Origin of the sequence: Pseudomonas sp. DD1 (genome assembly GCF_044510355.1) — a bacterium.
Classification (GTDB): domain Bacteria; phylum Pseudomonadota; class Gammaproteobacteria; order Pseudomonadales; family Pseudomonadaceae; genus Aquipseudomonas; species Aquipseudomonas shahriarae.
In genome coordinates this window covers 57,672-115,342 of sequence record NZ_MSAJ01000029.1, presented here as the reverse complement: position 1 = coordinate 115,342, position 57,671 = coordinate 57,672, and the positions used below count along the sequence as shown (strand labels likewise).

At 57.8% G+C, this 57,671-nt stretch carries 47 protein-coding genes, 1 tRNA gene and 2 pseudogenes (2 of these 50 cut by a window edge); 15 read left to right on the top strand and 35 right to left on the bottom strand.

The window, feature by feature from the left end; all coding sequences use genetic code 11:
* From PSFL_RS16895 to PSFL_RS16855, 9 genes are all read right to left on the bottom strand, one after another.
* On the bottom strand, positions 1–308 hold the 5' end (the start) of the coding sequence (locus PSFL_RS16895) for a transporter substrate-binding domain-containing protein (protein WP_397470304.1). The gene continues 562 nt to the left of window position 1, outside the view; 308 of the gene's 870 nt are visible here — the first part of the coding sequence; it begins with the start codon at positions 306–308; its stop codon lies beyond the left edge, outside the window.
* Positions 305–1,081 carry an amino acid ABC transporter ATP-binding protein gene (locus PSFL_RS16890; RefSeq protein ID WP_115127139.1) on the bottom strand — a complete coding sequence of 259 codons (777 nt, stop codon included), beginning with the start codon at positions 1,079–1,081 and terminating at the stop codon, positions 305–307. Before PSFL_RS16890 ends, PSFL_RS16895 begins: the two co-directional genes overlap by 4 nt.
* Entirely contained in the window at positions 1,078–1,737 is a 660-nt protein-coding gene (locus tag PSFL_RS16885; RefSeq protein ID WP_057437022.1) for an amino acid ABC transporter permease, read from the bottom strand. The genes PSFL_RS16890 and PSFL_RS16885 overlap by 4 nt, the downstream gene beginning before the upstream one ends.
* Positions 1,718–2,383 (bottom strand): amino acid ABC transporter permease, encoded by a 666-nt coding sequence (locus PSFL_RS16880; protein WP_057437020.1) that lies wholly within the window; start codon positions 2,381–2,383, stop codon positions 1,718–1,720. Before PSFL_RS16880 ends, PSFL_RS16885 begins: the two co-directional genes overlap by 20 nt.
* A gap of 510 nt (positions 2,384–2,893) precedes the next feature.
* On the bottom strand, positions 2,894–3,676 hold the full coding sequence (locus PSFL_RS16875; protein WP_057437018.1) for a MetQ/NlpA family ABC transporter substrate-binding protein: 783 nt from the start codon (positions 3,674–3,676) through the stop codon (positions 2,894–2,896).
* A 149-nt stretch (positions 3,677–3,825) separates the two neighbouring features.
* Positions 3,826–4,752, bottom strand: coding sequence for a sigma 54-interacting transcriptional regulator (locus PSFL_RS16870; RefSeq protein ID WP_057957978.1), 927 nt, complete (start codon positions 4,750–4,752; stop codon positions 3,826–3,828).
* Positions 4,753–4,802: 50 nt separating this feature from the next.
* Positions 4,803–5,384, bottom strand: a complete 582-nt coding sequence (locus PSFL_RS16865; protein ID WP_032856553.1) for an alpha/beta hydrolase — start codon at positions 5,382–5,384, stop codon at positions 4,803–4,805.
* 102 nt (positions 5,385–5,486) lie between these two features.
* The gene (locus PSFL_RS16860; RefSeq protein ID WP_397470303.1) at positions 5,487–5,666 is read right to left on the bottom strand and encodes a hypothetical protein; all 180 of its coding nucleotides are present in this window, start codon (positions 5,664–5,666) and stop codon (positions 5,487–5,489) included.
* A gap of 66 nt (positions 5,667–5,732) precedes the next feature.
* Positions 5,733–6,584, bottom strand: coding sequence for a LysR family transcriptional regulator (locus tag PSFL_RS16855; protein ID WP_115129341.1), 852 nt, complete (start codon positions 6,582–6,584; stop codon positions 5,733–5,735).
* A gap of 154 nt (positions 6,585–6,738) precedes the next feature.
* Between PSFL_RS16855 and PSFL_RS16850 the strand changes: the two genes are divergently transcribed.
* The 4 genes and pseudogenes from PSFL_RS16850 to PSFL_RS16835 all read left to right on the top strand — a co-directional run.
* The gene (locus PSFL_RS16850; protein WP_225923862.1) at positions 6,739–7,353 is read left to right on the top strand and encodes an ankyrin repeat domain-containing protein; all 615 of its coding nucleotides are present in this window, start codon (positions 6,739–6,741) and stop codon (positions 7,351–7,353) included.
* The gene (locus PSFL_RS16845) at positions 7,350–7,817 is read left to right on the top strand and encodes a nucleoside deaminase (RefSeq protein WP_397470302.1); all 468 of its coding nucleotides are present in this window, start codon (positions 7,350–7,352) and stop codon (positions 7,815–7,817) included. The genes PSFL_RS16850 and PSFL_RS16845 overlap by 4 nt, the downstream gene beginning before the upstream one ends.
* Positions 7,804–8,976, top strand: coding sequence for a CynX/NimT family MFS transporter (locus PSFL_RS16840; protein WP_115127135.1), 1,173 nt, complete (start codon positions 7,804–7,806; stop codon positions 8,974–8,976). Before PSFL_RS16845 ends, PSFL_RS16840 begins: the two co-directional genes overlap by 14 nt.
* Before the next feature lie 20 nt (positions 8,977–8,996).
* A pseudogene (locus PSFL_RS16835) lies at positions 8,997–9,163 on the top strand (arylsulfatase); the annotation flags it as partial.
* 134 nt (positions 9,164–9,297) lie between these two features.
* Here PSFL_RS16835 and PSFL_RS16830 read toward each other — a convergent pair.
* On the bottom strand, positions 9,298–9,984 hold the full coding sequence (locus PSFL_RS16830) for a Crp/Fnr family transcriptional regulator (protein WP_397470301.1): 687 nt from the start codon (positions 9,982–9,984) through the stop codon (positions 9,298–9,300).
* 83 nt (positions 9,985–10,067) lie between these two features.
* Between PSFL_RS16830 and PSFL_RS16825 the strand changes: the two genes are divergently transcribed.
* Complete coding sequence (locus PSFL_RS16825) at positions 10,068–10,592, top strand: DUF962 domain-containing protein (protein WP_057957972.1); 525 nt, start codon at positions 10,068–10,070, stop codon at positions 10,590–10,592.
* Positions 10,593–10,717: 125 nt separating this feature from the next.
* On the opposite strand, the gene PSFL_RS16820 is transcribed toward PSFL_RS16825, so the two are convergent.
* The 6 genes from PSFL_RS16820 to dibA all read right to left on the bottom strand — a co-directional run bounded on the left by PSFL_RS16820 (position 10,718) and on the right by dibA (position 17,042).
* Complete coding sequence (locus tag PSFL_RS16820) at positions 10,718–11,698, bottom strand: sulfate/molybdate ABC transporter ATP-binding protein (RefSeq protein WP_057436996.1); 981 nt, start codon at positions 11,696–11,698, stop codon at positions 10,718–10,720.
* Between the two features lie 3 nt (positions 11,699–11,701).
* Entirely contained in the window at positions 11,702–12,574 is an 873-nt protein-coding gene (gene cysW / locus PSFL_RS16815; RefSeq protein WP_029299486.1) for a sulfate ABC transporter permease subunit CysW, read from the bottom strand.
* Between the two features lie 13 nt (positions 12,575–12,587).
* The gene (cysT, locus tag PSFL_RS16810) at positions 12,588–13,406 is read right to left on the bottom strand and encodes a sulfate ABC transporter permease subunit CysT (protein ID WP_057436992.1); all 819 of its coding nucleotides are present in this window, start codon (positions 13,404–13,406) and stop codon (positions 12,588–12,590) included.
* 167 nt (positions 13,407–13,573) lie between these two features.
* Entirely contained in the window at positions 13,574–14,584 is a 1,011-nt protein-coding gene (locus PSFL_RS16805; RefSeq protein WP_397470300.1) for a sulfate ABC transporter substrate-binding protein, read from the bottom strand.
* Between the two features lie 75 nt (positions 14,585–14,659).
* On the bottom strand, positions 14,660–14,842 hold the full coding sequence (oscA, locus tag PSFL_RS16800; RefSeq protein ID WP_057436988.1) for a sulfur starvation response protein OscA: 183 nt from the start codon (positions 14,840–14,842) through the stop codon (positions 14,660–14,662).
* A gap of 289 nt (positions 14,843–15,131) precedes the next feature.
* Positions 15,132–17,042 carry a phosphodiesterase DibA gene (dibA, locus tag PSFL_RS16795; protein ID WP_170059496.1) on the bottom strand — a complete coding sequence of 637 codons (1,911 nt, stop codon included), beginning with the start codon at positions 17,040–17,042 and terminating at the stop codon, positions 15,132–15,134.
* Positions 17,043–17,207: 165 nt separating this feature from the next.
* On the opposite strand from dibA, the gene desA reads away from it, so the two are divergent.
* Together desA and PSFL_RS16785 are read left to right on the top strand one after the other, a co-directional pair.
* Positions 17,208–18,392: a delta-9 fatty acid desaturase DesA gene (gene desA, locus PSFL_RS16790; RefSeq protein ID WP_057436984.1), complete on the top strand. Its 1,185-nt coding sequence runs from the start codon at positions 17,208–17,210 to the stop codon at positions 18,390–18,392.
* Between the two features lie 208 nt (positions 18,393–18,600).
* Entirely contained in the window at positions 18,601–19,605 is a 1,005-nt protein-coding gene (locus PSFL_RS16785) for a sensor domain-containing diguanylate cyclase (protein ID WP_057436982.1), read from the top strand.
* Positions 19,606–20,181: 576 nt separating this feature from the next.
* Here PSFL_RS16785 and PSFL_RS16780 read toward each other — a convergent pair.
* From PSFL_RS16780 to gabD, 3 genes are all read right to left on the bottom strand, one after another.
* The gene (locus PSFL_RS16780) at positions 20,182–21,393 is read right to left on the bottom strand and encodes an HDOD domain-containing protein (RefSeq protein ID WP_397470299.1); all 1,212 of its coding nucleotides are present in this window, start codon (positions 21,391–21,393) and stop codon (positions 20,182–20,184) included.
* 135 nt (positions 21,394–21,528) lie between these two features.
* Positions 21,529–22,809 carry a 4-aminobutyrate--2-oxoglutarate transaminase gene (gene gabT, locus PSFL_RS16775; protein WP_057436980.1) on the bottom strand — a complete coding sequence of 427 codons (1,281 nt, stop codon included), beginning with the start codon at positions 22,807–22,809 and terminating at the stop codon, positions 21,529–21,531.
* Between the two features lie 180 nt (positions 22,810–22,989).
* Positions 22,990–24,432, bottom strand: coding sequence for an NADP-dependent succinate-semialdehyde dehydrogenase (gabD, locus tag PSFL_RS16770; protein WP_057957966.1), 1,443 nt, complete (start codon positions 24,430–24,432; stop codon positions 22,990–22,992).
* 369 nt (positions 24,433–24,801) lie between these two features.
* On the opposite strand from gabD, the gene PSFL_RS16765 reads away from it, so the two are divergent.
* Together PSFL_RS16765 and PSFL_RS16760 are read left to right on the top strand one after the other, a co-directional pair.
* Positions 24,802–24,878: transfer RNA gene (locus PSFL_RS16765), tRNA-Arg, on the top strand.
* Between the two features lie 105 nt (positions 24,879–24,983).
* On the top strand, positions 24,984–26,066 hold the full coding sequence (locus PSFL_RS16760) for a site-specific integrase (RefSeq protein ID WP_397470298.1): 1,083 nt from the start codon (positions 24,984–24,986) through the stop codon (positions 26,064–26,066).
* A gap of 3 nt (positions 26,067–26,069) precedes the next feature.
* Here the strand turns inward: PSFL_RS16760 and PSFL_RS16755 are convergent, their stop codons facing one another.
* The gene (locus PSFL_RS16755; protein ID WP_397470297.1) at positions 26,070–26,654 is read right to left on the bottom strand and encodes a hypothetical protein; all 585 of its coding nucleotides are present in this window, start codon (positions 26,652–26,654) and stop codon (positions 26,070–26,072) included.
* 109 nt (positions 26,655–26,763) lie between these two features.
* Between PSFL_RS16755 and PSFL_RS16750 the strand changes: the two genes are divergently transcribed.
* From PSFL_RS16750 to PSFL_RS16735, 4 genes are all read left to right on the top strand, one after another.
* On the top strand, positions 26,764–27,066 hold the full coding sequence (locus PSFL_RS16750; protein ID WP_397470296.1) for a helix-turn-helix transcriptional regulator: 303 nt from the start codon (positions 26,764–26,766) through the stop codon (positions 27,064–27,066).
* Positions 27,063–27,680 (top strand): helix-turn-helix domain-containing protein, encoded by a 618-nt coding sequence (locus PSFL_RS16745; protein ID WP_397470295.1) that lies wholly within the window; start codon positions 27,063–27,065, stop codon positions 27,678–27,680. Before PSFL_RS16750 ends, PSFL_RS16745 begins: the two co-directional genes overlap by 4 nt.
* A gap of 1,039 nt (positions 27,681–28,719) precedes the next feature.
* Complete coding sequence (mobA, locus tag PSFL_RS16740; protein ID WP_169852210.1) at positions 28,720–29,022, top strand: plasmid mobilization protein MobA; 303 nt, start codon at positions 28,720–28,722, stop codon at positions 29,020–29,022.
* Positions 29,023–29,198: 176 nt separating this feature from the next.
* Positions 29,199–29,432 carry an AlpA family phage regulatory protein gene (locus PSFL_RS16735; protein WP_397470294.1) on the top strand — a complete coding sequence of 78 codons (234 nt, stop codon included), beginning with the start codon at positions 29,199–29,201 and terminating at the stop codon, positions 29,430–29,432.
* 436 nt (positions 29,433–29,868) lie between these two features.
* Here the strand turns inward: PSFL_RS16735 and PSFL_RS16730 are convergent, their stop codons facing one another.
* Both PSFL_RS16730 and PSFL_RS16725 read right to left on the bottom strand, forming a co-directional pair.
* Positions 29,869–31,740, bottom strand: coding sequence for a hypothetical protein (locus PSFL_RS16730; protein WP_397470293.1), 1,872 nt, complete (start codon positions 31,738–31,740; stop codon positions 29,869–29,871).
* A complete protein-coding gene (locus tag PSFL_RS16725) occupies positions 31,741–37,560 on the bottom strand; it encodes a hypothetical protein (protein WP_397470292.1) in 5,820 nt (1,939 codons plus the stop codon).
* Between the two features lie 340 nt (positions 37,561–37,900).
* Between PSFL_RS16725 and PSFL_RS16720 the strand changes: the two are divergent.
* Positions 37,901–38,998 (top strand): annotated as a pseudogene (locus PSFL_RS16720) (IS3 family transposase).
* 510 nt (positions 38,999–39,508) lie between these two features.
* Here PSFL_RS16720 and PSFL_RS16715 read toward each other — a convergent pair.
* Positions 39,509–39,883, bottom strand: coding sequence for a nuclear transport factor 2 family protein (locus PSFL_RS16715; RefSeq protein WP_057436977.1), 375 nt, complete (start codon positions 39,881–39,883; stop codon positions 39,509–39,511).
* A 126-nt stretch (positions 39,884–40,009) separates the two neighbouring features.
* On the opposite strand from PSFL_RS16715, the gene PSFL_RS16710 reads away from it, so the two are divergent.
* A complete protein-coding gene (locus PSFL_RS16710) occupies positions 40,010–40,894 on the top strand; it encodes a LysR substrate-binding domain-containing protein (RefSeq protein ID WP_198831080.1) in 885 nt (294 codons plus the stop codon).
* A 101-nt stretch (positions 40,895–40,995) separates the two neighbouring features.
* On the opposite strand, the gene PSFL_RS16705 is transcribed toward PSFL_RS16710, so the two are convergent.
* The 12 genes from PSFL_RS16705 to PSFL_RS16650 all read right to left on the bottom strand — a co-directional run.
* The gene (locus tag PSFL_RS16705; RefSeq protein ID WP_057957964.1) at positions 40,996–41,598 is read right to left on the bottom strand and encodes a hypothetical protein; all 603 of its coding nucleotides are present in this window, start codon (positions 41,596–41,598) and stop codon (positions 40,996–40,998) included.
* The gene (locus PSFL_RS16700) at positions 41,595–42,167 is read right to left on the bottom strand and encodes an RNA polymerase sigma factor (RefSeq protein WP_057436971.1); all 573 of its coding nucleotides are present in this window, start codon (positions 42,165–42,167) and stop codon (positions 41,595–41,597) included. Before PSFL_RS16700 ends, PSFL_RS16705 begins: the two co-directional genes overlap by 4 nt.
* 94 nt (positions 42,168–42,261) lie before the next feature.
* Complete coding sequence (locus PSFL_RS16695) at positions 42,262–43,893, bottom strand: von Willebrand factor type A domain-containing protein (protein ID WP_397470291.1); 1,632 nt, start codon at positions 43,891–43,893, stop codon at positions 42,262–42,264.
* 203 nt (positions 43,894–44,096) lie between these two features.
* A complete protein-coding gene (locus PSFL_RS16690; RefSeq protein ID WP_057436967.1) occupies positions 44,097–44,747 on the bottom strand; it encodes a DUF799 domain-containing protein in 651 nt (216 codons plus the stop codon).
* Positions 44,744–45,106, bottom strand: coding sequence for a DUF4810 domain-containing protein (locus PSFL_RS16685; RefSeq protein ID WP_057957961.1), 363 nt, complete (start codon positions 45,104–45,106; stop codon positions 44,744–44,746). The genes PSFL_RS16690 and PSFL_RS16685 overlap by 4 nt, the downstream gene beginning before the upstream one ends.
* Before the next feature lie 29 nt (positions 45,107–45,135).
* Positions 45,136–45,816 carry a CsgG/HfaB family protein gene (locus PSFL_RS16680; RefSeq protein WP_057436965.1) on the bottom strand — a complete coding sequence of 227 codons (681 nt, stop codon included), beginning with the start codon at positions 45,814–45,816 and terminating at the stop codon, positions 45,136–45,138.
* A 31-nt stretch (positions 45,817–45,847) separates the two neighbouring features.
* Positions 45,848–46,429, bottom strand: a complete 582-nt coding sequence (locus PSFL_RS16675) for a hypothetical protein (RefSeq protein ID WP_057437666.1) — start codon at positions 46,427–46,429, stop codon at positions 45,848–45,850.
* 140 nt (positions 46,430–46,569) lie between these two features.
* Entirely contained in the window at positions 46,570–49,143 is a 2,574-nt protein-coding gene (locus PSFL_RS16670) for an autotransporter outer membrane beta-barrel domain-containing protein (protein ID WP_397470290.1), read from the bottom strand.
* A 62-nt stretch (positions 49,144–49,205) separates the two neighbouring features.
* Positions 49,206–49,772: a hypothetical protein gene (locus PSFL_RS16665; RefSeq protein ID WP_397470289.1), complete on the bottom strand. Its 567-nt coding sequence runs from the start codon at positions 49,770–49,772 to the stop codon at positions 49,206–49,208.
* Positions 49,773–49,818: 46 nt separating this feature from the next.
* Complete coding sequence (locus tag PSFL_RS16660; protein WP_152987907.1) at positions 49,819–50,100, bottom strand: hypothetical protein; 282 nt, start codon at positions 50,098–50,100, stop codon at positions 49,819–49,821.
* Positions 50,097–50,963, bottom strand: a complete 867-nt coding sequence (locus PSFL_RS16655; protein ID WP_198848648.1) for a PoNe immunity protein domain-containing protein — start codon at positions 50,961–50,963, stop codon at positions 50,097–50,099. Before PSFL_RS16655 ends, PSFL_RS16660 begins: the two co-directional genes overlap by 4 nt.
* Positions 50,960–57,671, bottom strand: partial view of a hemagglutinin repeat-containing protein gene (locus tag PSFL_RS16650; protein WP_397470288.1) — the 3' portion only. The gene runs 2,318 nt beyond the window's last position; 6,712 of the gene's 9,030 nt are visible here — the last part of the coding sequence; the start codon falls outside the window, past its right edge; its stop codon occupies positions 50,960–50,962. Before PSFL_RS16650 ends, PSFL_RS16655 begins: the two co-directional genes overlap by 4 nt.

Here is a 57,671-nt window from a genome sequence, read left to right as displayed (position 1 = left end):
GGGATGCGGCTGGCCGGTTCCACGGCCACGAACTCGACCTTGCTCTCGTCGCCCAGCAGGTCCTTGGCAAACCGGCGGCCGATATCGGTATCGAAGCCGACGTAGCGTCCGGCTTCATCGACAAAGCCGAACGGCGGCTTGTCGGTAAACACGCCGACAATCAGCTTGTCGCGAGCCTTGATCTTGTCGATATAACTCACCGCCGCCGCCGGCGCGGCAGCGGCGGGTTTGGCCGGTTCTTCAGTTTTGTTGCAGCCGGCCAGTAAGGCCAGGCCGAGCAGCGGCAGTAACAACTTGGCAGTTTTCATGACAGCTCCAGTTCCTTGATTTTCTTGGGCAGTGTTGAAACAAACGAGAATTTCTCGAGGAACTGCTGCGCGCGTGCGGTCTGCGGGTTCGTAAAGAAGGCCTCGGGGGTGTTGTGTTCGAGGATGCGGCCGGCCTCCATAAACACCACGCGGTCGGCGACGGCGCGGGCGAAAGCCATTTCGTGGGTGACGATCAGCAGGGTCATGCCATCGCGGGCCAGGCCCTGGATCACTTCCAGCACCTCCTTGACCATTTCCGGGTCGAGGGCGGCGGTGACTTCATCAAACAGCATGACCTGGGGGTTCATGCACAGCGAACGGACGATGGCGATGCGTTGCTGCTGGCCGCCCGAGAGCTGGCGCGGGAAGGCATCGCGCTTGTCGGCGAGCCCCACCCGCTCCAGCAGTTTTTGCGCTTGCTCGCGGGCTTCGCGGGGCTCGCGCTTTTGTACTTTCAGCGGGCCCAGCAGGATGTTGTCGAGCACGCTCATATGGGGAAACAGGTGGTAACTCTGGAACACCATGCCCACGTCCTGGCGCACCTGGCGCCAGTCGGTGTGTTTATCCAACAGCTGTTTGCCGGCAAAGCGCAGGCTGCCGCTGTGGGCCACTTCCAGGCCATTGAGGCAGCGCAGCAAGGTGCTTTTGCCGCAGCCGCTGGGGCCGAGGATCACCAGCACTTCGCCGCTTTGCACCCTCAGGTCGATGCCATTGAGCACCTGCTGTTCGCCGAAGAATTTATTGAAACCCTGGAACTCGATCAATGCGCTCATGCTTGGGCCCAGCGCCGTTCCAGCACCTTGGAGGCGGCCGACAACGGGTAGCAGATAAAGAAGAAAAACAGGAACAGCGCGCCATAGATCAATACCGACTCATAGGTGCGCTCGATGATTTGCTGGCCGACCTTGATCACATCCACTACGCCGATCAGCACCGCCAGGGAGCTGGTCTTGATGATCCGCGTGTAGACGTTGATGGTCGGCGGCGTCATGCGCTTGAGCGCCTGGGGCAGCAGCACGTAGCCATAGAGCTGCGGCGCCGACAAGCCAATCGACAGCCCCGCCTCCCGCTGCCCGCGCGGCAGCGAATGCAAGGCCCCGCGCACCACTTCGCCCACTTCACTGGCGCCCCACAGCGACAACACCAGCACCGCGCACCAGAAACTGGGGATGCTCAGGCCGGTGAAAATCGGCAGGCCAAAAAACAGCAGATACAGCCACACCAGCACGGGAATCGCGCGGAACAACTCCAGGTAAATGCGCAGCAACAGGTTGATCGCGCGCACATTCAAGGTGCGCAGCACCCCATACAGCACCCCGCCAATCGTGCTGAAGGCGATGCTCAAAAATGAAATCGACAGGGTTTGCGCAGCGCCCTTGCCCAGTTGCGGCAACGACACCCACAACAACTCAAGACCCGAACTGGCCATGCTGGAGCCTCCTTTCCAGACGGCTGAGCAGCAGCGACAGCGGCAAAAACAGCAGCACGCAAATCAGCGTGAGCACGGCGAGCATTTCGTAAGTCTTGTAGTAGAGGGCGATGTAGCTTTTGGTGGTGTAGAGAATCTCTGGCACCGCCACTGCCGAAACCACCGTGGTTTCCTTGAGCAAAAAAATGAAATTGGCGAACAGCGCCGGCAGGCTGAGGATCCCGGCCTGGGGCAGGATCACATGGCGCAGCAACTGCCAGTCGGACAGGCCGATGGACTTGCCCGACTCGATCTGCGCCAGCGGCACGGCTTCCACACCGGCGCGCAGCACTTCGGTGAGGTAGGCGCCGCCCAAAAAGGTCATGGTGATGATCGCCGCCCAGAACCCGGAGATATTCAAGCCCAGGGCCGGCAAGGCGAAGTACACGAAGAACAGCTGGATCAGCAGCGGCGTATTACGCGCCAGTTCCACATACAGCGCCACCAGGCGCGACAGGTAGGGCGTGCGAAACACCAGCAGGGCCGCGTTGATCAGCGCCACCAGCAGCGAGGTGCCGATGGCGATCAAGCCCACTTGCAGGGTTACCCCCACGGCCTTGAGAAACGCCGGCAGGGTGCTGAGGATAAACGCGTAGTCTAAGGTCATTTCAAGTCCTGGGCGCCGCAGGGGTAATGCGGCGTAAACGCAGTCCGGTTCGACGCGGTAACGTCGGCAGACGCTGACTTTAAAGGTATAAAAACAAAAATTTAAATACCGAAATAGCATATTGATATCACCCAAAAAGCTAACCTGCGGATTCGCCGGGATGGCAGGTGACAGCTATTGTTCTGGGGGATGTAGGAAGGGTCTTTTTTCAGCGCTGAACCACAAGGAAGGACAGCGCATGGCCAGACTGAGGGCCAGTTAACCAGCGAGGGAATGACAGATGAACGAGGCGAAACCGATTGATCCGCAGGACTTGGTGAAGTGGCTGGTGGCGCTGCGGCGGGCGATCAACCGCCGGGATTAACAGGCATAACACCAACCCAATGTGGGAGCTGGCTTGTGTGGGAGCTGGCTTGCCTGCGATGCAGACACCTCGGTTTATCAGTATTACCGAGGTGATGCTATCGCAGGCAAGCCAGCTCCCACATTTCTTGAAGGGGGTTTGGCAAATCAGAACGCTGGCAAGACCGCGCCGCTGTATTTCTTCTCGATGAAGGCTTTGACTTCAGGGCTGGTCAGAGCCTTGGACAGTTTCTGGATCGCGGCGCTGTCCTTGTTGTCTGGACGAGCCACCAGATAGTTCACGTACGGCGAGTCGGCGCCTTCAATGATCAGTGCATCCTTGGCTGGGTTCAGGCCGGCTTCCAGGGCGTAGTTGGTGTTGATCATGTCCAGGTCAACCTGGTCCAGGACGCGCGGCAGCAGGGCCGATTCCAGCTCCTTGAACTTCAGGTTCTTCGGGTTGCTGGCGATATCCTTTGGCGTGGACAGGGCGTTTTTCGGGTCCTTGAGGGTAATCAGGCCGGCCTTTTGCAGCAGCAACAGGGCGCGACCGCTGTTGGAGCCTTCGTTGGGAATGGCCACGGTGGCGCCGTCTTTCAGGTCTTCAAGCTTGGTGACTTTCTTCGAGTAGCCGCCAAACGGTTCTACGTGCACGCCAATCACGGTGACCAGGTTGGTGCCTTTACCCTTGTTGAAGTTTTCCAGGTACGGCAGGGTCTGGAAGTAGTTGGCGTCCAGGCGCTTCTCGGCCACTTGCACGTTCGGTTGCACGTAGTCGGTGAAGACCTTGATTTCCAGGTCCACGCCTTCTTTGGCCAGGGTCGGCTTGATCAGCTCAAGGATCTCGGCGTGCGGCACCGGCGTGGCCGCGATCACCAGTTTTTCGTTGGCTTGAGCGATACCGGCAGTCAGGGCAGCCGCCAGGGCGGTGAACAACAGAACCTTTTTCATGCAGTGTCCTTAATCGAAAATCCGGGACGTCGGTGACGGCCACTTCTTATGGGGGTGCCAGCGATGTGCTATCGCGGCGTGGAATGGACAATACCGATATTTTTTATTCCCGAACAATACCTTTTATTCACGTTGATATTCCATTTTGTTCATACAGAGCCCAAGCCCCGAAACAGACGCGTCAACGCTGCGCGCTCGACTTCGCTGCCGCTGCTCAGGATCTGTCGCACCTGCTGCTCAATCTGCGCCACCGACGCCACCGGCAGGTTCAGATGCTCCGGCAGTATCTCATCGCCACTGCTGACCAGCAGCGCAAAGTGGATCACGTTCTCCAGCTCCCGCGTATTGCCCGGCCAGCTGTGTTGCTCCAGCAGCCGCTGCGCGTCCTCACTGATTAGCGGCACCGGCAAGTCCAGGCGCTGGCTGTAGATGCCCAGGAAGTACTCGGCCAGGGACAGGATGTCGCCTACGCGCTCGCGCAGCGCCGGCAGCTCCAGTTGGCCTTCGCTGAGGTAATGGAATAGGCGCTCGTGGAACTTGCCGACGGCCACGGCCTGGGCCAGGTCGATGCTGGTGGCGGCGACCAGGCGCACATCCACCGGGCTCGGTTGATGCGCCCCTACGCGGGTGACTTCGTGGTTTTCCAGGGCGGCGAGCAGCTTGATCTGGATCGGCAGCGGCAAGTCGCCGATCTCATCGAGGTACAAGGTGCCGCCGTTGGCCGAGCCGAACCAACCGGCCCGGCTGCTGGCCGCGCCGCTGTGGCTGCCGGCGGCATAGCCGAACAGTTCGGCATCGGCATAAGTCGGGCTGATCGCACCGCAGTTGACCGACACAAACAAGCCGCTGCGGTCACTGCCGCGATGGACATGGCGCGCCAGCAGCTCTTTACCGCTGCCGGTTTCGCCGCGAATCAGTACGGGCAAGGCACGCGGGGCCAGGCTTTCGAGGTCTTCGCGCAGTTGCCGGGAACGGGGGTCGACAAATACCAGCGCCTTGGCGCGGATGCTCAAGGGGCTTTTTTCGGCGTCGGGGAAGGTCAGCAACGGCTGGCCGAAGGTTTCATGCAGGCTCATGGCAGGCTCCCGCCCCGTTTCCATTCAAAAGACGGGGCGTTGAAAAGGTATTAGGCGCGGCGTCGGGAGTGATGCTCCAGACGGTTTTGCAGGCGATAGAGGTAGGCGAAACCCTGCTCCCAGCGCTGGTGGCCGGACTTCACGTTGATATGCCCGGCACCTGCGAGAATCCCGGCTTCAGCCCCCCAGTTACGCGCCAGCTCCAGAGCCCGAGGGGCGCTGACCGCACTGTCGTTGTCGGAGCTGACGACCTGGCTGGGAAACGGCAGCAGGTCACGGGGAATCGGTGCAAAGTTGCGCAACGCCGGCGCACACGCCGGGCGCTCGACATCTGCCGGGGCCACCAGCAAGGCCCCACGCACCTGGCGCAGGAACTGCAACGGCGCGCTGGCCGCCCAGTGCGCCACCGTGATGCAACCCAGGCTGTGGGCGATAAGAATCACCGGGGTACTGTCGGCCGCAATGGCTTCGGCCAGGGCCGCCACCCAGTCTTCACGGCGCGGGGTCAACCAGTCGGCCTGCTCCACCCGGGCGCTGTTGGGCAGGCTGTTCTGCCAATGGGTTTGCCAATGATCTTCTGGCGATCCTTGCCAGCCCGGCACGATCAGGTAACGGATCAACTCGCTGTGCATGGGTGTGCCCTCCTGCAGCGTTTAACGTTGCTGACCAGTATAGGGACGGGGCATATATTCGTTAAGGAATAAGAAGATATTTATTAATAACCAAAAACACAGTCACTTCAATAAAGCCGGGGTCTTCAGGTACGCGGCGTTGGCTGAAGACCCCGGCGCCGGCAGGGAAAAACCGAGGCTCATCGGTGGAACTTCCGGCGGCACAATCGGCAGTACCGGCACCGGTCTCTGGCTGCCCCAGTAGATCACCGCGCCATGCAGCGCCAGCGTCAACAGGCCCACTAAAATGCCTTCACGGCGGCTTCAGGATGCTTTACGCGCCTGCAAAATATTCCTCAAAGGCATGCCTCAGCGCGGGTTGGCCTCGCATAAATCCCACAATTGCCCCTGCAGGCTCTGCCCCGCCGCCCCCATCCCATTGCGCCCATACAACGCTAGCCGCACGCCCTGCACCGCGGGCAAACCACTGTCGGCGCCGAGCACCACATGCCCGGCCTGCACCACTCGCTCAGGCAGCAGGCTGATGCCCAACCCCGCCGCCACCGCCGAACACACACCGGCCAGGCTCGCGCTGGAATAGCCAATGCGCCAGCGCCAGCCACCGACCTCCAGATGCTGGAGCATTTCATTGCGGTACAGACCGCCCACCGGGAACGCCACCAAGGGCAATGGGTCGCGGCCCAGGGCCGGCATGTGGCGGCTGTCGACCCAGCACAACGGCTCCGGCCAGGAGGCCAGGCAGTCGTCGCTGTCACCCATCTGCTTGACCAGCAACACATCGAACTCACCGCCGCGATACTGGCGCAGCAGCGCCGGCCCCAGGCCGCTGGTGACCTCCAGGCGCACCCGTGGATAGGCCACGACAAACGCCGAGAGCAACGGCATCAGGCGCTCGGCCGCGAAGTCTTCGGGCACGCCCAGGCGCAGCACGCCGTCGCTCTGCTGGTTGATCAGCACATCGGCGGCTTCTTCGTTGAGTGCCAGGATGCGCCGTGCATAGGCCAGCAAACGCTCGCCCTCGACCGTCGCCACCACCCGGCGCTGATCGCGGTCGAGCAAGCGGCAGCCGACACTGTCTTCCAGGCGGCGCAATTGCTGGCTGACCGTGGATTGGGTGAGGTGCAGGCGTTCGGCGGCGCGGGTGAAATTCGCGCAATCCACGACGGCGACAAAACTGCGCAACAGCACGGGGTCGAACATGGGCACCACCATCTCATTTGCCACTGGTTGACATGGTTATATTTAATTTCAGAATACCCCAGGCGGTGGCCATACTTCGCGTTCATTGCACTGAAGCGAGGTTCCCATGGCATGGCCCATTCCTTTCAAAACCGCCGTGCTGGCGCTGGGGTTGATGGTGGCGAGTAGCGCCATGGCGGCCGATAAAGATCTGCTCGACGCCGTGCGCGGCGGGCAGTTGGCACAGGTCGAACAGTTGCTGGCCAAGGGCGTTGACCTTGATGTCCGCGCCATTGATGGCAGCACCCCGCTGTTGCTGGCCACCCAGGCCAATCGCATCGACATCGCCCGCGCCCTGATCGAAGCCGGGGCTGATGTGAACCGCAAGAACCTGATGCAAGACAGTCCCTACCTGCTGGCCGGCGCCAGCGGCCACGATCAGATCCTGGCCATGACCCTGGCCCATGGCGCCGATCTCAAGAGCACCAATCGCTACGGTGGCACCGCCCTCATTCCTGCCTGTGAGCGCGGGCACGTGCAAACCGTGCGCCTGCTGATCGACGCTGGAGTCGACGTCAACCACGTCAACCGCCTGGGCTGGACCGGCCTGATGGAAGCCATCGTGCTCTCGGACGGCGGGCCGCCGCATCAGCAAATCGTCGCCATGCTGATCGCTGCCGGCGCCGACGTGAACCTGCCCGACCGCGACGGCGTCAGCCCACTGCAACAGGCGCAAAAACGTGGTCAGGTCGCCATCGCCCAACGCCTGCAAGCAGCCGGTGCGCAATGAGTTCACAGAGCGATCAAGCCTGGCTGCAACGCGCCGTGGCCCTGGCGCAGGACAACGTGGCCCAGGGTGGACGGCCGTTTGGCGCCGTCCTGGTCAAGGACGGTGCAGTGCTGGTGGAAGCGGTCAACCAGATCCACCTCGACCAGGACCCCACCGCCCATGCCGAGATGCTCGCCATGCGCCGCGCCAGCCAACAGTTCGGTACGCGCCTTGAAGGCTGTGTGATCTACGCCAGCGGCCAGCCGTGCCCGATGTGCCTGGGCGCGATGTACCTGTGCGGCGTGTCCCGCGTGGTGTTTGCCGCGAGCAATGAAATGGCGGCACCTTTTGGCCTGTCGACCGCAGCGATTTACCAACAGATGAGCCTGCCATTGACCGCCCAGCAACTGCCCGTCGAGCACCTGCCTGTGCCGGCCATGCAAGCCCTTTACCGCCAATGGAAGACCCTGCATGACCCTGAATAAATCCCTCGCCGGCTGGGGCCTGCTGGTCGTGCTGGGCCTCAACCTGCGGCCGATCCTCAGCTCTATCAGCCCGTTGCTCGGGGAAATCCGCCTGGCCACCGGCTTGAGTTTCCAGAGCAGTGCCCTGCTCACCAGCCTGCCGGTGGTGTGCATGGGTTTGGTGGCGCTGGTGGGCATCCGCGTCGAAGCGCAGTTGGGCGAGCGGCGCGGGATTGCCCTGGGCTTGATGATGATCCTGCTGGCGTGCCTGGCGCGCTGGCTGCTGGGTCAGGCACCGGCGCTGCTGGCCACGGCCTTGCTGGGCGGGGCCGGGGTGGCGCTGATCCAGGCGCTGGTGCCGGCGATGATCAAGCGCCAGTTCCACCACCGGGTGCCGCTGGCGATGGGGGTGTATTCGGCCTCGTTGATGGGGGGCGGTGGCTTGGCGGCGCTGCTCAGCCCGCTGGTGGCCAGCCATTTCCAGCACTGGCAGGCCGGCCTCGGCATCTGGCTGCTGCCGGCGCTCGGCGCGTTGCTGCTGTGGGCATGGCTGCCGTTGGGCGCGGCGAAAAACCTGCAGGCGACGGCGCCGCTCAAGGGCCTGCGCAATCGCCGTGCCTGGTTGCTGGCGCTGTATTTCGGCCTGGTGAATTGCGGGTACATGAGCATGGTGGCGTGGCTGCCGGCGTACTACCAGCAACTGGGTTGGGGCGTGCTGCCCAGCGGCTCGCTGCTGGCGTTCATGACGATTTTCCAGGTGATCGCCGCGCTGTTGATGCCGGCGCTGGCGCAACGCGGTATCGACCGCCGACCCTTGCTGACCATCAGCCTGCTGGCCCAGACCGTGGGCTACCTCGGCCTGCTGCTGGCGCCGCTGCAATACCCGCACCTGTGGGTGGCGCTGATCGGCTTCGGCCTGGGGGCGTGCTTTGCCCTGAGCCTGCTGTTGACCCTGGACCATCGCCGCGACCCACGGGAAGCCGGGCAACTGGCGGCATTCGTGCAGGGCGTGGGTTTTCTGATCAATGCTGTGTCGCCATGGATGACCGGTTGGCTGCGCGAACTCACCGGCAGTTTTGTCAGCGCCTGGGTGGTGCTGGCCGTGACGGTGATCGCGATGCTGGTGGTGACCCGGGTCTTCAGCCCGGCCACCTACCGCAGCGCCACCGTCCCCGGCTAGAAGTCGTAGCGCGCCAGGTGCACGATGAACACACCGTCACCGGTTGGGAGCTGTTCGGGCGCCGGGCGATTCGCCAGGGGCAGTGGAAGGCGGTGTACATCCCCGGGCCCTTGGGGCCGGCGACCTGACAGTTGTATGACTTGGGCAGGGATCCTGGGAGATCCATGATCTGGCGTCGAGCCAGCCGGACTGAGGTTATTTAGTGCCTGGGAGGGCCCTTTCGCGAGCAAGCCCGCTCCCACATTTGACCGAGTACATTCTTTGGAATGTGGTCGGATGTGGGAGCGGGCTTGCTCGCGAAAGGACCGCTACAGGCACCGCCTACCCCTGCGCCATCTCCCGCAACCGCAGCACATCGAGTATCTCAATCTCCCCATACCCCAACCGCACAACGCCCTGCTCTTGCAACGCCTTGAGCAGCGTATTGGTGGTCTGGCGCGACACACCCAACATCGCCGCCAAATCCTCCTGCGCCAATTGCACCACACGCCGCGAGCCGTCGATCTCGCCATAACCCTCGGCAATCATCCACAACCGATGGGCCACCCGCACCGACGCGGGCGCAAGGCTCAACTGCTCGATATTGATAAAGGTCAGCCGCAACTTCTGGCTCATCAGCAAGGCCATGTCCCGCCAATAGGCCGGGCTGTGCGCAAGCAAGTGCAGGATCGCCGACTGCGGGACCTGCAACAGCGTGCAAGGCCCGACCGCACAAGCGTCGTGGGTGCGTGGCAGGCCGTCGAACACAGCGATTTCGCCAAACCAGAAAGGCGCTTGCGCCAGGCTCAACAACGCTTCCTTGCCCTGCTCGTTCACCGCGCTGATGCGCAGGCTGCCATCGAGCACCGCATACAAGCCGCACGGTGGGTCGCCGCGCTTGAACAGCACCTGCCCCGCCGCCAGCTGCCGCACGCGGGCGTTGGCCAGCAAGCTATGCTGCAAGGGAGCAGGCAGATGGCGGTACCAGTGGCCGCTGGACAGGCGCCCATGCCAAAACTCTGCGTCCATGAGAACTCCAAAGATTGTCGCCCAGTTGACAGTTTGTCGCAGTCCTACAGGGCATGATCAAGCATCCTACAGGAGGAATAACAATGAAAAGCCTCGTCGACCATCTGAGCCAATACGCCGCCTACCACCGCGACCCGCGCAACATCGCCAGCCACTTTATCGGCATCCCCATGATAGTGGTGGCCGTCGCCGTGCTGCTGTCACGCCCCGAATGGCAAGTGGCCGGCCTGTGGCTGTCACCGGCGGTGCTGCTGGCACTGTTTTCTGCGGGGTTCTACCTGCGCCTGGAACTGGCGCTGGGGGTGTTGATGAGCGTGCTGATGGGCCTGTCGGTGTGGGCCGGGCATGTGCTGGCGGCGCAAAGCACGCTGGTGTGGCTCAGCAGTGGTATCGGCCTGTTTGTGCTGGGCTGGGTGATCCAGTTTGTCGGCCACTACTACGAGGGGCGCAAGCCTGCGTTCGTCGATGACGTGTCCGGGCTGATCGTGGGGCCGTTGTTTGTGGTGGCGGAGCTGGCGTTTCTGCTGGGGTTGCGCCATGAGCTCAAGCGGCAGATTGAAGAGCGGGCGGGGCCGGTGCGCGCGCGTCACAAGAACGCCACGGTCTGAGAAGCACCGGTAATCCAAATGTGGGAGCGGGCTTGCTCGCGAAAGCGGTGGTTCAGTCGGTACATCCAGTGACTGACACTGCGCGTTCGCGAGCAAGCCCGCTCCCACAGATTTTTTGCAATTTTTTAAGCCTTTTGCCAGACCTTGGGCTTGAAGAACAACGTCTCGCCCCGCGCCAGCCCGGTCAGGCTGTCGTGATCCTTCACCACTTCCGCTTCGATCAGTTCGCTCTGGCCTTCGACCTTCAGCGTGACCCGCGTGGTGGCGCCCAGCGGGCGGATGTCGCGCACTTGCGCAGCATGGTGGTCTTCCAGTTCATGGCGTGACAACGACACTTCGTGGGGGCGGAACAGCAGGTGCTGGTCTTCACCCAGGTGCAGGCGGTTGGAATCGCCGAGGAAGTGATAGACGAAATCGCTGGCCGGGTTTTCGTAGACGTCGCCCGGTGAGCCGATCTGCTCGATCACGCCCTTGTTCATCACCACGATGCGGTCGGCAACTTCCATGGCTTCTTCCTGGTCGTGGGTCACGAACACCGAGGTCAAGTTGATGTCCTCGTGCAGGCGTGCCAGCCAGCGGCGCAGTTCCTTGCGGACCTTGGCGTCCAGGGCGCCGAAAGGCTCGTCGAGCAGCAGTACCTTGGGCTCCACCGCCAGGGCACGGGCCAGGGCGATCCGCTGGCGCTGGCCGCCGGAGAGTTGTTCCGGGTAGCGATCCGACAGCCAGTCCAGTTGCACCATGTTCAGCAGTTCGTGGACCTTGGCGGCGATCTGGGTTTCGTTCGGGCGCTGGTTCTTCGGCTTCATGCGCAGGCCGAAGGCGACGTTGTCGAAAACGGTCATGTGGCGGAACAGCGCGTAGTGCTGGAACACAAAGCCGACGTTGCGATCACGCACATCGTGGCCGGACACGTCTTCACCGTGGAACACGATGCTGCCGGCATCCGGGGTTTCCAGGCCGGCAATGATGCGCAGCAAGGTGGTCTTGCCGCAGCCGGAGGGGCCAAGCAAAGCCACCAGTTCGCCACTCTGGATATCCAGGTTGATGCTGTCCAGGGCCTTGAAGGCGTTGAAGTTCTTGCTGACGTTACGGACTTCGATCGACATGACTTATTCCTCAGCCGCACCGGCGCGCAGGCGGTTAATACGGTTCTCGCTCCACTGCTTGAGCAGCAGGATGAAGAGCGCCAGGATCAGCAACAGACTCGCCACCGCAAACGCGGCGACGTGGTTGTATTCGTTGTAGAGAATCTCGACGTGCAGCGGCAGGGTGTTGGTCACGCCGCGAATGTGCCCGGACACCACCGACACCGCGCCAAACTCACCCATCGCCCGCGCGGTACACAGCACCACGCCGTAGATCAGGCCCCACTTGATGTTGGGCACGGTGACATGCCAGAACATCTGCCAGCCATTGGCGCCCAGCAGGCGTGCGGCTTCTTCTTCCTGGGTGCCCTGCTCCTGCATCAGCGGGATCAGTTCACGGGCCACGAACGGCACGGTGACGAAGATCGTCGCCAGCACGATGCCCGGCAAGGCGAAGACGATCTGGATATCGTGATCCTGCAGCCACGGGCCGAAGAACCCCTGGGCACCGAACATCAGCACATAGACCAGACCGGCGATGACCGGCGAGACCGAGAACGGCAGGTCGATCAGGGTCACCAGCATGCTTTTGCCACGGAATGAGTACTTGCTCACGCACCAGGCAGCACTGACGCCGAATACCAGGTTGAGCGGCACCGAAATCAGCACCGCAATCACCGTCAGCTTCAAGGCCGACAGCGCGTCCGGCTCAAAGATCGCGGCAAAGAATGCGCCCAGGCCGAGCTTGAGGCCCTGGGACACCACGATAAACAGCGGCAACAGCAGGAACAAAGCGAAGATCAGCCAGCCAAGGCCGATCAGGATGCGTCGCGACACCGCACTGCCACGGCGGGCAGCATTGGCCGAAGACGCGGCGGAAATAGACGATTGGGACATGTTCCGCGCCTCCTTATGGGTGTTCGATGCGCCGCTGCAACAAGTTGATCAGCAGCAGCAGGACAAAGGAAACCACCAGCATCAGCACGCCGATGGAGGTAGCGCCGGTGTAGTCGTATTGGTCGAGCTTGACCATGATCAGCAGCGGCAGGATCTCGGTTTTCATCGGCATGTTGCCGGCGATGAAAATCACCGAACCGTACTCACCCACACCTCGGGCGAACGCCAGGGCGAACCCGGTCAGCCAGGCCGGCAGCAGCGCCGGCACGAGGATGTAGCGAAACACCTGCCAGGGCTTGGCGCCCAGGCAGGCGGCGGCTTCTTCGATTTCCCGGGGGATATCGGCCAGCACCGGCTGCACCGTACGCACCACGAAAGGCAGCGTGACGAAGGTCAGGGCCAGGGTGATGCCCAGTGGGGTGTAGGCGATCTTGAAGCCCATGTCGGTGGCGAACTGGCCGACCAGGCCGGACGGCGCGTACAGCGCAGTCAGCGCAATACCGGCCACGGCGGTGGGCAGGGCAAACGGCAGGTCGATCATCGCGTCGATGATCTTGCGCCCAGGGAAGGTGTAGCGCACCAGCACCCACGCCAGCAGCGTACCGATCACGCCGTTGATCAGCGCGGCATACAGGGCGGTACTGAAGCTCAACTTCAAGGCTGCCCAGACCCGCGGCGCCGAGATGATGGCCCAGAACTGATCCCAGGTGAGTTGGGCGGCGTGGACGAACATGGCCGCCAGCGGTATGAGCACAATCAGGCTGAGGTACACCAAGGTGTAGCCCAGCGTCAGCCCGAAGCCGGGTATGACGGGGGAGATACGACGCGACATAAAAGTCCTTGGTTAACAGTTCAATACCACTGCAGGAACGAACTCATGTGGGAGCGGGCTTGCTCGCGAAAGCGGTGTGCCAGTCAACGCATTTAGTGACTGACATACCGCTTTCGCGAGTAAGCCCGCTCCCACACAAGCCGCATTCCACAGGGAGGCCGTGTTGGTTATTGGGCAGTGTAGATCTGGTCGAACACGCCACCGTCGTTGAAGAATTTCGGTTGGGCAGTTTTCCAGCCGCCGAAGTCTTTGTCGATAGTCACCAGCTCCAGTTTCGGGAACTGCTGGGCGTACTTGGCGGCCACATCCTTGTCACGCGGGCGGTAGAAGTTCTTCGCCGCGATTTCCTGGCCAGCCGGGCTGTACAGGTGGTTGAGGTACGCCGTAGCGATTTCGGTGTTGCCCTTTTTCTCGGCGTTCTTGTCGACCACGGCCACGGGCGGCTCGGCGAGGATCGACAGGGACGGCACGATGATGTCGAACTTGTCAGCGCCGCCATCTTCCTTGAGGGCCAGGAACGCTTCGTTTTCCCAGGCCAGCAACACGTCACCCTGACCGTTGTTGACGAAGGTGATGGTCGAACCGCGCGCACCGGTGTCGAGGATCGGCACGTGCTTGAACAGCGCTTTCACGTATTCCTGGGCCTTGGCTTCGCTGCCACCGGCCTTGAGGCCATAGGCCCAGGCGGCGAGGAAGTTCCAGCGGGCGCCGCCGGAGGTTTTCGGGTTCGGCGTGATCACCGAGACGTCGTTCTTGATCAAGTCGCCCCAGTCCTTGATGCCCTTGGGGTTGCCCTTGCGCACCAGGAACACGATGGCCGAGGTGTATGGCGTGCTGGCTTCAGGCAGGCGGGTCTGCCAGTTCTCTGGCAGGGTCTTGCCCAGCTTGGCGATTTCGTCGATGTCGCCGGCCAGGGCCAGGGTCACCACGTCGGCGCGCAGGCCGTCGATCACCGCCCGGCCCTGCTTGCCCGAACCACCGTGGGATTGCTGGATCTTGACGTTGTCGCCAGGGTGCGCCTTTTTCCAGAAACTGGTGAATTCGGCGTTGTACTCCTGGTACAGCTCACGGGTCGGATCGTAGGAAACGTTAAGCAGCTCGTAATCCTTGGCCACTGCGGAACCGGCAAACACGGCGCTGGCCAGGGCGGCCAGGGCGTAACGGCGAATCGACGACATAGACAAGCTCCTGAAATTCTTGGGTGTTGGCTTTTCTTATAAGTACGGGTCCTGCAATCGAAGCGCCGTCTTGGCTCAGCTCGTTTTGTTGCCCGGGCTCTGCAAGCGGAATTTCTCTTTACGTTCGATCTGCACCACTTGGGCGTTGTGTACGGTGATTTCCACTGCGCCGAAACGCAGGTCACGCAATGCGCTTTGGATCTCGCGCAAAATGGCTGCTTCGTCCTGGCCGTCAACGCTGCGTAGAGATGCGCTCATGGTCGTGCTCCTGAAATGAGAAGTGCCTGGCAGTGGCGGCACTGCTTGCGGCGTGAGGGCGATAGTAGATAAGCGCGGATATTCTTAAAAATACTATTTAAGAATGTTTATATAACCAGAAAGAATTTTCAGGCAGGACACGACGTTAAGGCGTGCGCAGATAAAAATGTGGGAGCGGGCTTGCCCGCGATAGCGGTGTATCAGTACCAGATTTACTGGCTGACACTCCGTCATCGCGGGCAAGCCCGCTCCCACATTTTTTATTGCATTCCAACCCCGGGGGGTGGGGTTAGTGGATGGCGGGGGCTAGGGCCCAATCAATCTCTGCCGCCAGCATCGGCCGGCCAAACCAGTAGCCCTGGCCCAGGTCGCATTGGTGATTCAACAGGAACCGCGCCTGTTCCATCTGCTCGATACCCTCGGCTTGCACCTGCATACCCATGCTCTGCGCCAGGGCGATGACTACCCGCACAATCGCCGCATCGTCTTCATCCCACGGCAGGCCGGCGACGAAGCCCTGGTCGATTTTCAGCTTCTGCACCGGCAACCGCTTGAGGCGCAGCAGTGACGAATAGCCAGTGCCGAAGTCGTCGATAGCCAGGCTCAGGCCCAGTTCACGCAGGCGGTGCAGTTGTTCCAGGGCCACTTCCGGGTCGTCCATCACTGCGCTTTCGGTGACTTCCAGTTCCAGCTTCGCCGGGTCCAGGCCGGTGTCGTGCAGCACCTTGGCCACCTGCTCGAACAATTCGTGGCGGGCAAACAGGCGGCTGGAGATATTGACCGCCATAAAGGACAGGTTCTTGCCGTCTGCCAGCCACTGGCACATCTGGCGACAGGCCTGCTCCATGACCCAGCCGTCAATCTCGGCGATCAACCCGGTGCGTTCGGCAATCGGGATAAATTCTGCCGGTGACACCAGGCCGCGCAGCGGGTGCTGCCAGCGCACCAGGGCTTCCACACCAATCATCCGGCTGGTTTGCAGGTCGTGGACCGGCTGGTAGTAGACCCGCAGCTCTTGCTGATCGAGGGCGCGACGCAGCTCATTGCCGATCTCGATCCGGTGCTGGGCGTGGGCGGTCAGTTCCTCGGTGTACAGGGCGTAGCCTTCGCGCCCGGAACTCTTGGCCTTGAACAACGCGGAGTCGGCGTTGCGCAGCAGCTGTTCGGCACTCAGGGCATCGCTGGGGAACAGGCTGATGCCGATACTCACGCTGACAAACAGCTGGTGGCCGTTGAACACGAACGGCTGCTTCATGCTGTCAATGATGCGCTGGGCCAGGGCGGCCGCCTGGACCACCTGTGGACAACTTTCCGCCAGCACCGCGAACTCATCGCCGCCCAGGCGCGCCAAAGTCACGCCGGGACCGAACAAGCCCTGCAGGCGCTCGCCCACGGCCTTGAGCAACTGGTCGCCTACATTGTGACCCAGGCTGTCGTTGATGATCTTGAAGTGGTCCAGATCCAGCATCAACAGCGCACAGCCACGCTTGTGAATCTGCGCCGAGGCCAGCGCCTGCTCGGCGCGGTCGGTGAACAACAGGCGGTTGGGCAGGTCGGTCAACGGGTCGTGGTGGGCCAGGTGCGCCAGTTCGTGCTCGGAATGCTTGATGGCGCTGATGTCGGAAAACACCGCCACGTAATGGCTGACCTGGCCCTGGTCATCGTGGATGACACGGATGGTTTGCCACTGTGGATAAATTTCCCCGCTTTTACGGCGGTTCCAGATCTCGCCGCTCCACTCGCCCTCTTGGTTGAGGGCGCGAAACATCTGCTCATAAAAATCCGGCGAATGGCGCCCGGACTTGAACAGGCTCGGCTGGTGGCCCATCACGTCTTCCACCTGGTAACCGGTGATTTCAATAAACGCGCGGTTGACGTGGACTATCTGCCCGCGGGCGTCGGTGACCAGCACCCCTTCGCGGGTGCAATCGAACACCGCCGCCGCCTGGCGCAGGCGCTCGCGATTTTCCGTCAAGGGTTGCTGGATGCGATGGGCCCGCGCACTGCGGGCGCACAACAGGAAAATAAACAGGGCGCTGAGGGTCACCCACAGATAGCCGCGCAGCATCTGCCAGTGAATCATTTCCTTGGGTTCATCGATAAAATTGTTAAATACCTGCTGACTGAGCTGTATCCACAAGACCGAAAGCAACAAGTACACCAGCCCTGCACGTAGGGCACCTCGGTATGAAAGCAGCATATGACTAGTAATCCTTACTAAAAAACAGAATCGCCCTACAGAGGCTGCGGATTATAGGACAAGTAACATCTCGTCACTCCTATCTGAAAGGGTGACTGGTTTTATCTGTAGGCTAAGTGATAATGCGTCAGTTGTTCTTATCTTTATCTGAGGGCCATACAGCCTATGTGGTACAACGGTTTTCTTGACTTGTCAGCCTGGCAACTGGTGGCAGTCACTCTGTTGATGACCCACGTGACCATTATCGGTGTCACGGTCTATCTACACCGCTATTCAGCCCACCGCTCCCTGGAGCTCAATGCTGGCCTGAAACACTTCTTCCGCTTCTGGCTGTGGCTGACCACGGCGCAGAATACTCGCGAATGGACCGCTATCCACCGCAAACACCACGCCAAGTGCGAAACCGTCGACGATCCCCACAGCCCGGTGATCAAGGGCCTGTCCACGGTCCTGCGCAAAGGTGCCGAGCTGTACCGCGCCGAGGCGGAAAACCCCGAGACCCTGCGCATCTACGGCAAGAACTGCCCGGACGACTGGATCGAACGCAAGCTCTATACCCGCTATCCGCTGCTGGGCGTGGCCCTCATGGGCGTTATCGACGTGCTGCTGTTCGGCACCATCGGCATCACCATCTGGGCGATCCAGATGATGTGGATCCCGTTCTGGGCCGCCGGCGTGATCAACGGCCTGGGGCATGCCATCGGTTATCGCAACTTCGAATGCCGCGACGCGGCGACCAACCTGGTGCCGTGGGGCATCATCGTCGGTGGCGAAGAGCTGCATAACAATCATCACACCTACCCCAACTCCGCCAAACTGTCGGTGAAGAAGTGGGAATTCGACCTGGGCTGGGCCTGGATCCAAGTGTTCAGCTTCCTGCGCCTGGCCAAGGTGCAGCGCGTGGCGCCGATTGCCCATCGAGTGGAAGGCAAGGGCCACCTGGACATGGACACCGCCATGGCGATCCTCAACAACCGCTTCCAGATCATGGCCCAGTACCGCAAGTTGGTGATTGCGCCGCTGGTCAAGCAGGAGCTGGAGAAGGTCGATCATTCGGTACGCCACCAGTTCCACCGGGCCAAGCGCCTGCTGTCACGGGAAACCAGTCTGCTGGATGAGCGCCACCATGTGCGCATCCAGAGCATGCTGGAGCACAGCCAGGCCTTGAAGGTGATCTACGAAAAGCGCCTGGCGCTGCAACAGATCTGGCTCAAGACCAGCAGCAACGGGCATGACATGCTCGCGGCCATCAAGGAGTGGGTGCACGAGGCCGAGGCCAGCGGGATCCAATCCCTGCGCGACTTTGCCCACCAGTTGAAAACCTACTCGTTGCGCCCCGCAAACGCCTAGGTGTTGCAGGAGCCGGGAGGACGCCCAGTCCTTACCGGCTCCACAGTTTTTTGGCGCCATTTCACAGTCACCGAACATTCCGTCTCAATCGCGACTGATAACGGAACTTAGCTGCAATTCCCCTCTCTCAAACAACACTTCGCCATCCTGGCGGGCCTTGTTTTAACTGCTGTTCAATGCTGCGGCATGTCCAGAGAGAATTGTGCCGATGGTCCACGAAACGGACTCCCCGATCCCCACCACACCTGACTCAACGGATACGTCACGGCCGGCTGCCGCTACCTTGCTGGCGTTGATGCATGCCCAGGGCGAAGTGGAGCGTCTGAGCCAGCGTGAACAGCTGTTGAGCTCGCTGCTGGTCAGTGTGAACGCCGTGCTCTGGGCCATCGAGTGGGAGACCCGCCGCGTGCTGTACGTAAGCCCGGCCTATGAGCGCATCTTCGGGCGCTCGGCCAGCCTACTGTTGGCCGAGCACCGTGGCTGGCGCGACAGCATCCACCCTGAAGACCAGCATTACGCCGAGCACAGCCTGGCCCAGGTGCTGGAGCTGGGGGCGGTCGAGAATCGCCAGTACCGCATCATCACCGCAGACGGGCAGATCCGCTGGCTCAGCGACAAGTGCTTTACCAACCAACAGGCCACCCCAGGGAAACCGTTGATTGTGGTGGGCATCGCTGAGGACATCACCGAAAAAAAGCACCTGGAACTCGAGCTGCAGCGCCTGGCCACCACCGACGTGCTAACCCGCAGCAGCAACCGTCGCCATTTCTTCGAGTGCGCCCATCACGAATTCGAACGTGCCTGCACCCAAGGCCTGCCCCTGGCCTTCCTGTTGCTGGATATAGATAACTTCAAGGCCATCAACGACACCTACGGCCACCTGGAGGGCGATCAGGTGTTATTGCGTATCGCCGAGAGCGGCCGCGGGGTATTGCGCCGTGGCGACCTGTTCGGGCGCATTGGCGGCGAGGAATTTGCTGCAGTGCTGCCGGGGTGCGAACCGGAAAGGGCCATGCAGGTCGCCGAACGCCTGGGGCAGGAAGTGCGCCAACTGGAATTCAGCCATGACGGCCGGCCCTATGGCGTGACCGTCAGCCAGGGTCTGGCCAGCCTCACCGGCGCAGATGCTACCCTGGATAGCCTGTTCGCCCGGGCTGATGCGGCCATGTATGAAGCCAAGCGCCAGGGCAAGAACCGGGTGATTGTCGGCTGAATGCCTGCCCTTTCACGGCCCTAAAAAATAGCGCCTGGACCACCGCCATCGCGGGCAAGCCCGCTCCCACAGGGGATCTCGACCAGACTGGGAATTCTGGATACCCCACAAACCCCATGTGGGATCTCGACCAGGCAGGGAGTTCTGGATACTCCACAAACCCCATGTGGGAGCTCGACCAGGCTGGGAGTTCTGGATACCCCGCAAACCTCATGTGGGAGCTCGACCAGGCTGGGAGTTCTGGATACTCAACAAACCCCATGTGGGAGCTCGACCAGGCTGGGAGTTCTGGATACCCCACAAAACCCATATGGGAGCTCGACCAGGCTGGGAGTTCTGGATACTCCACAAACCCCATGTGGGAGCTCGACCAGGCTGGGAGTTCTGGATACCCCACAAAACCCATATGGGAGCTCGACCAGGCTGGGAGTTCTGGATACCCCGCAAACCTCATGTGGGAGCTCGACCAGGCTGGGAGTTCTGGACACACCACAAATCAAATGTGGGAGTTGTCGAGCTTTAGCGAGGCTACGATGGCGGCGGCACATTCAGCATTGTTGCTGGCGGACACAGCGCCTACCCAGGCTTGCGGATACGCGTCAGCTCTGCAAACCCGACCTTGAGCAACCTCGCCGTCTTGCCCTTGGCTAACACCTCGACCCCTTCATGCTCGGTCAGCCCTGCCAGTTGCGCCGCGATGTTCATCACCAGCGCCTCACGGGAATACACCCCGCCTTCCAGGGAGTAGGTCGCCGCGATCAGTTGGCGCAGCTCCAGGGGCAAGCGCCAGCGCGTGCGCAGCGCCGAGCCATAGCTGGCGCCAAAGGTGGACAATGACTCGCCAATCAACGCCTCATCCAGTTCACCACCGCCCTGGCGCCACTCCTGCAAGCTGCGCAGCAGGGCCAGGTCGCCCAACCGATGGAGAATACCGGCGCTGTAACAGCGTTCGTGTTCCAGGTCGAGCATGCGCGCCAGTGAACGACCGTATTGCGCAGTTCGCTGGGACAACTGCCAGTAACGCTCAGCGTATTCCATCAGGCTGGCATCGCTGAGGATCACGTTGTGCTTGAGGGCCAGGCCGAGGATCAGGTTCATGCTCTGCCCGGCGGCCAGTTTGTGCAGCGCCATGGACAGGGTCTGCACCGGTGTGCCGTGCTGGCCGGCGCTGTTGGCGGCGGCGATCAGCACCGCGGTGATCTGTGGATCAACCTTGACCTGCTCTTCCAATTGCTTGAGATCCAGCCCCTGCGGCGTGAGGCTGCGTTGCACGGCCGCCTTGACGTCAACCCGCAGCGGCGCGCCGTCCGACAGCTCGCGACGCTGCTCCAGGAACACCGGCAAGGACATGCCCGCCGCCAGGGCGGGGGGTTCGCAATACACCGTTTCGCCTTCGTTGAGCAACAAATCCTGCAGGCGTTGCGTAAGACCCTCCATGTTCAGTGGCTTGGTCAGGTAGGCGGTGGGCGCCAGCGGCAATACCTCGCGCACGCTGGCGCCGTCATTGCGTGTACTCAGCAGGATGAACGGCAACACGGGCACCCGCCGACGCTGACGCACACTGCGCAACAGGCTCAGGCCGTCAACGCCCGGCAGCTCCCAATCGGCAATGATCAAATCGTAGGATTTGTCTCGCAGCAGCTCGGCGGCGTGCTGCCCGTCGGCGCACACATCCAGCCGCGCGTCGCAGCGCACATTCAACAACACCTGCTTGAGCAGATCCCGCGACCAAGGGTCGGGCTCGGCAATCAGCACACGGGGTACAGCAGGTAAATCAACAGCAGTCATGCAGCACGCTCCATCGGCAATCCTTGCACATTAGACAAAGGAAGCGCCTGCGTACAAGGAACAAGGCCTGAATAGGTGCATAGCCCACAAAAAAACCCGCCGAAGCGGGTTTTTTTCGATCCAGCCAACCTGCACTTACAGCTCGGAGAAGCACTCTTCGATGATCGCCAAACCTTTGTCCAACTGCTCGTCCGGCGAGGTCAGCGGGACCAGCACGCGCAACACGTTGCCGTAGGTGCCGCACGACAGCAGGATCAGGCCCTTGTCACGCGCCTTGGCAACCACCGCGGCCACCGCAGCAGCGTTCGGCTTGTGGCTGTCGCCGTCCTCGAACAGCTCGACCGCGATCATCGCGCCCAGGGCACGCACTTCGCCGATCACCGGGTACTTGGCCTGGATGGCTTTCAGGCCAGTGACCAGACGCTCGCCAACAGCCTTGCAGCGGTCCAGCAGATGCTCTTCTTCGAACACTTCCATCACGGCCAGGGCCGCGGCGCACGCGATCGGGCTACCGGCATAGGTGCCACCCAGGCCACCTGGGGCAATGGCGTCCATGTATTCTGCCTTGCCGCACACGCCAGCCAGCGGGAAGCCGCCCGCGATGGATTTGGCAAAGGTGGTCAGGTCGGCAGCAACGCCCATCTGCTCCATGGCAAAGAAGGTCCCGGTACGGCCGGCACCGGTTTGCACTTCGTCGGCGATCAGCAGGATGCCGTGCTTGTCGCACAGTTCGCGCAGGCGCTTCATGAAGGCTTTAGGCGCTACGTAGAAACCGCCCTCGCCCTGTACCGGCTCGATGATGATGGCAGCAATATCACGCGGCTCGGCATCGTTCTTGAAGATGCGTTCGATGCTAGCGATGGAGTCGTCGATGCTCACGCCGTGCAACTCGTTCGGGTACAGCGCACGGAAGATACCGCCTGGCATCAGGCCCATGCCAGCGGAGTACGGTACAACCTTGCCGGTCAGGCCCAGGGTCATCATGGTGCGGCCGTGGTAAGCGCCGGTGAAAGCGATCACGCCGGCACGGCCAGTCGCGGCACGCGCAATTTTCACGGCGTTTTCCACGGCTTCGGAACCGGTGGTGACCAGCAGGGTTTTCTTGGCGAAATCACCTGGCACCTTGGCGTTAACTTTTTCGCACAGCTCCACGTACGGCTCGTAAGCCAGGACCTGGAAGCAGGTGTGGGTCAGCTTGTTCAACTGCTCGGTCACGGCCGCGATGATTTTCGGGTGCAGGTGACCGGTGTTCAGTACGGCGATGCCGCCGGCGAAGTCGATAAACTCGCGACCTTCAACGTCAGTCACGGTGGCGTTCTTCGCGGATTCGGCGAAGATCGGGTGAATCTGGCCAACACCGCGCGGTACAGCGGCTTCGCGGCGTTTCATCAAGGAAGCGTTGGTCTTGTTGCTCATAAAGTCCTCATTCGCCACTCATCGGGTGGCGTGGTCCAAGGAATACGTGACGGGGAGGCAACTACGGCAGCATGCGATGATCGACTGCCACAGCTTTCCCGGCCACTTCGAATAACGGTTTGAAGCACGCAAAGGGACAGCGCTCTCGTGCCCTTTGCGTTTGCAGCGATACCTTGCCGGTTAGATACCCAGGCAGAGGTATTTGATTTCCAGGTAATCCTCGATACCGTACTTGGAGCCTTCACGGCCCAGGCCCGACGCCTTAATACCGCCGAACGGCGCCACTTCGTTGGAGATCAGCCCGGTGTTGACGCCGACCATGCCGTATTCCAAGGCCTCGGCCACACGGAACACACGGCCCAGGTCGCGGGCATAGAAGTAGGAGGCCAGGCCAAATTCGGTGTCGTTAGACATCGCGATCACTTCGGCTTCGTCTTTGAAGCGGAACAACGGCGCCAGCGGGCCGAAGGTTTCTTCCTTGGCCACGGCAGCGTTTTTCGGCACGTTGGTGAGGATAGTCGGCTCGAAGAAGTTGCCTTCCATAACCTTACCGCCCGCCAACAGGGTCGCACCTTTGCTCAAGGCATCGGCGATGTGTTCCTGGACCTTGGCCACGGCTTTTTCGTCGATCAGCGGGCCAGTCGTGGTGCCTTCTTCCAGACCGTTGCCGATCTTCAATTTGGCTACGGCCACTTTGAGTTTTTCCGCGAACGCGTCGTACACCGAATCCTGGATGTACAGGCGGTTGGCGCACACGCACGTCTGGCCGTTGTTGCGGTACTTGGAGATGATCGCGCCTTCGACGGCCTTATCCAGGTCGGCGTCGTCGAACACGATGAACGGCGCGTTGCCGCCCAGTTCCAGGGAAACTTTCTTGATGTCCTTGGCGCATTCGGCCATCAACTGGCGACCGATTTCGGTCGAGCCGGTGAAGGACAACTTACGCACGGTCGGGTTGCTGGTCAGCTCGCTGCCGATATCGCCAGCGCTGCCGGAGACCACACTGAACACGCCGTTTGGAATCCCGGCACGCTGGGCCAGCTCAGCCAGGGCAAACGCCGAGAACGGGGTTTGCGACGCAGGCTTGAGGACCATGGTGCAACCGGCAGCCAGGGCCGGGCCGGCTTTACGGGTGATCATCGCGGCCGGGAAGTTCCACGGCGTGATGGCGGCGGTGACGCCGATCGGCTGCTTCATCACGATCAGGCGCTTGTCTGGCTGATGGCCAGGGATCACGTCCCCGTAGATACGCTTGGCCTCTTCGGCGAACCACTCGATAAACGAAGCGGCGTAGACGATTTCGCCCTTGGCTTCGGCCAGCGGCTTGCCCTGCTCCAGAGTCATCAGACGCGCCAGGTCATCCTGGTTCTCGATGATCAGCTCGAACCAGCGACGCAGCTTGTTTGCACGGTCCTTGGCAGTCAGTGCGCGCCAGGCCGGCAAAGCCTTGTCGGCGGCTTCGATGGCACGACGGGTTTCGGCGGCGCCCATCTTCGGCACGGTGCCCAGGATCTCGCCAGTCGCGGGGTTGTTGACCTTGATCGTTTGACCGTTGTCCGCATCGACCCAAGCGCCATCAATAAAGGCTTGCTGGCGGAACAACTGGGTGTCTTTAAGCTGCATGTCGGCTTTCCTTAACAGCACCGCGCGCGCGCGGGGCAAATTAGAGTTGTTGAAAGGCGCCTCGAAGGCTGCCGTCAGGGAAATCAGTCACTGGGCGCAAGCTGAAACATCGCGCACGGGAGACAGAGCGTTTGAAATCTCAAACGAATCCTAGGATCAATGGGGGGGCAGGGCAATAGTCTGTTCGAAAAAAAGAACGAAAACGGCGCATTAGCCGAATTATTCTGACAGGCGCACAACAGCCGGATTCAGCGCCAAGGACGCACACCGCCCGGTACAGAGCCTCGCCGCTCCAGAATCCTACCGGCAGACGGCCAAAAACCAGCATGGACGCCCAAGGTCGACATGGGTATGATGGCGCCCGCACAAGCATCCGTAGCTCAGCTGGATAGAGTACTGCCCTCCGAAGGCAGGGGTCGTGGGTTCGAATCCCGCCGGGTGCACCATCTTATTTCCCTTGTATTACAAGGGGATAGCGCTCCTGACAGAAACCTGTCCTAGTCCTGAAAGTCGTTTTTGCCACAAATTTGCCACACTCAAAAGTGGCGGAAATGGTCGAAATGGCAACAATCAGGAATCGCGGCGAGTATCAGTGGGAAGCGCAAATCCGCCGTAAGGGCTATCCAGCCCAGCGCAAAACCTTCGAAACCAAAGCCGATGCCCAAGCTTGGGCGCGTATGATCGAAAGCGAAATCGACCGGGGTATTTTTGTCTCTCGGGTCGAGGCTGAACGCACCGCTTTTCACCAACTCATTGATCGCTATATCTCTGAGATTGCTCCGAAGCACAAAGGTGCGTACTCGGAAATCAAACGTCTGGAAGCGCTTAAGCGTCATCCGCTGGCAACACGTATCGTCGCCACACTCACCTCCTCCGACTTTGCCCGTTACCGCGACGAGCGCCTGAAGATTCGCAAGGGTAATACCGTTAAGCGTGAGCTGGCTTTGTTTCAGTGCGTGATTGAGGTCGCTCGCCGGGAATGGGGAATTCACCTCGGTGAGAACCCGGTGCGGATGGTCAGCCGCCCGAGCTATAACGACGAACGCTCGCGACGCCTGGACCCAATTGAAGAGCAATACATCCTCAGCGCCTTGGAGCTTCGGGAGCGCCGGGCCGATGGAACCTATGCGGACGCCTCGCACAACCCTTGGATACGGTCCATCGTGCAACTGGCAATTGAAACCGCCATGCGCCGTGGCGAGCTATTCGAGTTGCGCTGGAAGCATGTGAATCTGGATCGCAAAACCGCTCATCTTCCAGCGACCAAGAACGGGCTACCAAGAACCGTCCCACTCTCCCCGCGAGCTATTCAGCTGCTCAAGGACTTGCCACGCTCACTTTGCGGCCGAGTCTTCCCCACCACCGCAGACGCTCTCAAGAAGGCCTTCACTCGCGGTTTGGAGCGAGCAAGGACGAAATACTTAGGAGATTGCGAACGCGCTCTGGTAACGCCCCAGGAAGACTTTCTGCTCGATCTGCGCTTCCACGACCTACGCCATGAGGCCACTTGCCGGCTGGCCACCAAACTTCCCAATCTGATTGAGCTGGCCAGCGTGACTGGACACCGCGAGGTGAACATGCTGAAGCGTTACTACAACATCACCGCAGAAGAACTCGCGGCGAAGCTAGCTTGATGGTCAGTCGATAATTTCAAGCCCCAGGGAGCGAGCCAGCTCTCTGGTCTCTGAATCCGTTCGCACACGGTTTAGCGCCGTCTCCTCGCGTTCCCGCTGCTTGAGTAGATAAACCTCGTTGAAACACTCGATAACCTGCTCACGGGTTAAGTCCGCTATCGATACCCGACGCTTGAGGGTGTTCAGAATATTGCGCGCACTGAGCTGAGCCGCTTCCCGCAGATACGTCCTCAACAGCAAATCGCGAAAAACCCAATCACTGACCCACTCCTTCGATAAAGCCCAAAACAACAGCCGTTGATAGGTATCCCAAGCCATGCGCGTTTGGCCACTCAGATACCGCCGCAGAATCCGCCCATCTGCATCCTTGAAACCGTAAATGCCGAGCTCCGTAAGCAATCGCTCCAAGGCGACCTTCGACATACCCGACTTGAGCAAAATCCCGGAGAACAAGTACTCCACCAGATCCACCGGAACACGGACAACAAAGTTTTTCCGGCCCGCTCCTTGATGACTTTCAATCTCACGGAAAACGAGCTGAAAGACTTCTTCAGGATTGATACCGGACTCAAAGGACGATGGCTGCATGTACCCATTCTTTGGCTAACAGCCGCATCTGTCAAAAAGGTGTCCTAGTTGATCGGTCCTCGATTGGCGAAAGCTGCACGTACTCCATAGCAACCGAGCGACATTAGCGATGAGCGTCGATTACGAAACCATTCAAAAAATCCAAAAGCTTTCGGATGACGTACTGATAGGCGTGGCCGAAGTCGCGGCGCTTACGGGCTTCAGCGTGCTGACTGTGCGTCAGCGCAAGTTGCCAGGCCTTGAGCCCGTGCCAGGACTTTCACGCCTGCGCTGGCGGCTGGGTGATTTGCGACAGTGGATGCGCACAGGCGCAGAAAGAAAACTGAACTCACCCCCACGCTCCCCTTTTGACGCTGATATTAGAAAAGTCGGGCGCCCTAGCAAAAAGACCCAAGTGGAGGGGCGAAAATGAGCAGCTTGGAAGTTTCAGGCGATCCAAGCCCTCAAACGCCAGACGACCATCTGCAATCCAATACGTACTGGTTTCATATCTTCCAGGCCATGGTGGATCACGAGCTCTCAAAACTCGGCCCTGACGCGTTTGCGGTTTACTGCGTGATTAAGTCCCACTGCAACCTAAAGACTGGTTTGTCGATTCCCTCGATTCAGACCATCGCGCAGAAAGCAGGCATCAGCGAGCGCCAAGTCATGCGCAAGATAAAAACGCTCGAAGCGGGGGGATACATCAGCAAGACCCGCTCTCGTAAGTACAACGAATATTCGCTCACGGAAAAGATAGCGATCAAAGACAGCCAAGGTCGACCACGAGCCCTCGCACATTGGAAATATCGACCCGCGCAGATCCAAAGCACTGTGGAAGAGCTGAAACGCATGCTTCGCCACAAGCAAACGGTTGGGCAAGACATTTACATCGAACACCTACACATCGTTCAGAGCCAAACCAACATCGGTTTTCAGATCAGCCCGGCCGATTTGGAAAATTTGGCTAATAGCAATCCTGCTATCTACCAAACGCTTCTGTCGATCCGCAGCTCAATCCAAAAACGCAACAGCACTGAAGAGTAGGGTTATGCACAAGCCAGTCAGTCACGTGACTGCTGGGCAGGCGTGACCTCATTTCAAGTGACGGCATGTCAGCTCAAAACTGCTTTCAACTGACACCCCGTCAGACATACAAGAAGAGATATCAACCAAATCTAAACGGCATTCCAAAGCAGAACTTGCTCCCTGTTGATAACCATGCGGAGCCTGGACATCAACAGGAACCTCATTCAGGTAATAGAGGTGTCAATCGCTATCACTGAACGCCGGTGGCGCAATGCGCTGCCGACGCTGACTGGGATCCTGTGAGGAACGCATAACGTCCTTGATGCGTTGAGCAGACGCCTCGATATCGTCAGACGCTGCCTTCTCGATAGTACGGCTCAGCCGCTCACGATTGGAGCGTTTCAGTTGCATGATCTCAGCGTAACTACTTTTTGAGTGACTAGACGAGCACATAAAAAATCTCCAGCGATCATGACTACTCATACACACAAGCTCAGGGGGCGACGAATCAACCAGCTCCCGAACTCTTTCATCAGATAGCTGACTTTAGCTCCTCTGTGACCTCACCACAAATATCCCGAAATGCATTCTCTTCCATCATGAGTTTTCATCTATGAGCATCTCATTTTCATCTCTCGGCAGTGGTCTTAAAAATCAATCGGAGCTAGGCAAGACTGCATCCGTATCGTCAATCAGCCCTACACATAACACCCGATTGGATCTGCCCTGTTCCGACGCGGTCACCGTCCGCTCATCGTCTTGCACTCATCTCAAACTGATGCACCTATGATCAACGCGATTGTCCCAAATACGCTTTTTTGTCGTACCCGTGCTGTCCTCCTGATTGCCAACGCTCCCTGCACCTCCTTCGTATCCAGATTTTGCAGGTATCACCTATTTTTTCGAGGGAACTACATGGACAAGGTAGGGTTTGTGATACCGCCAGTACCTGGCACCTCACAACCGGCGCGCACCAGTCGTTGCACTCCCTCTGCTTTGCCTACCTTCCCCACTCAGGGCAAGCCCCTAGACCCCAACACCTGGAAAAGGAAAAAACATGAGCCGTAGTGAACAACGCCGACGCACTGGTTGGCTGCCGGCAATTCGATGCTTTGAGGAAGAAGAGACACAGGTACGCGAGAAGGCGCATGACTGCGGAATAAGCGTTGGTCAATTCATGCTGAGCGCGGCATTGAAGCGGCAGACCAGAAGCAGAATTGATTCCCATGTCATCAATGAACTGCGACGTCTAGGTGGTCTTCAGAAGCACCTCTTCACAGAAGGCAGCGGCGTGCTTTCCAAGGAGTATGCAAATGTCTTGGTTGAGATAACCGAGGCCATCAAGCGTATCGGCTGTTGAAAAAATCAGCAGGTGCTTCCCGGGTTCAAAGCTCTGTTTTTTAGTCATACAACGCGAGGACTTCATGCTATACAAGACCAATGCTGCGCAGCTCCAACCCAGCAGTCGAATTCATCACACCTTCGACCGGCATCTAGATCATTGCTCTCAGTCCTAACCACTCGGGAGCAAGACCTATGAAAGCCTCTATCACCGAGCTTCCCCGCCTTAACTCAGCAACTCAAAGTCCAATCTTCGATGCGTTTTCTACGTTCATCCGCATGTCTGAAGTTAAATATATCGTCAGCATGAAGCGCTCCAGCATCTACAAGCTCATGCAGCGCACCGATAGCGGCTTTCCCCAGCCTGTCAAATTGAGCAGCAGCGACGCGAGCGGTGCACACGTCGCGCGTGTGTTATCTGAAGTCTAAATATGGGCACGCAGCCGCATAGAAGCTCGCGACCGGGTGGCAGCATGAGAAATCGTGTCGCCAACAAGGCCATTCTGGTGCCCTTCTCCACGCTCAGAAAAGTCGGGGTTATGCCTCGGCGGATGAAAATTAGCAACTTAATAACTCTTCAAAGATAAATACAGCCTATTTATGCAGGCTACCCGTCATAATCTAGAGCAAAGCCAATGCAATAAATACAACGCAGTAAAACTATCATTTCATAACACGCAAACAACCAGACAAACAAACAGAATACACGCGAAAACCATTAACAAACAATTTACAGCTATGGCTTTTAGAGCCACAACTCAATCAGAGTAACCTTTGAAAAATCAATAACAACAGGTGTGGGCATTTAGAAACCACCATAAATAAGGGCTCGAATAGAGCCCTAAATAATATTTCCTACACGTGTTTAACTCCTCATGCTGACTGCAATTGGAGCACGAGGAGCGTACATCAACAATTCCAAGACACATGACACCGGAGAGATCAGTGTCTTATTAGTTGATGAAATCGATAGAATCTCAAAGTACCTTTCAATCAGCCCACCCAAAAACTCACGATATTTTTGACAGGTAACGGCCTCGGCAAATGCGGTACTATGAGAACTTTCTTTGCGCACTTCGTATTTCGATAGCACGTTACTCAATTCATCCGCTCCTGAGATTAAACAATTGGGAACGCTACCCATCTCGCCGTACAGAGCTATTAAATGCGCTAAATCAGAGTACCCTAGCAGCCCTGGCCTGAGCGAGTAAGGCTTCTTAGCAAACTCCACTAACTTTTTATCCATATCACCTGAGAGACCAGGAAACTTCCAAAAGCAAATATTCAACTCAAAAAAAGCGTAAACCTGCAATAAACTTTCTGGAGCTGTCATCACAGACTGAAGCGCATGAAATGTGTCGTGGCTTTCGGCAGCATCGAGTCTCAAAGATAGCAACTGGAGAAAGGGAAGTATATTTTCACGTTTACCCGACTCGCACACAAAATTTTCGATACGTAATTCTGGCTGAACTTTTTTGCACGAAAGAAAATCCGACAAGAGCTCTGATATTGGCTTCCAACATTCCAAGCTAGCAAAGCACTTAGATACTTGCTGGGGTAGAGCATTAGAACTTAAAAGTTTATTTAGCTTCCTTCTGGCAGCAGCCCATTGATCAGAGTTAGAAAAAACGTCATTCGTAAATTTACAGAAAAGAGTCAGGTCCCTGAGCGCAATCCAATACGATCCATTTATTTTATCAGCACCGTACAATACTTCAATCATATCAACCGCGGCATCAAAGTTTTCATCTTGATACAGCATCATCAAAGTTTTTGACCACGTCGGATCAGCGGATTTTGCAATTAAAGACGCCGCCGCCCATGCGAGCATTTCAAAACCGAGTGCTCCTTCTTTATTTAATAGAATTGGCTTCCAATCGTGATCCATAACGAAAGCTAGCGCAGTCGGGTAAAAACTGGGGTTGAGCAAGCTAACAAGAGACTTTTTATATGTATTTGATGTATTTATTGGATCAAGCCAATCTAATAGACGTTTGCAAATCTCAGGCGATCTTTGCTGTAAATACAGAGTTAACCCTCGCCCCCGTTTCCCCGAAACCTCATCCACAAGAAGGTCTACAACCCCCACTACACCACCCGACGACTTAAATAAAACCTCACAGGCGACGACATCAATGTTTTTGGATATTCCTATAGCAACTATTTCTGCAAAGCTATAGCCTTTCAATACCTTATTTCTATGACCTTGCCCCCAGTCAGAAGCCAGAAAAGGAGCCTTATTGGACTCCATAGCTTCCCACCTTTCACGCAACACGGTAAGCGAAACGGGCATAGTTACAACAGTTTTAAGATAATGCGAGTGCTCTAAATCTCTAAGAGCAGAACCTATATCTTCTCCAAGCTTGTCTAGTGCTTCATGAAAACGGTGCACTATTAATATCGGAACCCTACCCTGTTTAGTAACCGCAGCACAAGCTAGCTCCAATACGGAACGAGGATCCTGCTCATCAGCAACCTCATCCTCGACTGCCCAGCTCCTGGCCACGCTTTTAGCGAATACCATTTCTGTTTTGAAGTCGGCTGTATCTAAGCTCGCTATTGCTAATTTGTGAAAATGATCGCCTATGACTTCGTAGATTGCCCGCTCCGAGGTAAGAAACTCAATAACTTGACGCTCACCATTCATAGGCGGGCATACCAACACATAATTACTTCGCTGCAAGATCCAGGTCTTAATAACCTCAATCAAAATAACCTTTTGGGCTGATGGCAACATTTAGCTCGCTCCTTGGGCCAATTTAGCCAGTTGATGATCAATATTGGCCCACAACCTACCAGATGATTTACGTAGAGACTCACCTAAAATTGGAATTACAAAATCGATTTCCGGAACGGACTCCGTTTCAATTAACCGAATCAACCCCAAGCTTATACAGATATCTAATCCTCTATCAATTTTTGCTTTAGATATATTGTAGTGAGATACCAAACGACTCTCAGCGGAGCTTATTTTACCCCGGTAGGTTTTATGCCCACTTATAGGACTGTGAAGGTCGGCAAAAGAATAGAGTACCGCTTTAGCTAGAATGGCCTCTTCGCTCTTTTCAATAGATATAGTTGTTCTCAAATCATCTGATCCGGGATCGCCTCCCATATCATCCAACTTAGAGATCCCTGTATCCCTTGCTAAAAGTGCGCGTAGCCCTTCATTTACATCTGCCCGTAGAATATGTGTTTGCTTAGCCCGCGCGAACGTCGCGCCTGCTACGAGCTTCATATAATAAGGAATCCCTGCGCATACCCATATCAGGTGTTCCAAGGTATCTCTCGGAAACTCATATTTAGCTCGAACCTTACGTGGTTCTACTATTTGCCGCGCAGCGTCCTCAAGAGCCTTATTTTTGCAAGAAAAAGGGGTCAACTCTAAGTGATCAATACTATTGTAAAATGGCGATTCAGCATCAGTAATAAATATTTGTTTAGCTGCGGACGAACCGGCGAAAACCAACCCTATATCGCGCCTATCGGTTACTGTATGCCTAATTTGCCAAAGAATATCAATAGCAGTATTTTTTTTAACTCCACCTTCAAAATACATGGCGGCAAAGCGATCAATTTCATCTATCAAAAATATTATACGAGTACCCGGCTCTCTAAAACTTAGCAATCGATCTGACAGTTCTCCAATAAACGTTCCAGCATCAGAGTCAAACGGGAGATCACGCCCAATAGCCTCGAAATCCTCGTAAAGCTCACGCAACTCCTTATTAGGATTAAATGTGCGCAGACGCCTCCAAATCCACCGATTGAATGACGTACTATCAGCAAACGCTTCGTCAAGAGTCAAATACACAACTAAATTATCTCGATTAACCTTATGCGAAAAGGCGTCCAGGATTCTATAGAGCATAGTAGTTTTCCCAGATCTCCTCGGGCTGGAAATCCAGACGCTACGAACAGTTTTACTTCTAAATAGCGCTTTCTCAATTTTTTGCTCATCGATAACACGCGCAACATAATTATCACCGCGCATATGTACATCAGGAAAATTATCAAACGCATCATCTATTTCATCAGCAGAAAGTGGCTCAAATTCATCATCCCCAAAAATAGAGAACTCAACTGTTTGGCTAAAATTTGAAGACACGCCAGTTAAAGATACAACGGAGCATTCAAGTTCAACACTAAACTTAGATGCAAACTCATCCATCAACTTAAATGATACTGGTAGAGACGAGTCTACAAAGAAGGGACCGCTCAACTTTTCCGTAGAGGTTCCATTTGAAAACCGTACAGGGCAATTATTTGGCAATTTTAAAGTGATGCTATCAGGGCTATCAACCCGCCTAGGCTCTATTCGTAGCACACTTCGTAAAGTGCCATCGCCATGGCGTTCCAGCCCACCTAGTAGAGTTAATTTGGCAGCATTTTCACTGTGTGATATTGAATTGCTTAGGACGAGATCGGCAAATATCTGAAAAGGCTTAGCCTGAATACTTTTCTTCAGGTCAAAAAAACCTTGAAGCAAGTCACCATTCCCACTTACGAGTGCATCTTCTGCGACGCTTGCTAGTGCCTCAGCTTTCCTTTTCTCTAACTCTATCGGCGGCATAGTTAAGCAATAAGCAAGTGCGCGAGGAGAGTGAAATCTCCAAGCGAGATACATTAAAATTGCACGAGCCTCTGCTTGTTTTTGATCGCCTGCAAATCTCTCCCAAAAAGCCTTGAGACCTATAGTCTCAAAAACATCCACTTCAAAACAAAGCCTGAAGTTATCTTGGTGCATCACCGAAGAGCTCATGTTGGCCTGCAATGACTGCAACGCTTCAAGTGAAGAGTTACCATTAGTTTTTTCAAAACTTAGATCATTTATGCAGGCCATATCACGAATTAAGCGAGCAACAAGATCCCCAACGTGTGCTCGCATTGATTTTTCTTGATGCAAATACCTTACTACTGAAGATTTGACCTTCCCGTTTATCATTCTTAGCGTGTAAGAGAGCTCGGCTGTGCTGAGTATATCCACCGCAGATAAAGCCGAACTGACAGCCCAGTTAGCTAGTTCCTCAGAAGATGTAAACTTACTCTCTGATAGCTTCGCCAGTGAGCACCTAGCAACTGCATCCCAAGACTTATGATTTATGAGACTTGCGATATCTAACTTTAGAGTCTGACCACTCGTATCTATAGCATCAGCGACTTGTTTAGCCTTAACCAAAAGAACTTCAAAATTCTCATCCTCAACTTTAATTGATTTTTTTTGAGTAGGTGCTAGCTCTGCGATTTCGGCATGATCAGTTTCCATCGCCTCTGTTTCAACGAAACCTCTCTCTACAAAGACTTGTAGAATCTTATCGACCCCCGCCTTTCCTTCAGAAGATATTCGCTGCCATTGCTCCGCAGTATCAACTAGTATAGATATTAAATTTGAATGCTCCTCAAAAATTTTATCATCATTTCTAATATTCAATAGCAATATCTTTCCGAGCTTTCTGAGCTGAGACACGTACGTGGCGAGTAACGTACGACTCCTACTCAATTCACTGCAAATAGGATCGATTGCCTGCTCAAGATAATACGCAACCAAACCAGAAGATACAGCGCTGGGATAACGCTCAACGCAATCAAGATGATTAATACAGTCTTGAAGCTGAGCATCAAACTCAGAACCACTTAGACTTAGAAGCCTTTCTAAAACTTGCACATGCAGTCGCTGTTCTTTATAGCGATCTTGAAGTTGGTTCAGAAGCTTGTTTAAACCCACATTATCTGCATCAGCCAACGCTGGGCTATGTCCACCGAGCTTGGCAATTTTGTGCAGCAGAAACGTACGCTCCTCCAGCGCCTTACTGCTCTCATTTATTTCTAGCGCGATAATTTCAGCATTTGAAAGCGCTTTTTCCGCGAGGCGCCATTGCTGGTTGTCTAAATAAAGTTGAGCGGCTGATAGTGCTTTTGCTAAAGCAGCGTTTTCACTCATCCCCTCAAGCGCTGCTATTCGTTGAGTTAATTCCAGCGTGAGTTCTTCAATGAGCCTTTCAACTTCACGATCCAACGAAGGCGAAACCTCCTCGCTGGTGTCGTTTGCAACTGCGGCGTAACCTTCGAACAGACTATTAGATGCATAAATATCTAAAAGATACTCAGTCGTACCAAATCCAAATCCTGCAACCAGATCATCAGTATAAATTTCTTCATAGGTTACAGCCCTATCCGCAAACTTAGAAAAGGCTCTGGGGTGTAGTGCATCAACCTCTTTGAAGTCTGCAACACATGCAAGGTCCGCACTCCAGTTTCGGTTTTGGCATACATAACTATTAGACCTAAACTTTTGCTCTGTCGTCTTGGATTCTAGCCATCCTCGAACGATCGCACAGTCATGCTCAGAGGACTTAAAAACAACTCCAATATTTGACTTTAATACAACAAGAGGATCAGCTTTACGAAGCTGTGCTTTTTGGGTAACCGATCTATAAATATTAACCCAACCCTGTATTTCTGATAGTTTTAGAGATACTTGATTTCTAATAAATTTATCATATTCAGAATTCTTTTTCAGATGATCTGGAATTTCGGCCTTCCAGCCATCAATATAGTACTCCACTTCAAAATCAGCGATTAAACTTTCATACCGCGAAAGAAAACCTTTTACTCCATTTGAAGTTAAATCCTCAAGGAGCGGCGCAAATATCTCATCATATGCTGCCTGCCAAATATGGGCATACGTGGTTCTCCCCCCTTTCTTTCTGAAATCTAGAATCTCTCTTAACTCCTCTATGAAGGAGTCTAAAGATGTTTTCTCGTCTTGTACTCTTGCATTTCCGATTTGAACACCGGAAACACACAGGGCCAGGGTCTGCGAATTTAATGGCTCTACTGAAGGAGTAGAGACAATATCATAAATAGATTTGAAAAAATTCCTAACAGCCAAACTCGAATGATTATTAGAAATATCTCCAAGAGGGCTAGTACTCCAGTATATGTAAGAATCCATCCCCTGGCTTAGGGACTTCAAATACGCATCCATCTGAGTGAGCGCAACCAAAGTTTTCAGGGAGGGGTGCATCCGCGCTAGTTGCTCTTGCTGCCCAAGTGTAAGCCAAGATAAAGTGCATACGCATTCGGTTATAGTGGATGCATCAGATAAATGTAACTTCCTGCTAATGAGATCGCCAAGCTTTAGAGAAACCGCCTCAAATGTGCGCTGCGCAAGTATGCCCAGCTTTACCCCCAACTCACCAGTAAGTAGATAGTACTCCGCCAGAAACAACCATGCTTCGTTACTTAAGGTAGAATCTTTATAGACATTCCAACAAAGATTAGAACAATTATATCTTATAGCTTCAATAAATTCTTTTTCAGCTGCAAATCCAGATACAATTTGCTCATACGTTTCAACCAAGTGCTCAGCCGAACCCTTGAGATCTTCGTATTTATAAACCGTACTTGAGGATATGTTTTCCATGGAAACTCTAGAAAGTACTTCTACGTTATCCATCCCCCTTAACATTAGAAGCACTTCAGAGTTGAACTCTATCTTACATGAAACATGCTCAAACCACTGAGTACTTGAAACGAATGAAAACCTTTCCCTCTGTTTGTACTCAACGCTCGCTCCTAACTTTTTTATTTCCAGGTTTAAGCTAGTATCGATTTTATCAAGCAAATCAACCGCGTCTGATTTAACTTCAGAGCAAAGATCCTCTAGAGCTATGGAGCTATCTCTTATCTGTCTCAGAGTCAAAGAAGGATCATCTTCGCTTGCCAGGGACTTGATTTTTGATATTAAAGTGGTAGAGCTTGCACTATATTTATCAACTTTCTGCTCTAGCTCTTTTAAAGATGCTAAGAACCGTTCTCCAATTTCGCAGCGTTGAGTGATTTGAGTGGTTTGAGCTATAGGTTCTTCTTGATAGGCTAGAGAGGCACCACCTACTTCTGTCAACACATCAAAAAAGCTTTGCTCCAAACGAACAGACTCACTATGCGTCCATTTCGCCTCATACGCCCCATCTAGTAGATCGCTAAAGCCATTCTCTTCTAGGGCTAAAACAAATTCTTTGTAAAACTCCTGGATTACAAACTCTCCCGGATGAGTTTGTTGTCCGATTATTGAGTCTGTCAACATCTTCCATATAAACAACGACTTGTAACGATTTTCAAGTTTGGAGTTTTCTATGAGCCGAATCAGATCCGGAACCTTGCTAAGCTCGGGTAAATATTTATCTTTTTTAGATTTATAAGGAACAAAAAAACCTATCTTTCTTAAATTTTCAAAACCTAAACTGGGATCGTTTCCTTCAAAATATGCCCATATGATAGCGAGCAATGAAGGATAAGGCTTTTTATCTTGAGTTAGCCAACGACTAAAGAACGATGGGTCAACGACCAACTCTGCAAGCTTGTCAATTGCCGAATCTTTAGGGCTCAATGTTACAGCAGACAGGTCCTTAATCAGCGATCTTATTTTTGCACTACTTTTTGGATATCGCTGCCATAAGGTATGTAGAAATTCGCTATCAACTTTGCCTTGCTCCCCCTCAAGAGCTTTTGGGAGCCAAAAATTCAATTGCCCTTTTGATATATTCAAATTCATTATTACATTCCATAGCGTGCATCGCACGACCAGTGCCCATCGTTCCTTCACATTTCTACAAATTCACACTGTAGACCGTTTTATTTTCACCGTGGCGTAACTATAAAAAACTACAAGCACTAATACGTAATGGTTATCATTGTCGAAATTTCTGGCATGACCGTTTAATCACGGCGATTTGACATCATCGCGGACCTTTCGCCTGCGGTAAAGGCCCTGTCTACCCAGGCCCCGCAGAGGTAAGTGAATCTTCCCAAGATTCGTAACACGGTCGAATGTAGTGGTCTAATGAAACCGGACACCCATTTAGGCGAGAATGCTCGCCAGATCGAGGTGTCAGATGACCAAACAACACCGCTCCTTTACAGCTGAATTCAAACACGAGGCTGCCGACCTCGTGCTCAAGCAAAACTACAGCTACATCGAAGCCAGCCGCTCACTCGGCGTTGGTGAGTCAGCGCTACGCCGCTGGGTTGACCAGGTTCAGGAAGAACATAAAGGCGTCACTCCGCAGAGCAAGGCGCTGACCCCAGAGCAGCAGAAAATTCAGGAACTGGAAGCCCTGATCGCTCGGCTTGAGCGAGAGAAATCAATACTAAAAAAGGCTACCGCGCTCTTGATGTCGGAAGATCACGAGCGTTCGCGCTGATTGATCAGTTGAGCGCCTATGAGCCGGTTGGTTAGCTGTGCAAGGTATTTGACGTCACTCGCTCCTGTTACTACGCCCAGCGCCTGCGGCGCCGCATGCCCGATGTTGAACGGCTTCGATTGCGTAGTCGTGTCAGTGAGCTGTTCTCACAAAGTCGCAGCGCTGCGGGCAGTCGCAGCATCCTGTCGCTAATGCGTGAAGACGGAGAGCAGCTCGGTCGATTCAAAGTGCGCAGCTTGATTTAGTCAGCAAACCACCCGGCTCCCACGCTTACAAACGAGCGACAGTAGAAAGACTCGATATCCCGAACACGTTAAACCGTGAGTTTGATGTGCCCGCTCCCAATCAGGTCTGGTACGGCGACATCACCTATATTTGGGCGCAAGGAAAATGGCATTACCTGGTTGTCGTCCTGGATCTGTGCACTCAGCGGATAGTGGGCTGGGCACTGTCGGAAAAGCCGGACGCCGAACTGGTGATCAAGGCGCTGGATATGGCCTACGAGCAGCGTGGCAGGCCTTCTGGCCTGCTATTCCACTCGGATCGAGGGTCGCAAGCCGGTTATTTCGCCAACGGTTGTGGCGATACCGCATACGCCAGAGTATGAGTCGCCGGGGAAATTGCTGGGACAATGCACCGATGGAGCGAGTGTTCCGGAGTTTGAAAACTGAATGGATACTGGCCGTAGGTTACAGAACTGCGCAGGAAGCCCAGCGCGACATCAGCCATTTTTTGATGCATCGGTACAACTGGATTCGGCCTCACCAATTCAACGGTGGGCTGGCGTGAGTTCGGGCCGAGGAAAAACTTAACGTCGTGTCCGTGATTAGTTGACCACTACAGAATGACCTGATTTGGCCGCTTACTGCCCTTCATTACTGGCTACTTTTTTGGGTGAGCTCAGTCGATTAGGTTCGTGGAGAGGCTTAGCGACTGATCGGGATGCCACAAATTTGCCACACTCGCCCCACTAAACGAGGCGAAAACCCGCTAAACCCAGCTAACACAACCCATTGATTCTCCAGCTAATCCCCGCTAACGTATTGATTCTAAACGTCGACTTTTAGGACTCCGAAGGCAGGGGTCGTGGGTTCGAATCCCGCCGGGTGCACCAGATACAGAGAAAAAGCCCCAGGTCGCAAGACCTGGGGCTTTTTTGTGGGCGCTGTTACAAAGACTCTTCTGCCGGCCATATCCAACTAGGCAAAGCGCTTTTGCGTTGTAAGTGGGAGTGCGTAAACTGGCAACGCGAAGAGTGCACTACATAAGTTTGTTCTCATTTTTCATCTGGCCGTTAGCTTACTGAGTTGTCACTTCACCGGCCTTGTGAAAGAGCTTTGCGAAGATCATCCACTGGCCATCGACTTTCATCAAGTTCAAGTAGTCGACCATGACGTTATTGAATAGGCGCAAACGCACTTTAACGATGGCCATTTCCGCAGACATCACATCAATCATCAATACTTCATCAAGTTGTGGAAAACCACCTTCCTGTGGCGACTGACGGCCTTGAACCATGGCCCTGTACTCATCAAAAGACCGGACGACCACGGTCGAGTCTTGTGCGCTATATAATACGCAACCCCGATGAAAGACCCGATCAAACAGATTCAAGTCCTGGGTTTGCAGTACATCAAAGTAGTTTTTCAGAAACGACTGGATTTCATTGATCATGGCGAACAACTCCCGTTTTATTAGCATGACATTATTTAAATAATTAAATCGTCGCTATTATCGGTATCTCGCTCGCTTCACGTATAGCGGCTATTATTAGACTTTTCCGTGAAAGGAATTCACCTATTGAAGCTCCCTCCACTCGCCGCATTGCGCGCCTTCGAGGCTTTGGCCCGGCTGGGCAAGGTGAATTTGGCGGCCGTTGAGCTGCACGTGACCCACAGTGCCGTCAGCCATCAGATTGGCTCTCTTGAAGAGTATTTGGGTATTGCCTTGGTGATGCGCAGCGGACGTTCCCTGGTGTTGACGGAAGAGGGGCGCATTTATGCCTACCAGATCAGGCAGGCGCTGGGTGAAATCGCCGGGGTCACAGAGAAGTTTCTGGCGAGAAGCAATTTCCCGCAACTGACCCTGTCGGTGCTGCCCTCCTATGCCATGCACTGGTTATTGCCGCGCTTGCACGGCTTTATGAGTGCCCATCCCGGGCTGCGCCTGAAATTGGAATCGACCATGGCGTTCGCCGGTTTAGAACAGGGCCTGGTCAATTGCGCAATCCGCTTCGGTCACGGCCAATGGCCCGATATGCATTGCGAAACACTGATGAGCGACTCATTGCTGGTGGTCGCTGCTCGCGACTTCAACCACGGTGTATTGCCAGACACGCCGCACGCCATCCTCGAGCAGCCACTGCTGCACGCCAGTGAAAGCTGGGCAACCTGGCTGTGCGCCGCAGGCGTGGAGGGGCAGCGCCCTCACGCCTCGCTGGAGTTCACCGACTCCACCTTGCTGCTCGAAGCGGTACGGCTCGGGCACGGCGTCGCATTGACGCGCCGCTCGATCGCCCATTCACTGATTCAACGTGGGGAACTGGTCAAACTCACCGACATCGAACCGGCGCATTCTTCGAGCTACTACCTGGTCTGGCCACTGGGGATTAAACGTTCGGCGCAATTAACCTCCCTGCACAGCTGGCTCAAAGACCAAGTCGTGGCGTATAAAGACAGCCTATAAAACCGCTGCCTGTAGGTCTTAGTTCAAACTGGTCCGGGAGCCGCAGATACAGACGAAAAGCCCCAGGTCGCAAGACCTGGGGCTTTTTGGTGGGCGCGGGTTCAACGCTTTTGCAACGCTTCCAACCGGGCGGGCAGATCTTCGTCAGGAAAGCGCTTGTGCAGCGCCAGCAGCTTCTCATCCGCCGCCCTGCTCTCTCCCGCCTCGCGCAGATGCACAATCTCCTCAAGCCCCTGCTCCAGGGACTGCGGTTTGGCGGCTATCTGCTTGCTCATTTTCGCCACGGGCTCATCGGCCATGACCGCCGCCATCTCGGCCTGGACCGACGCGCTGTCAGCCTGTGGTGCCATCGCCATACGGGCCATGGGCGCGGGGGCGGCTGGGGCAGACAGTGCCTGCGGCGGTGGCGCAGCGGCATATTCGGCGGCTTCGGGCAGGTCGATATCAGGTACTGGCGAGCGCATTACCACGCCAATCATCAGTGCGACCCCGGCCACGGTGGCAAACGCCATCTGCCAGCGTGGTCGTTGGCAAGCTTGCAGCCAGCGTTGCCACAGGTTTGGCCCGGGAGCCGGTGCTTCGCGGCGGGCGGCGGCGAGGATGAAGGCGTCGAGGGACGCAGGCGGCTCGCTGGCGCTGTGTTGGCGAAAGTGCTGGATCAGCCCTTCGTCAGTCGGATCCTGGGGGTGTCGGGAGTCAGTCATACGGGTACCTCCTCGGCCAGCAGCCGACGCAATTTCTGCTGGGCGTAACGCAAGCGGCTTTTTACCGTTTCCAGTGGGCTGCCGGTCAGGGCGGCGATTTGTGGCAGTTCCAGGTCGCCGTGCAGGCGCAGCATAAACACTTCGCGCTGGTCTTCGGGCAGGTCTTGCAACGCTGCATCGAGACGGCCCTGGTCGCGGCTCAGGCTCAGTTGCTGCTCGGGGCCGGCGCCGGCGTCGGGCTGGGCGTGCAGTTGTTCGTCGTAGCTGTCGTGCAGCGGGTTGTGGATGCCGTGCTTGCGCCAATGGTCGATCAGGCGGTTGCGGGCAATCTGGAACAGCCAGGTACGAAAACTCGCGCGGCCTTGTGGCTGGGTAGTGCTGCGGATCAGGCTGAGCCAGGTGTCCTGGTAGATTTCCTCAGCCAGTTCGGCCTTGTTGCAGAGGCCCACGAGAAACCGGTAAAGGCCCTGGCGGTGCCGGGCATAAAGGATTTCGAAGGCGCCTGCATCGCCGCTGCGGTAGCGGGCCAGCAGCGATTCGTCGCTGGGTGGATCATCTGGTACGGCCATGTTAAGTGGCGAACTCCTTTCGATGGATCACTGCAGATTACCTGTGGGAGCCGGGCAAGCCAGCTCCCACATTAGAGCTGTATCGTGTGCAAGATCAGTGTTTGAGGCTCTGGGCCAGCTCCACCAACTGTACAAATTCATTACGCAGGCCGTAGGGATCATCACCCCGGGCCGAGCGGGCCAGGGCGGCGGTGTCTTTTAGGCTCATGCTGCCAGTGTAGCGGCCATCGCCCTTGAGCTGTTGGGCGAAGGCGGCCACGGCGGCCGAGAAGCGCAGGTCGTCGCTGGGCGTGTGTTGAGCACTCTTGATCGGGTGTTCGATCAGGCGACTGCTGCCACCCGCCGCCGGCTTGTAGCGTACCCGCAACATGGCCAGTTCTGTGGCGTTGCCCTCGCCAGCCTTGGCCTGGCTATAGCGCAGCGGTTCCAGCCAGCCTTTTGAACCCTTGGGTACTATTTCATACAGCGCTGTCACGGTATGCCCGGCACCGATTTCGCCGGCGTCCACCTTGTCATTGCTGAAGTCCTCACGTTTCAAGGCGCGGTTTTCATAGCCCAGCAGGCGATATTCGCTGACCTGGGCCGGGTTGAATTCCACCTGCAGCTTTACATCCCGCGCCACCACGGCCAGGGTCGAGCTGAGTTGCTCCACCAGGACCTTGCGCGCTTCGCGCAGGTTGTCGATATAGGCGTAGTTGCCATCGCCCGCGTCGGCCAGTTGTTCCATCAGGTGTTCGTTGTAGTTGTCCACACCAAACCCCAGGGTGGTCAGGGATACCCCGCTTTTGCGCTGGTCCACGGCCATCTGCTTGAGGCTGTCGAAGTCGCTGATGCCGACGTTGAAGTCACCGTCGGTGGCCAGCAGGATGCGGTTGATACCCTGGTCGATAAACCCTTCGCGGGCCATCTGATAGGCCAGTTCGATGCCCGATGCGCCCGCCGTGGAGCCGCCGGCGGTGAGTTGCTCGATGGCGTTGCGGATTTTTGCCTTGTCACGCCCGGACGTGGGCTTGAGCACCACCCGCGACTCGCCGGCATACACCACCAGCGACACGCGGTCCTGATCGCGCAGTTGGTCGACCAGCAGCTTGAGGGTGCTTTTCACCAGCGGCAGGCCTTCGCGGCGGTCCATGGAGCCGGAAACATCCACCAGGAACACCAGATTGGCCGGCGCCAGTTCGGCCACCGCACGCTCGGAGGCCTTGATGCCGACGCGCAGCAGGCGCGTGTTGGGGTTCCAGGGGGTGGCGGCGACTTCGGTGGTCACGCCGAACGGTGAGCCATCGCTCGGCAGTGGGTAGTCGTAGGGGAAGTAATTGACCATTTCCTCAAGTCGCACGGCACCTTCGGGCGGCAGCTGGCCTTGGTTGAGGAAACGCCTGACATTGGCATAGCTGCCCGTGTCGACATCGACGCTGAAGGTCGAGACCGGGGTTTCGGCAACGCTGTGCACCGGGTTGTCCGGCAGGTTTTGATACTGCTCACGCGGCTCGGCGCGGTACTCCATCGCCACAGCGTCATGCATGGCCATCGGTGCCGGCATCGCCATTCTTTTGAGCATGGCGCCCTGAGCCTGGACAGGCACGCTTTGCAGTTCGGGGACGGCAGCCGCTTCGGGCGCCTTGGCCTCGTCACGGGATGACAGCCCACACCCGGCAAGTGCCATCAGCAAGGTCACGGCAAAGCCCTGGGCAGCGGGGCGCAGGAGGAGAAGAGGATGGGACATGGGCTGAACCTCGTGTGTGAATGATGCGTTCACAAGGTCAGACGTAGGAGCGTCGGGATTCGGGTTAGCGTCTGGTCACTCAACCTATGTGGGAGCTGGCTTGACCTGCGATAGCGGTGGGCGAGTCAATACATACGGTGACTGACCTAACGCTATCGCGGGCAAGCCCGCTCCCACATTGGAGCGGCAGTGACTGGTCCAGATCAGTCCGAGCCGTACTTGGGCGAGCGCGGGCCGTACAGAATCCCGGTGCGTTGCCCGGCCGACAACAGGCGCGCGCTGGTGATACCAGCAATCGGATGCGCCGCGTCGGTGGAGCTGTTGATCACTTGCTTGACCGCCGCAGTGATCAGCATGCCCACCAGGCCGCCGCCGTTGTTGTTGCCTTCCTCGCTGGACGCCCGTGCCGAGCCGGTCCACAGGGTGGTGCCGGTGCGCAGGTCGACCAGTTTGGCCGAGGCTGTCACGGAGGTGTCGCTGGTGATCAGCATGTACTTGGTGCCGTACTCGCTGACGGTGATGTACAGCGCCGCGTCTGCGCCGAAAATCTCATGCAGCTTGCCCGGCGGCACGCCCTGGATATCGTTGGCGGTGGTCAGGCCGTTCTGGCGGAAGGTTTCGTCCACCAGGGCAATCGGCATCACATAGTAGCCGGCTTCCGCTAACGGGTAGGTCACCTGCGATACCAGGCTGTAGGAGGCCTGCACTTCAGGGGACTCGTTGATCGGTGGCAGCACCAGGATCGACTTCGGCCGCGCCTGCTTGTAGGCCGAGTAATCGACGGTCTTGGGTGCCGCGCAACCGCCCAGCAAGGCCAGGGCGAGCAAGGCGCCGGTGAGTTTCAAAAAGCTCATTTCTTCACCTCTGGGGCCTTGGCGTTCTTGAGCAAAAAGTCCATGTAGGCAGCAGACTCGGGGAACAGCGCCTTCTCGGTGCGCAACTGCTGCACCATCTGGTCATCCTTGCCCATGCTCAGGTACAGCAAGCCCAGGTGGGCGTGGTAGCCCGGCGGGGCCTGGCGGCCACTGGCGTTGATCTTTTGCAGGTCGCGTTCCAGCGCTTCGACCTGGGCTTCCTTGGGCTCGCCCTTGAAGTACTCGTAAACCTGTGGCTGGTAGCTTTCCCATTGATACAGGGGCTTGGGTGCCGTCTGGCACCCTGCAACCAGCGCGGTTGCTGTCAGCATCAGCGCTAACTTAACTGCCTTGCTCATCCGTGTACTGCTCCTTGAAAACACTTAAATCAGTTACGCGGGTTCCAGGCGCCGGCGTTGATACCGTCGACCAGGCGGTTGATCGCTTCGCGCATGGCCAGGTCCAGGACCTTGCCATTGAGGGTGGAGTCATAGCTGGCGGTGCCGCCAAAGCCCACGACTTCACGGTTCGACAGCGCGTATTCACCGGCGCCCTGGGTGGAGTACACCACTTCGGAGGTGCTGATGTTGACGATATTCAGGTTGATCTTGGCGTAGGCCACCTGGGTCTTGCCACGGCCGAGAATGCCGAACAACTGGCGGTCGCCGGTTTCTTTGCGGCCGAACTCGGTCACATCGCCGGTCACCACGTAGTCAGCACCCTTGAGGTTCTGGACGGTGCCCTTGATTTTCGCTTCCTGGGAGATTTCGCCCATGTTGTCGCGGTCCAGCACGCTGAAGCGGTTGGTCTGCTGCAAGTGGGTGATCAGGATGGTCTTGGCCTGGCCACCGAGGCGGTCCACGCCATCGGAGAAGATCCCGCGCATGTAGCTGGAGCGGTTATCGAACTTGCCCACGGCAATCGGCACGCGTACGCCGGAGTAGGCGACGCTGGCGCTGGCGACTTTTTCGATCGGCAGTGCGCGGGAGCTTTCCGTGGCGCAACCGGCCAGGGTCAGCAGTGCCGTGGCGGCAAGGCCGGACAGCAGGATTTTGCAGAGTGATTTCACAGGGTGCTCCTAGGTGAATAAATCCGGGGTATTAACGTGAGGGTATGGCGCGCAGGTCGTGCACGATGTAATTGCTCAAGCCACCGGTGAAATGGCGCTCGATATTGGCGTTGCCTTCATTGGTCAGGACCCCGCCAATGGTCTTCCATTGCTGCACCTGGCCGCCCCAGTTATTGGGCACCAGGCCACCCCGATCCTGGGCAAAATGCAGCACCTCGGCGTCGGCTTTCTTGACCTTGACCTTGTAGCCGAAGTCGATGCTTTGCAGGATGGTGTTGTCGTCGACCACCAGGCTGGTGATACCGCCCTTGGAGTCGAGGATATGGCGCACGTAGACGATATCCACGTCCAGCAGGTAGTCAGCGGTCTGCTTGCTGCTGGCGTAGCGCTTGGCCTTGAGCAGACGGTCGACCAAGTCGACGCCCAGTTGCTCGCGGACTTTGGCGTCCGACATGAAAATTCGGCCCTGCCCCACCACTTTGACGTCGAAGGTATCGACCCAGAAGGTGGCGGTCTTGGGAATGGTCACGGGTGCTGGAGAGATGTAGTACGGGGGTTTGGAAGCGCAGCCGGCCAGAAAGGAAAGAGCCAGCAGCAAGGCAAAAATGCGCATCTTCAAATTCATCCCTGATTAAGTGCTGCGCATTTTACGGGGTTGAGAGCGGTTCTCAAGTTGTTTCGCACTGGTGGGAGCAGGCTTGTGTGGGAGCAGGCTTGCCAGTTCCCACACAAGCTCGCTCCTACCAGGACGGTTTAGAACGCGTAACGGGCCTTGAGCATGACGCCATCGGCATCAAACCCACTGCGAGCCTGGCGGGTGTAGCTGGCGCCGACGCTGAACGCCGAGACCTGATAGTTCACGCCCACGCTGGCTTCATAGCTGTCACGCGCTACCGATGCGCCGGTCACGCTGAACGTCGAACCACCGTTCACAAAGCTGGAAGTCTGCGCCACGCGATCACCCATCAGGTCGTGATAGGCCATCACGGTCGCTTCCGGTTGCAGGGTGCCAGCACCAAGCGCCAGGTTGCCTGCCACACGCAGGCCGGCGCCCAGTTCACCGACTTCGTAACGCTGGGAACCGGTGTTCAGGGCTGCCGAAGAGCCCTTCTCATGCAGGCTGTCCATGTGCACGCTGGAGTAACGCGCGGCGACACGCGGTTCGATCAGCACACTGTCCGACGCTTTGAAGCTGTAGCCGCCGATCACGCTGGCCGACAACGCCTGGCTGTCGTAGCTGCCCTTGGCCGTGGTACCGGCGATGTGGCGCTTGCTGTCGTTGTCGTTGACGCCGTAGCTCAGGCTGCCATCGACAAACCAGTTCTGCAGCGACCAGTTGCCATACAGCGACAGCGCGTTGCCCTGCACTTCAGTCTTGTTGCCCAGGTCCGAGTGGATGTTGGAGTTGAGGTAGCTGTACGCCACGCCCACGCGGGTGCTGTCGTTCAAACGCCCGTCCACGCCGACGGCCACGCCGCTGCTGTTGGCCGAGTAACCGTTATCACCACCGCGACCGTCCTGGTCCATGTTGCTGCTCAGGCCTTGCACCCACACGCCGCCACGCTCGCTACCATCGCGCTGGCCGGCCAGGCGGTTGAGGATCGTGCCGTTGATCACGGTCTGCCCGGACAAGGCTACGTCCAGCGCGCCACGGTTTACGTCAGGCTTGAGCTGTTCGCCAATCTGCGCCAGTTGCTGGGCGCTGCCAGCGTTGGCCACGGCCTGGAACACTGCGTCGTCCTGGCTCAGTTGCCCCAGCACTTCGTTTTTCAGCAGGTTCACGGCGGTGACTGCCGAGGTGCTGGCGCCCACGCCGCCGAGGTCGGTTTGCACCTGCTCGTCTGGCTTCAAGCCCACCACGGCCTTGACCGTCTGCGCATCGGCCGAGTAGCTGAGCACATCGAGCAACGATGAGCTGCTTGCGACCGTCAGGCCGTTGTTTTGCACGCTGCTAGCTTGCAGCAGGGTGTATTCGGTGCCGCTGGGGGCTGCGGTGAAATCACCGGGCTTGGCGCTCAAGGTCACGTTGGAGCCCTGGGCGAAGTGCGCGGCGCCGCTGACCGTGAGGTAAGGCGTGGTCGGTACGACGCTATTGGACAGGCGCATATCAACCCCAGCGCCGCTGGCTACATTCAGGTCGCCAGTGATGGTGGTGCCGGCGCCGGACAGGTTCAACGAACCCGCGTTGACCGATACCGGGCTGCCAATGCGCGCGCCGGTAAAGTCGGCCTGGCCGTTGATGTTCACAGCCGTGACACCGAGCACATCACCGACGATTTTGCCGCCGCTCCAGTTCAGGCTCGCCAGGTTGGCCGCGTCGATGGCGGTGCCGGAGTTGCTGCGGATTTCCCCGGCTTGCTGGTTGATCTCGAACGGCGTCAACTGGTACTTCGGGTTGACCTTGATCGCCGTCGCGTCGGCGCTGATCACGCCACGGTTGATCAGGCCGCGCTCACCGCTCGGCGAGGTGGTGTTAAAGGTCGCGCCTTGCACGTTGAAGGCCATGGCGTTGCTGCCGCTGGCTTCGATGGTGCCGGTGTTGAGCAGGTAATCGTAGGTGCCCGCATCGAGCTGCACGGCAATCGCCTGCCCGCCGTTGACGGAAACCAGGCCGCTGTTTTCGATACGCAGGGGGTTGGTATCGGTTTCGATCTCGATCCCCAGGGCCTCTTCACCGGTAACGCGGAGGGTCCCGGAATTGAGCAGCTTGCCACCGATGGTCACCGGCAGGTTGTTGTGGGTATCGAGGATCAGGCCATAGCCGTAGTAGGACGTGACATCCACCACACCGCTGTTGACCACGTCGCCCGCCACGGTGGTGCCGTTGAGGTAGATACCCTCGGCGTCGGACTCATCACCGGAGCCGGGGACTTCGACCAGGGTGATGTTGCCCGAGTTGATGATGCTGCCGCCCACGTTGCTGGCACCGACTTCAAAGCCTTCGGCCCAAATGGTGTTGCTCAGGTGGATATTGCCGGCCTGGATGATATCGCCGGTGATGTTGCTGCCGGTGGTGGTGAGCATTTGATCCAGCGCCCCATCGACGATCAGGCCACGGATGGCTCGGCCGCTGGCATCCAGGGTGAGGTTGGCGTCGTTGCGCAGCGTGCCCTGGATATTCGTCAGGGCAATATTCACACCATCGGCACTGGGCTGGGTCGACACCACGTTGCGCGTGCCCACCAGGGTCACAGGCTCGTTGAACGTCTGGGAGGCCCATACGTTGTTCTGCCCGGTGCTGACGTCAAACTCCACCGCGCTGACTTGTGCGGCAACTGCGCTGACCATCATGGCCAACAGGGTTTTCTGGAACTGCTTGCGCTTCATTTGAAACTCCATTTACTACGGACAACACCGCCAATGTGCCCGGCGGTTGTAGGGTGCATGATTCAGGACGCGGGGACGGGGATGCGCTGCGCAGGGTCGGTGATGTCATAGGCATGCTGCTCACAGCCGGCGCCGACAATCACGAATTCCACCAGGTAAACCTTTTGCTTTTGCGGTTTGAACGCCGAGGTCATCGGGCCGCAGGCGTAGACCGTTTTTTCGGCGTAGCTGTAGTAGTTCGAGTCATACACTCGCGACTCGCCCAACACCTCGATCGTCTGCCCCGGATCGGCCAGTACTTCCAACTGCGGGAAGCGTTTGACGGCAGCGCTGTTGGCCACCTCGCTCATCTTGGCGATCCAGCCAAACACCTTGCCCCGACCAGAATCCACCACCGTGCCGAGGATCTCCGGCCGCTGATCGGCATCGCCGCCACGGCGCACGGAGAACTGCACGGGGTAAGTAAAGCCGGTGGCGCGCATGATCACCTTGGCGTGTTCGGCGTCCGCCACGACTTTGTTCTGCTGCAACTGCACGCCATCTTTCAACAGGCTGGGCGACGAGTCGCGGGCATTGGAGTAGCAGCCCGCAAGGGCCAGGGCCGCGAGGATAAAGGCAACTTTTTTCATAAAGGGTCTTCCGTGGCAATAAAGGGCTGGGGTTGCCCTGCAAGAGTCAAAAACTCAAAAAGAACACGCCCCCATATAAAAACAGGGCAAAGCCGGCCAAGGCCGCGCGCCACTCCGGGTCGGCGTCCTTGCTCATGCCACCCGGTGCTATGGCCACCCGGGCGCCACGCGCATAGTTGTAAACCGCCTGGCCAAACCACAGCTGCACTAACACCATGGTCAAAAAACGCTTCCAACTGCCATCAAATCGCAAGAAGCCGTTCAACAACGCAGCCAGTACCAAAGCCACGCCAATGCCATGCCGGTACTGGTACAAGTGACGGCTCATTCATCCGAGCGCCCAAACAACCGCGCCAGCCAGCCGGCCTTTTCTACGCGGGCAGGAGCTGGTGCGGGGATAACGGCTTCACTGGGGTGGAGCAAGTCGGCAGGGTAATGTTCATGCCCGATACAAGCGCTGTCATCCAGCCCGAACGCCTTGACAGCGGCAACCGCCTCAAAGCACCAGCGGCCGAAGTAGCCTTCCATCTCAAGGGGGTGTTTTACCGGGTCACCATAAACGTACCACCAGGGTTGCTGTTTACCGCGCCGGTTCAACTCCGGGTACCAATGCTCTACGAACGCCAGCAACAGCAAGGCCTGTTGTTCCTGGGGTGCGTCGATTGCCTTGAGCAATCTTGAGTAAGGCTTGGCGTGCAGTAGCTGCTCCCCAATCACCCGCCCGGGCTCGCGGGCGGCGATGATTCGATCCAGCAGAACGTCGTGCCCACCTTCGCCGATCAAGGCAACCAGTCGACGCCACTGGTCGTCGGGAATCTGCAGCGCCAGCGCCAGGCTCACCAACCAGAAACACCAGATGTAGTGGCTGAGATCCGTCAGCTCGAAAGTCCAGTCTCGGCAAACCTGAAGATTGTTTTGTGCACAGACTTCGTGGGCAGCACTATTGGACATCTCCCAGGCGTCCAGCAGGAGCGGGAAACAGGTCGCGATCTCTACGACATTGCGCCCTTGGGAATAGGCTCTGATGCCTGAGGTCAAACTATCCTTGGCAACGTCGAACGCAAATTGCGGCCTATAGACGGGGTTGGCTGAGGGCTCCGCCAACAGCTTACGGGCCCGCTCAATCCACTGCTGGTCCTTTGACTCACGCCCCTCCCAATACTGCTTATCTCCCAGCGGTGCACGAATCATGGAAGAACCCCATTCAGATTTTTGGAAGGTAGTATTCTAGAGGTGTCTACCGGTTTGACCTTACCAAGCGCATCCAACACCTCAATTTCTGTCGAGCCATCCGGCCGCGATCTGACGACCCATGTTTCGGTACGGTTCATTTCGATGGCAGCCCGAACATCCCGGCTCTGCTCCCTGCCCACTGCACGGATCAGGCGATCACCGCCCAGCGTCCAGGCTGTGGAGCCTTGCTTGCCATCCAGCGTATTGCCCAGCCCCGAAGATCCGGACTTTTTGTCGGCGCTGACAAACTTGTATTCGATAACGACAAAGTCGACATCCGGGCGGCTGACCTTGTAAAGATCATCAACCCCCGTCTCACCCAAACCCGGTACCCGTGCCAATTTCTGTCCGTCCGGCACGATTTGCTTAACGGAACGCTCGCCAAACAAGTCGCCCATGACCCCTTTCTGTTCCCGGGTCAACACGCTCAGATCCATCAGCGGTTTGCCATCAGGGCCAAAGATACCGCCACTTTTGAGCAGTGCCTGCTCGGCCGCTTCGTTGATGATGCCGGTGAAGCGTTTGCCCACAGCCCCGGCCAGCTCGCCGGTCAGGCGGGTGGTGGTCGCGCCTGCACCACCGACACCCGCGCCGCCCAGGCCGAGGCCCACGCCGGTAGAGGTGGCGATCATCTCGTTCTGGCGCAGCACGTCGGTGCCATAGCCCTGCATGATATGCAGGGTGTCCAGATAGCCCTTGAGCCTCAGCTCTTCGGGCAAGCTCTGCACCGCCTCTACCGCCGCGATAAATTGCCGACCGCCACAGCTTGGGCAATTGACGGTACTCATCGCCCAAAGCGCCGTCTTGGAACCGAAACTGGCCAGATCCTCTACGGCATTGGCAATACCCTCGGCACTGCCCTGGCCCTTGGCATTGAGAATTTCGGCCATGTTTTTCGGGTCGTGCAGGTACTTGTAGGGGTCGACCAGTTCGATGTACTTGACCAGGTTCTCAACCGAGTTCCGGTCTTTCATCAGGCGCGACAGGCCCAACCGCTCATTGTTGTAATCGGCCAGGCTGACCTGGAACAGGTCCGCGCTTTTCGACTGCGAAAGCTCGCTGCGCAGGAAACTGGCGGCAGTCGTGGTGTTGCCATCCTCGGCACCCAACACGGTATTCCAGCCGCGATCGACCATCGCCGCGGCGGTGCGCAGCAACTCAATGCGCGCCTGCTGCTCGGTGATGCCTTGCTCGGCGGCGTAGCGATCGACGCGCTCTTTGTCGGAGGCGAACTTGATCTCGTCCGGGTGCAACTGACGGTTGTACCGATCCACGCTGGCCGCAGTGCCACCGGCCACAATGGCGCCGCCGGTGCCATGCCCGGAACCGACCGCCGTACCCACGCCGGAGGCAATCAGGGTAGCCACGGCCTTACGGTCGGCCTCTTTCATGCCACTGTCTTCCAGCGCTTGCAGAATCGAGGGCATCAGCGCCGCCGAGGCGCCTGCACCCAGCGCGCCGCTCTGCACATTGCCGCTGGAAAGCCCCAGGGCAGCCCCCGCCAATGCGTGCAACATAACGCGCGCTGCGCCGCCTTCGGCCCAGGCGGCCTTGGTCGCACTGTCGATGTCTTTGCGGTTTTTCTGCTCGTCGGCAAAACTCCCGATTTTATTGAAGATATCGCTGGCCGATGTATTGGCCACGATCCCTACCGCCGTGCCGCCGGTAGCGCCGCCCAGCCCGGCCGCAATCAGCCCGGACGCAATATCAGCCATCAGTTTCTTGTCGCCACCCACCTGCCAGCGCAGCGCCTCGGCATTCGCCGCCTCGTACGCCTGGGCCGCAGCCCCCGCCGTTGGCGAGCCCGCGCTGGCCTGGTCTTTTGCCTCTTGCCCAAGCTTCTTGGCTTCATCCGCCTTGGCTTTGGCCACCGTACTGATCACACCGCTGGCCAATTGCGCCGAGCTTTGGATCAGGTCGATGCGCTCTTGCATGGCCTTTTCATCTGGGCGCTCGAGCTTCTGGTTGGCATTGGCGGTGTCGCGGTTCAGCCCCACCAGGTCATTGGCGCCCTCAGGGTTGCGGACCACAATCGTGCCGTCGCTGACCGCACTGCGAGTGTGGCTGCGCTCGTCTTCCTTGAGCGCCACCGGAATGCTGCCACCCGGCGAGGTGCCGCCGCTGCTGCTGAACGAAGCGGAGAGCCCCGCCGACTGGCTCTGGATCTCGCTGGTGTTCTTAATATCGCTGACGATCAAGCGATCGGTGCTCAAGCGGTTCTTCACCGCCGCCGCTTCGCTGGCAATCACCCCGCCCTGCAAGGTGGTGGTCTTGCCGACATTGATGTCGTAGCCCCCGGTACCCGCAAACAGGCCGGTCTGGTCGGTCACGGCCTTGTAGTCGCTGTTCATCTTGGCCGCAGCAATACTGGCCGAGCCGGCGACAGTGGAGCCGTAGCAGAACGGTGGGATGCAGATACTCGCGCCAAAGCCTGCGCTGCTCTGCTTGCTGCGCGACGATTCGCTGTCCTGGCGCGAGAGGATATTGAGGTTGCCGCCGATGTCGGCCTGGATGCGGTCAGCGCGCACCTGGGCGCCGGCGAGGGTGGTGTCGCCACCGCTTTTGAGCAGCAGCGAGCCGGTGTCCAGGGTGGTATTGACCTGGGTTACCGAGTTGCCATTGCCGTTGTTTTTCGCGCCCTGGGCACCGAGGTCGAGGGTGAAACCGTTCTGCTCGCCGATGTTGAAACTGGCGCCAATTGCAGTCTTGTTGGTCGAACCATCGTTCTTGCGGTCGACGGTGTCCTGGGCGCTTTGCAGCAACACGTTGTTCTTGGCCAGCAACAAGGTGTTGGCGGCTTTCAGGCTGCTGCCGGTGATCTCGATATTGCCCTGGGTGCCGGGCGCTTCGCCGGTGGCGACAATCGACAGATCCTGCCCGGCATTGAGCGTGCTCTGGCGCGCCGTCAGGCTGTTGTACTCGCTGCTGGCCTTGCTGCGGGTGTTGGCCAGTTCGGTGCCAATCTTGATCAACGAACCGTTGCTGGGTGAGCCGCCCTGCTTGTTCTTGAAGCCGGCGCTCTGGCCGTTGGCGTCCGAGGCCTGGCCACCCAGGTTGTAGGCCGCCAGGGCGGCCTGGGCGATTTTCACCGCCTTGAGGCGCGGGTCATCGGCGTTCTTCGCCGCCTCGGTGGCATCGTGAATGCTGCGCGCGGTGTCGATCACCGCACCGCCAATCACCCGGCCCACGGCCAGGCTTTTGGAGCTGTCTTCGGTGGTTTGCCGCGCGGTTTCAGCGCCGGCGGTGATGGTCACGTTGGCGCCACTGAGGTCCATGTTCTTGGTGCTCACCAGATCACTGGCGACCACGTTCAATTCACGCCCGGCAATCAACGCAACGTTGCCTTCGCTGGAGCCGATGGTGCTGCCGGTCAGGGTGGTTTCCTGGGCGGTGCCGTTGTGTTTGCTGCTGCTGATGGACAGGTGCTGATTGCCGGTGATGTCGTCCAGGCCCAGCTTATTGCCGGTCAACACGCCGGTCAGGTCGCGGTTCTTTTCCTTGTGCATGTCGGTGCGCGAAAAGGTGTTCTGCGCCGCATCAATCGTCAGGTCACGCCCGGCCTGCACGGCTAGGTCGCCGGTGCTGACCAGCGCCGAGCCGGTCACTGTCGCATCCTGCCCCGCCACCACGCTGACCGTCTCGCCCGAGACCATGCTGCCCACGGCCACGGTGCGCTTCTCGTCGACCTTGTCCTGGACCTTGCTCGACTTCAGCCCGCCCCAGCTGCTTTTGCTTTCCTTGCGCTCATGCCGGGCACTTTCGGCATCAGTCACCGCGACGATTTGCACATCCTTGCCCGCCACCAGTTTTGCCGCGCCTTTGTCGGCGGCCACGGTGCTACCCGCCAGCAGCAGGTTTTCACCGGCTACCAGGGTGCTGTTGCCGCCAGAGCTGACACTGCTGCCAACGTTGTTGATGGTGTCGGTCTCGTCGAGACGGAATTTTTTCCCCGAGGAGCTTTTCTTGGTCTTGCTGTAGAAGCTGTAGTCCTGATCCTCGGCGGCCCGCAGGGCCAGATTCTTGCCGGCCACCAGGTACGCTTCATTGCCGGCGCTGACGTTACTGGCGAGCAGCAGCAAATCTTCGCCCGCATTCAAGCTCACGTTGCCACCGGCCTTGAGCACGCTGGAAACCTGGCTTACGTGGTCCTCGATGCTCTTGACCTTTTTCGAGTTGTACGCCGAATGCTGCTCGTTGGCCGCCGCCGCCAGGGTCACATTGCGCACGCCGCCGACGCTCAGGTCGCGCTTGGCTTCGATCTGGCTGCCCACCGCGCTCACATCCCGCCCGGCGACCACATGGAAGTCACGCCCGGCTTCAACCACCGAGCCTTGCTGGGTGATGATCTCGTGACGCGAACGGCTGCCAATGGCGCCGCTGTCCAGGGTTTGTGCCGCGACGATATTGACGTCGCGCACCGCCTGGGCGGTGGTGTCGCCGCCGCTCTTGAGCGCGCCGCCCACACTGTTGATATCGCGCCCGGCCTGCATCGCCAGAGTGCTGGCCGACTCGATGCGCGCAGCGCTGTCGATAAAATCGCTGCGCTCGATGCGGTAGTCGCTGGCGCTCTGGTGCGTGGTGACGCTGCGCTCGTTGAGCAGGTCGGCACCGGCCACCAGGTTGACCTGCTGCCCGGCGATGATGCCGCCGGCACGGTTGTTGAGGTTCTTGCCGGTCAGCAGGTCGAGGCGGTTGCCAGCCTCCATCAACCCGCTGTTGTGCAAATCACCGCCAATATTGGCGCCCAGGTTGCTGGTAGCGCGCAGTGTGCCGACGTTGTTGAGGTTGGCGCCGGTCATCAGGTTCAGGTCGCTGCCGGAAATCAGTGCGCCATTGGGTGCCAGGCGGTTGCTGGCCTGGGCCAGGTAAAGCACCGGCACCAACACGTCTTGACCGGCAACGGTGGCGTTTTCCAGCCACACGATATCGTGGGTCAGGGCCGCCACTTGTTCGGCGGTGAGGCTCACGCCCACGGCCAGGTTCAGTTGCTGGCGAGCGCCGATGGCATTGTCCATCAGGTACTTGAACACACCGGCGTCGCTGGTCTGGCCGTCGATAAAGCGCTGGCCGGTGCGGGCAAGTACGGCTTGCTGGATCAGGCGCTGCTCGTAGAACCCATCGCCCAGGCGCTTCTGGCTGGCGTCGGGGTCGTAGCCCAGCTTGGCCAACATGTAATCCGAGCCCAGGAACTCAGCCATATTGGTCAGCTGCGAGTTGGTCTCGATCAGGTACTTGTGCGGGTTGGCGGCAAACTGGCTGTTGGGCAGGCCCTGTACACCACTGCCGTCGCTGAAGTGAAACAGGCCGTTCTGCCCGGTGGGCAAGCTGAAGCCCGGCAGGCCCAGCGGGTTGACTTGTTGCTGGGCGACATCCGGTGGCAATTGCCCGTTGAGCTTCACCTGGGTGGAGAAGCCAGGGGCGTTGGTGTCGGTCTTGGCGCCACTGCCGACGTAGGTGTAGCCGCCGCGCACCACGCTGTTGTCGATGCCGGCCTGGGCCTGGATATTCACCGCGCCGCCGGCCTGGATCACCGCAGCGTAGCGCTGGTCCGGAGCCGCCAGTTGGGTGGTTTTGGTCTCGCCCCATTGGCGCTCCATCGCGCCGATAAAGAACGCCATGGCCGCCTCCAGGCCCCCCAGGTTATTGGGGTTGTAGGCCGCGCCACCGATGGAATAACGCTGGGTAAATTGCGCGGCGGTCTGGTTGTAGCCCGACGGATCACGGGTGCGCTCGGAAGAAAATACGCGCTCGGTCAGGGTGTCGTGGGTTTCCAGGCCGAGGTTGGTCAACTGGTTGACCCGCGCCGTCAGGCTGCCGGCTGCAGCGATGCTACTGCTGCTGTTGAGCACATCGCCGCCGACCAGCAGCAGGTTGGCGCCGGAGGTAATGCTGGAGGCCGCGCTGGCGCCGGTGACCCTCAGGCGCTCCCGCTGGGCAATCAGGAACGGACGGTTTTCCTTGCCGCCTTCGCAGTCACCGCCGTTGACGTTTTCAATGCACTGCACCGGGCTGATCGAGGCGCTGTAGATCCCCGACTCGCTGGTCAGGACCGTGCGGATATTCTGGATGGTGCCGGCGGCCAGGCTCAGGTTGCCGTCACTCTGAATGCTCGACGAGCTGTTGATAATGCTAGTGGCGAACGCGCCCTTGCCGTCACGGTCGATACTCAAGTTGCCCATGGCATAGATATCGGCAGCGAGGTTTTTCAGACGATCGACCCGCAGGCTCATATCGCCGCCGCTGAACAGCAGGCCATTCTGGTTAAGCAGGCTGCCAGTGGTCAGGGTCATGGTGCGCCCGCTGCCCAGGGTGCCGAGGTTGTTCAGCGCAGCGCTGGCCAGGCTGAAGTCCGTGGCGGCGGTCAGGCGCCCCGTGTTGTTGAGGGTGCCGCCCAGGGTCAGGTCGAGGCTGCCGTTACTGGCGATCACGCCCTGGGTGGACCAGTTCTGGCCGGTGCCCTTGATGCGGTTGGCCGCGAGCAATTGGCCGCTGGTGGTTTGCTCGAGGGTGTCGACATTGACCGTGAGGTTGCCGGCCTGGATCAGGCTGCTGTTGGTCCAGTTGGTTTTGTCCAGGCTCAGGTCGCCCTGGGTCACCAGGCTGCCGCCGACGTTATCGAGGTTGATGCCGGCAATATCGAACACGCCGGTGCCGACATGCAGCACG

Excerpts from the sequence above, each read along its gene's own strand:
- PSFL_RS16890 (WP_115127139.1), bottom strand. The coding sequence starts at position 1,081 with ATGAGCGCATTGATCGAGTTCCAGGGTTTCAATAAATTCTTCGGCGAA.
- PSFL_RS16885 (WP_057437022.1), bottom strand. The coding sequence starts at position 1,737 with ATGGCCAGTTCGGGTCTTGAGTTGTTGTGGGTGTCGTTGCCGCAACTG.
- PSFL_RS16880 (WP_057437020.1), bottom strand. The coding sequence starts at position 2,383 with ATGACCTTAGACTACGCGTTTATCCTCAGCACCCTGCCGGCGTTTCTC.
- PSFL_RS16875 (WP_057437018.1), bottom strand. The coding sequence starts at position 3,676 with ATGAAAAAGGTTCTGTTGTTCACCGCCCTGGCGGCTGCCCTGACTGCC.
- PSFL_RS16870 (WP_057957978.1), bottom strand. The coding sequence starts at position 4,752 with ATGAGCCTGCATGAAACCTTCGGCCAGCCGTTGCTGACCTTCCCCGAC.
- PSFL_RS16865 (WP_032856553.1), bottom strand. The coding sequence starts at position 5,384 with ATGCACAGCGAGTTGATCCGTTACCTGATCGTGCCGGGCTGGCAAGGA.
- PSFL_RS16855 (WP_115129341.1), bottom strand. The coding sequence starts at position 6,584 with ATGTTCGACCCCGTGCTGTTGCGCAGTTTTGTCGCCGTCGTGGATTGC.
- PSFL_RS16850 (WP_225923862.1), top strand. The coding sequence starts at position 6,739 with ATGGTGGCGAGTAGCGCCATGGCGGCCGATAAAGATCTGCTCGACGCC.
- PSFL_RS16845 (WP_397470302.1), top strand. The coding sequence starts at position 7,350 with ATGAGTTCACAGAGCGATCAAGCCTGGCTGCAACGCGCCGTGGCCCTG.
- PSFL_RS16840 (WP_115127135.1), top strand. The coding sequence starts at position 7,804 with ATGACCCTGAATAAATCCCTCGCCGGCTGGGGCCTGCTGGTCGTGCTG.
- PSFL_RS16830 (WP_397470301.1), bottom strand. The coding sequence starts at position 9,984 with ATGGACGCAGAGTTTTGGCATGGGCGCCTGTCCAGCGGCCACTGGTAC.
- PSFL_RS16825 (WP_057957972.1), top strand. The coding sequence starts at position 10,068 with ATGAAAAGCCTCGTCGACCATCTGAGCCAATACGCCGCCTACCACCGC.
- PSFL_RS16820 (WP_057436996.1), bottom strand. The coding sequence starts at position 11,698 with ATGTCGATCGAAGTCCGTAACGTCAGCAAGAACTTCAACGCCTTCAAG.
- cysW (WP_029299486.1), bottom strand. The coding sequence starts at position 12,574 with ATGTCCCAATCGTCTATTTCCGCCGCGTCTTCGGCCAATGCTGCCCGC.
- cysT (WP_057436992.1), bottom strand. The coding sequence starts at position 13,406 with ATGTCGCGTCGTATCTCCCCCGTCATACCCGGCTTCGGGCTGACGCTG.
- PSFL_RS16805 (WP_397470300.1), bottom strand. The coding sequence starts at position 14,584 with ATGTCGTCGATTCGCCGTTACGCCCTGGCCGCCCTGGCCAGCGCCGTG.
- oscA (WP_057436988.1), bottom strand. The coding sequence starts at position 14,842 with ATGAGCGCATCTCTACGCAGCGTTGACGGCCAGGACGAAGCAGCCATT.
- dibA (WP_170059496.1), bottom strand. The coding sequence starts at position 17,042 with ATGCTGCTTTCATACCGAGGTGCCCTACGTGCAGGGCTGGTGTACTTG.
- desA (WP_057436984.1), top strand. The coding sequence starts at position 17,208 with ATGTGGTACAACGGTTTTCTTGACTTGTCAGCCTGGCAACTGGTGGCA.
- PSFL_RS16785 (WP_057436982.1), top strand. The coding sequence starts at position 18,601 with ATGGTCCACGAAACGGACTCCCCGATCCCCACCACACCTGACTCAACG.
- PSFL_RS16780 (WP_397470299.1), bottom strand. The coding sequence starts at position 21,393 with ATGACTGCTGTTGATTTACCTGCTGTACCCCGTGTGCTGATTGCCGAG.
- gabT (WP_057436980.1), bottom strand. The coding sequence starts at position 22,809 with ATGAGCAACAAGACCAACGCTTCCTTGATGAAACGCCGCGAAGCCGCT.
- gabD (WP_057957966.1), bottom strand. The coding sequence starts at position 24,432 with ATGCAGCTTAAAGACACCCAGTTGTTCCGCCAGCAAGCCTTTATTGAT.
- PSFL_RS16760 (WP_397470298.1), top strand. The coding sequence starts at position 24,984 with ATGGTCGAAATGGCAACAATCAGGAATCGCGGCGAGTATCAGTGGGAA.
- PSFL_RS16755 (WP_397470297.1), bottom strand. The coding sequence starts at position 26,654 with ATGCAGCCATCGTCCTTTGAGTCCGGTATCAATCCTGAAGAAGTCTTT.
- PSFL_RS16750 (WP_397470296.1), top strand. The coding sequence starts at position 26,764 with ATGAGCGTCGATTACGAAACCATTCAAAAAATCCAAAAGCTTTCGGAT.
- PSFL_RS16745 (WP_397470295.1), top strand. The coding sequence starts at position 27,063 with ATGAGCAGCTTGGAAGTTTCAGGCGATCCAAGCCCTCAAACGCCAGAC.
- mobA (WP_169852210.1), top strand. The coding sequence starts at position 28,720 with ATGAGCCGTAGTGAACAACGCCGACGCACTGGTTGGCTGCCGGCAATT.
- PSFL_RS16735 (WP_397470294.1), top strand. The coding sequence starts at position 29,199 with ATGAAAGCCTCTATCACCGAGCTTCCCCGCCTTAACTCAGCAACTCAA.
- PSFL_RS16730 (WP_397470293.1), bottom strand. The coding sequence starts at position 31,740 with ATGTTGCCATCAGCCCAAAAGGTTATTTTGATTGAGGTTATTAAGACC.
- PSFL_RS16725 (WP_397470292.1), bottom strand. The coding sequence starts at position 37,560 with ATGAATTTGAATATATCAAAAGGGCAATTGAATTTTTGGCTCCCAAAA.
- PSFL_RS16715 (WP_057436977.1), bottom strand. The coding sequence starts at position 39,883 with ATGATCAATGAAATCCAGTCGTTTCTGAAAAACTACTTTGATGTACTG.
- PSFL_RS16705 (WP_057957964.1), bottom strand. The coding sequence starts at position 41,598 with ATGACTGACTCCCGACACCCCCAGGATCCGACTGACGAAGGGCTGATC.
- PSFL_RS16700 (WP_057436971.1), bottom strand. The coding sequence starts at position 42,167 with ATGGCCGTACCAGATGATCCACCCAGCGACGAATCGCTGCTGGCCCGC.
- PSFL_RS16695 (WP_397470291.1), bottom strand. The coding sequence starts at position 43,893 with ATGTCCCATCCTCTTCTCCTCCTGCGCCCCGCTGCCCAGGGCTTTGCC.
- PSFL_RS16690 (WP_057436967.1), bottom strand. The coding sequence starts at position 44,747 with ATGAGCTTTTTGAAACTCACCGGCGCCTTGCTCGCCCTGGCCTTGCTG.
- PSFL_RS16685 (WP_057957961.1), bottom strand. The coding sequence starts at position 45,106 with ATGAGCAAGGCAGTTAAGTTAGCGCTGATGCTGACAGCAACCGCGCTG.
- PSFL_RS16675 (WP_057437666.1), bottom strand. The coding sequence starts at position 46,429 with ATGCGCATTTTTGCCTTGCTGCTGGCTCTTTCCTTTCTGGCCGGCTGC.
- PSFL_RS16670 (WP_397470290.1), bottom strand. The coding sequence starts at position 49,143 with ATGAAGCGCAAGCAGTTCCAGAAAACCCTGTTGGCCATGATGGTCAGC.
- PSFL_RS16665 (WP_397470289.1), bottom strand. The coding sequence starts at position 49,772 with ATGAAAAAAGTTGCCTTTATCCTCGCGGCCCTGGCCCTTGCGGGCTGC.
- PSFL_RS16660 (WP_152987907.1), bottom strand. The coding sequence starts at position 50,100 with ATGAGCCGTCACTTGTACCAGTACCGGCATGGCATTGGCGTGGCTTTG.
- PSFL_RS16655 (WP_198848648.1), bottom strand. The coding sequence starts at position 50,963 with ATGATTCGTGCACCGCTGGGAGATAAGCAGTATTGGGAGGGGCGTGAG.